Raw genomic sequence first — 55,255 nt, forward strand, 5'->3', positions numbered from 1 at the left:
GTATTATTGAACAGGGCCGCGTTATTGCCCGTGATGAGGCTGTGAAAGATGCACAAGCGCAAGCCGCTAAATCTGCTGCCACTGCTGCTGGCCTGTCTGCCACTGTTAGCCAGCTGCGTACCGAAGCAAAAAAACTTGCCACCCGCCTGGACGCCGCAAAGCACACCGCAAATCTTGCCGCTGCAGTCAGAAGCAAAACAACCAACGCCGACGCCAGAATGCTTGCCAACATGCTCGGAGATATTGCAGAAGAAGCTAAACATTATGCTGGAATCGCTGACGAGCGCTACCGGGCAGGAATGACGTGTGAACGAGTATATGATTCGGTGAGAGAGTCAAATAATTACAGGAGGCATTGAAACTCCCCCTGTAATATTGCTGTAAAAAAGTGACTACATATCATCAGATGGAACCAGATGAATAAGAACAGGTTTTTCACCAGATGAAACTGATAAGTACTCACTCAGTTTTGATATAGCTGAAATCTGTCTGAATAACCTGTCGGGGTGCTGGAATAACAACTTTCCGGAAATTCTTCTGCAATGGATTTTACTTTTAGTGACCATTCGCCTCCTTATCTGTAGAGGTGGGTAACGAATTTAAAAAGCATTCTGCTTACTTAGGGGGAACATCCTGATGACTGCCTGCAATATTGCAAATTCCATTTTCATTGTATGAACCACCTGAATCAAGGCACTCATCTTCCATCAGGAATTTCTGCGACCACATACCTGCATAAAAAACGATAATAATGGCTACGATAATAGTGATGATGTTTTTCATTTATGTTCTCTGTGTGTTGTTATTGAAAATGATAATCAATATCGCAAAATGAAATAAATAATCATTAAGTGGTAGTTGTTGATAATTGTTCGCATTTTAAAAAGGTACTCCCGGCGGGGCGGTCTGCCACGGGACGGCAGCGGCGCGGGATTTGGCGCATTTTTGATTTTTCATGCATCATCATCATCATGTTGTAACCCTCTGTTTTAACGTCATTTATTTTTAAAAGATGATGGTTTGTATGTTTTTTGTTCATTATATTTTGTTTTTCCGGGGGAGGGCGCGCTAAGAAACAGCCCCAGAGGTAAAAATGGATGACGAACTGAAGAACCTCAAATGCAATATCTGTCAGCTTGCCGCTATTACAGGGTTACATCGACAGACGGTTGTCAGTCGCCTCTCGGGCCGGGCGTTCCCCTGGCACTGGGAAGCAATGAAAAAAACAAGCTGTATCTCCTGACGGATGTGATCCGCGTACTGATGGAAACGCCCGTTTCCCAGGCTGCTGAACATCAGGACCCGAATAAAATGACTCCAAAAGAGCGTAAGAACTGGTTTGACTCCGAAAAGGGGCGTTAATACCACGGGCAATCATACTAACCAGTTCGGCGGTTATATCAATTCATACTGGGGAGATTCCAATCACACTTCATTTCAGCCTGGAGGTGGTGCGTGGACACAGGCCGCTGGCGACCATGCGCATACAGTTTATATCGGAGGACACGAGCACACCATGTATATCGGTCCACACGGACACGTCGTTATTGTGGACGCAGACGGTAATGCGGAAACCTTTGGTCTTATGGACGGCGGTGTGGATGCTGCTATTACGGCATATTTCGGGTCGCAATTACAGGAACGGGTACAGCAAAATATCATCCGTGAATACCTGGGGGAACAGCCCGTCGGCACCGCCTTTGTTATTGAAACGGGTAACAGTAAACATCCGTGGCTGGTTCACGCCCCGACGATGCGCGTTCCGCTGATTATTGACGGCACCGACGCGGTTTATAATGCAACACGGGCTGCGTTACTGGCAATTTTTCAGCACAATAAAAGCGCCGGAGAAGACCGGAAAATTACATCTGTTGCATTACCTGCAATGGGGGCCGGATGTGGTCAGGTCCCCCGGACAGCGTCGCCCGGCAAATTGTACTGATATAGCCCCTCCTGATATTCCCTCCAGTCATATTGCTGTTTTTGACGCTGAAACCCAAACGTGGAGTCTGCAGGAGGATCACCGCGGCGAGACGGTTTACGACACAACAACCGGCAATCAGGTTTATATCTCCGATCTTGGTCCGCTACCTGAAAACGTCACATCAGTTTCACCAGGTGGTGGATACAAAAAATGGGATAGTAAGGCTCAGGTCTGGATGAATGATGAAGCTGCGGAGGCCGCAGCCAGACTTCGTGAAGCTGAAGGAACGAAAAACAGACTCCTGCAAATAGCGTCTGAAAAAATCGCGCCGTTACAGGATGCAGTGGATCTGGACAAAGCAACCAATAAAGAAAAAGCTTCTCTTCTGGCATGGAGAAAGTACCGGGTACAGGACAGGTAAACCGTGTTGATACTTTAAAGCCTGTCTGGCCGGAGAAACCAGCCAGTAGTTTATAATTTGTCAGGAAAGCTCAGGCCTTATTTATAGCAAATATGAAGAAGGCCTGTCTGTCATAACTGATATGGTTACTGGCTAGTATATTAAATTTATACTCAATAACCTCTACACATTTTAAACCAATCTTCAGGGAAGGGTATGTCAGCAGGCCAAAGATTACACCACTTTTTAGGCATTGGCTTAATTGTTTCTTCTTTTTTATGATCTTGAGAGTCTGCCGCTATTGTAAGAGCAGGATATAGTGAAGATGGTAATATTAAAACCATTGCTAAAAATACGCTCTTAACGTGTTTCATAATATGTTACCTGTTAAATTGTGGCACACTATCCTTACGGTTACAGCATCCTTTACTATAGATATTAAACGTTATTCATTACCATCAGGTGAGTAAATAAAAACCATTTATAAAATATTTAACTTAAATAAAAATGATAAGCACTATTATATTTTATTTTCAATGTAAATTAATTCATGTGAAAGTGATTTCATGTGCTTTTCAAATCATGGCTGGCTCGCCCCCCGGAGGAACAGGCCAGTTAACATTATCAGGAGTGTTTGTTATATCAATCAACTTCACTTCATTCTTGTAAGCCAGCCACACTAACAGTTTTGATCCTGTCCGCGTATTGTGGACACAGCCTTAAGCGAGGTTCTGGTTTTCAAATTGTTCCGGACTGAGATCGCCGCAGACCCTGACGGCGCAGGCTGGACGCTATCGTTTTACATTGTACCTCAGGCCCCAGGTTCACTTCCTCAGCAAGCCGGGGCGCACCGTAGCGCTGTTTTGCCTGGCTGAAGGCCTCTCTTACGACATTGTCGCAGTCCTGCCGGAACTGCTGGTGGGTATTAACGACTGTGCGCCTTGTTTGCCAATGCTGATTCCGAACTCATTCTGACGCCGATCATCATTGCCGTGTTGCTCGCGCCTGGTTTCAGCAAAAGCATCACGCTGGCTATACTGCATTTCTTTTTCCGCAGGGAGAAGTGAGTAAATGAGTATGGAAATGGAGCTTTCCCTATAATGGCGGCTGAAGCTAATCATGTGTCATGTATTGCAAATGTCAAAGTGATAAATAAAGTTTCAACAGTCTGTGTTTTTTGTGAAAACGACTCGCTATGGTGCTAACCCTATATGAGGGACTGATTGAACATCAGATATATCCCGGCTTATTTAATACTGCTTACTATGAGGGTAATAATATGTTTTCTCTTATTAAATCACGTAAAGTTTTATTCATAACAACTCTTCTGCTGTTGTCGTCTGCTGCCCAGCCAGCGTTCGCCCTGGGGTGCATAGGGGACGGTGGTAGCACTGCAGACTGTGCAAAGGTTTGTTCCCTGGCGGCAGGTTTAGGCCCCCTTGGTTTTCTCATTTGCTTTTAATGTCTGAGAAGTGGTTATCCTGAGCCTTTCCTGTTTATGTAGTGAAGGCCCATTCAGAACATCATATTTAAACTATCGTAATGGAACAAAGAGTTACTTTAAAGAGCTCTTTGTTCCTTTAACCTTGATGAAGATGGTCAACGTCTGGTTTTACAATTCCGATACAGACAGGATAGCTGCTATGTTTGTTATCCATCTGGAAGGTTATCTGGCTGATAGCATCAAGCGCCAGTTGTGGCCATTGCTTCAGTACCCAGTGTGCCACTACAGTGCCACTACATTGGTGGCCGTAGGCCAAAACTGACGCCGGAGCAATGGGCGCAGGCAGGGTGCCTTATTAGGGCAGGAGTACCGCGACAGCAGGTAGCGATTATTTATGATGCGGGGCTGTCGACGCTGTACAGAAAATTCCCTGTGTTAGGGTAATGCAGTATTTCCACGGTGCGTGCCACCCAAATATGTGCTGTGGATGCTTTATAGGGTGTGCCATTTTTGTGTCAAACATGGTGAAGCATCATTCTATTTCTAACATCATGTGCCATTGAGTTGAGCAATGTGAATGCGGAAATGTGTATTTGAAACAGTTAGTTAAATGTGATTCTACTAATTCGTAATGCGAAGGTTGTAAGTTTGATTCCTGTTATTGCAACATTTCAATGTTACTGTAACTTCCGTGTTAGCCCATAACCATTCCAATTTCTACAAGACAGGTGCTTGCTATATATTTACCAATCAGTCATTTTAAAAGTGCGTCATAACCGGAGAACTGCCCTCGTCAGGAGGCCTGTTTTCAGAAAGGCAATATCCTGTTTCGACAGTAGCTTATATGTGACCGGGTTAGCAGCACATTCCCCTCCGCCACATTCCAGTACAGTTGAAATAAGGTTGGCAGTAATCAGTAACAGAAATACCCAACCGACAATACTGAACAGGACCGGATTAATATTCAATGAACGAAATGCAACATTCATGCTACTGATTGCCAGAACCACCGCAACAGCAATAATAATCAGAATTGACGTAATCAGAGTCCAGGTATAAAAGTGTAATCCAAAAAATGCAGAACCATATCCTGTGTCACCGGGCATGATATGCAAACATATTTGCCGGGATGCCATAACTCCGGTCAGGATACTGCCAATAATTACCATCCCGTAATGTATACCTCGTAGACCAAAGCAGAGGTTAAATAAAAAGCCAAAACCGGCGATGATGAGGCCAGCCCGCTGTAATAAGCAAATTGGACAAGGCAGCTCATGCCTGACGAGTTGATAATAAAAGGCTACAACCAGAGCAACGCATATCCCAAGGAGTCCCACCTGATTAATCAGATGAACAAGTGTTGTTGGATGATGATGCGTTTTCATACACACTCCTTAAAATGACAAAGTCAGCGAATTGGTCATATGATGAATGAATGATAAAATAGTGACGATGAGTAAAACGGCCCACAGAATGTAGCTGACTTTATCCTTTCTGTTTATGGCCCCCATTGCCACGCTCAGTGCAAGCAAGAATGGCAGAAACATGAACATAAAAAACTCCTTTATTACATTGCTTGTTAATATAATCGCTGTGTATTACCGGGTCTGTATTCCAGCTTATCCACCCCGCATTAGCCGGAGCTCAGTAAGGCATCAGGAATTATTTGCGTTACTATAAATCGATTATTTCTGTGATGAGTTATCCCGGCATCTGCTGGTTACAGGGATATTTCTGGCGACAAGAGTAAGAAATATCCCGATAACTAATGGTATAATAAGCAGCATTGAGTGTGTTGAAATAGCATATCCATAAATATAGTCTTCCAGACTTACCGCAATCAGCGGAAAGATAAGAAATACAAGCGAAGCCTGGAAGGCATTAGCCTTTTGCTGAAGCGCAAAGTAGCACAGGATACCAAAAACTCCGGCAAAAGCCCCGAGATACAGGGTAGCTAATATTGAGTGTACTGAGAAGGTTGATACTTGTGGTCTTTCAAAAAACCATCCTGTCGCAGAAAGTATCAACCCAGCTAAAAGGCACGGGAGCGCATTAAATGTGATAACAGAGACAGTACAACTTCTTTTCTTACATTGTGTATATATTATGGCATGGATTAACACAGCAGAAATAAGCGCAGTGATACCCTGCCAGTGACTCTCTGTACTTGTATTCGTTTCTTCAAGAAGTATCCCCGTCAATGCAGTGATTGCGATAGTTAAGCCCGCGATCTGCATTAGTTTCGCTTTTTCATTTAGAAACAAAACCGATGCTATCAAAACGGCCACAGGCATATTCGCAAAGATAATGGCAGCAAGCCCAGAGTTGACATAGGTTTCACCATAAATCATTAGTGAGAAAGGAATGCAAAAATAAAAGATGCATATCACAAACTGGAATAATCGTTGTCCGGGAGGAAACAACAGTGTTTTTTTTTCTTAACCATGCAATGATGATTAAAAAAGGTGCTGCAAACATAAACCTCATTCCGGTTGCAAACACTGGAGGGATAGTTTCAACGGCAATTCGCATGGCCAACCATGTAGTCCCCCAAGTCAGTGAAACTAGCATGAATAATATAGATATCGACACCTTGCGCATAAGATCCTCTCCGTAAAAAAAATTAATTTAGCTTTTTAGCTAGAAAAAAGTAGCGTTTTCTTCACTGTGTTTTTTATATGTTTAGATAAAAATTTCTCTATCAGAAGACGCAGTTATGCTGAATGAGAAAAATAATAAATGACTCAGGCTGTTACCACACGATTGTCCACTGCGCCTGTAAGACCTGGCAGCAGTTGTCGATTTAATGTCTATTCTTGCTGGAAGGCATAAAACGCCTTGAAGATGAAGAGCTCATCATTAGTCGGGTCCCTTGTTGAGCCAGGACAAGTTTAACTTATCGCTTTCAACCCTTACGATGATAAATGATCTTATCCACCCATAATGGACATACGGCTAAATGAGTAAATTCTCAAGTAAGAGGCAGGATCTGTATCAACCAGTAAGAAGCCCCAGAAACAGCACCGGCTGAATTCCGTCAGGAAGCTCTGAAACTCGCTGAATGTACGTTGCCCGCGAACGATTGTTAATCAGCACCATAGCAAGAATAATTGTTTGTTTCACAAGGAGATAGAAAAAACTATAGCTTTGCGCCGGGGCGGAGGCAGGAGGAGATAACTCGTTGTAATAGAATGTTTTTATATGGCGACCTTAAGAGAAATGCTTTCGCCTCGGTATACCACCCGCTATGAAGACCTGCTTCAGGTTAAGTGGCAGGTTTATCCCGATTTTCACATTCCTGATGTGATGGAACCGCAGCCACATCGTATGCAAGAACGGGCTGCGGCAAGCTGGCGATCGTTCGATAGTGCGAGTATTGAATGGTTGCCAGTTGCGGCGGATTTTACTTGTTCAAGATGACTAACCAATGTGTTTAATCTGAAACTAGCCACCTGTTCAACTTTTCGCGATCGCTTTTGTTGGCATCACTATTAAGCCTTCGTCTACATGGGTATTTGGCATCGGGAGTCCCCCAATGGAAGAGGGGAGTGATGTATTGGGCAGTTAATTTGTTTGGTCGGGGGATTTATACGCAAAATGGCCCGAAATATGTCCGAATTAAAACGTAAAAAGTGATAACTAATTGAATCTATTAGAATCAAAAATAACATATTCCAATCGTTAAAATCACTTAATTAATATGTAACATTATGAATTTAAAGAGAAATATCAATGGTTGCCGTAAGCGGGAATCGTATTTGGTCTCTTTTTTTCTTATAAATCAGTTGCTTATGATCAATAATCCGAAATTTCCGAAATTTTCCAGAATTTCTGTATTCCGGGCTTTTTCGTTATATCAGATCCAAATCCAGTTTAACATTTCTTTTACAGCAAAATCAGAGCATCACGTAAGCTTTATTATCGCGTTCATCGAGATAGAGTTTCGTGGTGTTCTCGGAAGTATGTCCCAGGAGTTTCTGAGCAAACCTTTCCCCGTAAGCATCTTTATACAGTCGTCCGGATAAGCTGCGGATCTCGTGAAATGTCGGTGGGTTATCACTAAATTTATTCCGGTAAATTTTCGTGCCGCAACAAATTTTTTAGTCAGGCTGTCAGGATGAATACTCCCGTTCGGGCGGTTTTTGCGTATGCCAGCGCTGATAAGGTATTCGCTACGGCTTACCAGGCGGCAACGATCAATCACCGTACTGAGGCGTAAACCCATGGAAGGAGGGGTGAGCGAAAGTGGCAGAGCGATTTTCATCTCGGTCTTGATTGGCTTAACGTACAGTCGCTCATCAATAATGTGACTGAACTGAGACTGTAATATAAAATTGTGTAATTGCCTGTGTTTGATATGTTCACTCCAGTAACGGGGACAGGCAATTATGGACGAAAAGAAACTCAAAGCCCTTGCGGTTGAACTGACTAAAGGCCTTAAAACCGAAGCCGACCTCAATCCGTTTTCCCGTATGCTGACGAAATTAACCGTCGAAACGGTGCTCAATGCGGAGCTGGCTGACCACCCCGGGTATGAGAAAAATGCGCCCAAAACAGGCTCAAACACCCGTAATGGCTACTCGTCCAAAACGGTGTTGTGCGATGACGGCGAGATAGAACTCAACACACCGCGTGAGCGTGAAAACACCTTCGAACCACAGCTGCTTAAGAAGCACCAGACGCGCATTACGCAGATGGACAGCCAAATTTTATCCCTCTACGCCAAAGGCATGACTACCCGCGAAATCGTCGCCACCTTCAAAGAGATGTACGACGCCAATGTGTCACCCTCGCTGATATCTAAAGTCACCGACGCCGTAAAAGAGCAGGTCACTGAGAGGCAAAACCGGCAACCGGATGCGCTGTACCCCATTGTTTATATGGACTGCATTGTCGTCAAAGTCCGTCAGAATGGCAGCGTAATCAACAAAGCCGTCTTCCTGGCACTGGGTATCAACACCGAAGGCCAGAAAGAGTTACTGGGTATGTGGCTGGCCGAAAATGAAGGCGAAAAGTTCTGGCTAAGCGTGCTGACGGAGCTGAAAACCCGGGGCGTTCAGGACATCCTGATTGCCTGTGTGGATGGTCTGAAGGGCTTCCCGGATGCGATAAACAGCGTCTTCCCGCAGCCCCATATCCAGCTGTACAGTATCCACATGGTGCGTAACAGCCTGAAATACGTAGCCTGGAAAGGCTACAAAGTCGCCACCAGCGGCCTCAGGCCCCGTCCGAAGAGGCGGCACTGATGGCGATGGATGCGTTCGCGAAAGCCCGGGACGATAAATATCCGCAAACCAGCAAAAGCTGGCGTGCGCACTGGGAAAACCTCAATACGCTCTTCAGTTATCCGCCGGATATCCGCAAGGCCATCTACACCACAAACGCAATCTAATCCCTGAACTGCGTGATCCGTGCCGCGATTAAGAAACGCAAGGTGTTCCCGACGGATGACTCAGTACGAAAAGTTATTTATCTGGCGATCAAGGATGCGTCAAAAAATGGAGTATGCCGATCCAGAACTGGCGGCTGGCGGTGAGCCGTTTTATTATCGAGTTCGGTGACCGCCTGAGCGATCACCTTTAATAACTGGGCAGTTACACAGAATTACTGACAGGCTCATTCTTTTGTGTTGCGCCTCTCTGTTTCTATTGTTTTAGATAGCCATGAGAGCTCCGTTGCTGAGAATTTTAGTCGTGGGGTTCTTTCTTCTGCACCGGGTGGGCGCATTTCATAACTGCAGGACCATCTGCTGAATACTGTATAGCTCTGTATATCGCATGTTGTTGAGGTCAGTGTGCAATTCCTCGGTACTGGCTTGTCCTGTATAGGGCTGGAGATTTCTGGGCAATGTCCTTTTGGACCTGAACATATGTTTTTGATTGAAAATGGCATCGTGTTTTATCCTTTACACTGTGAAATGTTGTTTTGTGCTCTTCTGTTGTGATTGGTGATGTGACGGGATCGTCCATGCCCCCTTCCTTTTATTGACGGCGTATCAGTCCATTGATGCCATGCTTGCTTAATTTGTCCAGCATCAGCAAGCCGTCGTTTTCTTTCTGCTGCAATTCAAGCAACTTAAACCGTATTTCGTTAAGTAAAGGTTTAATAACTCCGCGCTTGCGAACCACCTTTTTGATAACGTCTTTTTCGAAGTATAAACGGCAGAAATGATTTTCATAATTCGCCTATACTCTTCACCCAGCGCTGGCAAATCTTCAACGCTGAAAGGCTGGGGAGAAGGGCGTCCAGTTGCTGAACGGAGAGCGAACCATACGCCCTGATTCCACGTGTTATCAAACTTCATACCGTGGTTATCATCCAGACAAGGCGCTTGAGGTTGCTCATGTCTTTTGGGGAAAGAGGTTCGGTGGTGGGTACTGGATATCCTGGATCGGGAAGTGGGTTCCACTGGTGCCAAATACAGGGGGCTGGTAAACCGGGTGGATACCTCAAATCCTGACAGGCCAGAGCACCAGCCTGATAAAATCGTATTACTGATTTCTAACCAGTGGCACATTAATTGTACCAGCTCAGACTCCAACTGACAGTTTGCTTTAAGCGAGTAGCGGACGTGACCTGCCCCCAGGAGTAAAAACAAACTTTCTATTGATACATTTAATTAACTTATTTATAACGTTATATTCCAAATACAAACTTGTTCAATTGGGCATGTATGGACATTCAAATCACACATCAAGTTACTGAATTTGATAAAGAAGAACTATTAACCGGATTAAGAAGCTACAATGCTCAGTTCGTCGATTTTAGTAAAAATGGGCAGCTTGGGGTCTACTGCAGAAACGAAAGCGGCGAAATGGTAGGCGGATTAATTGCTGACAGAAAAGGTCCGTGGCTCTGCATCGACTATCTTTGGGTAAGTGAATCTGCAAGGAACTGCGGTCTGGGGAGCAAACTTATGGCGATGGCCGAAAAAGAAGGTTTGCGGAAAGGCTGTGTTCATGGACTTGTAGATACCTTTAGCTTCCAGGCTCTCCCTTTTTATGAAAAACAGGGTTATATACTTCAAATGTCGCTACCGGACTTTCCTAAAGTAGGTTCGCAAAGGCATTATTTAATTAAGCTCGGTTTATAGCTTTGCTGCATTTGAATACCCATAGCTTTATGAAAGCTGTAATCAGGTAGCTTTAAAATATATCGTACCGTTGGCCTGTACACACCATGATCAGCGTCCGCTTCTGGCACAGGGCGGACAGTCAGATTAGGTTTGGCTGTCAGCTCACATTTGAGCTAATACCCCCTGGCACGGCTAGAGGTACTCAGACAGCCGCTTGTAGGCGGCATGGTACGGATACAAAAACATATTGCGCTGTTATATAAACTGTAAACTGGGCTGTGCGTATAATACGAATCTTTCACTCAGAGAAACCTGCTGACAGCGTCAGTACTCCATTAATTAATTTTATACTAAATCTCTGTGGTATGGCACAGGCGTTTAGAAGACAGGTCAATTGCGATCTGCTGGCTGGGATTTCGTCGCGCCGCTCAAAAATGCACAGAGTTTTTCACCCGCCGTCAATGGCTCAATGGGCGTTTTTCCGAGGGCGGTCTCAGTCATGACGATGGCAGGACCAATAAGCATGGACCATACTTCACTCGCGTCTTGCTCAAGCGATGTGAAAGCAAGGAACAGTGTTTTATCTGAAGGAAAGCGGTGCTGAGTATTAAAAAGTTTCAGCCAGGCGCGGGACTGCCGGTCGGCCTGTGCTGATCGCGTGCCGAAGCGGAGTACTCTTTTTAGTATGGCGATACCCACAATGCCTGGCCCCAGAATAAAGGGACTCCCGACGTTTATGGTGACGCCGACCCCGAGAAAAACGAGGGCGAATGACAGCACGTTATCTACTCTTCTGGTAAGAGTACTGTATAGCTTTTCCAGAGAGTACCGGTAAAGAATTTGATAACTGATTTCATCCTTGCTCATACATCTCCAGATGTTTTTTCGATTACGCTCCGGTATGCTCCCGGAATCCTGACAGATTCTGCAATTATGCCACACTTCCTGGAGGGTATTAATTAGATAGAATATAAATAGAAGGCAAATATTTTGAGCTTTTAGTCGATATCGCTTTGAATATCATTTCTCCTGCACCAGGAGATGCTGTTGTCGAGCATCGTGTCAAACGTTGCTGCGTCGGTCGGACTGCACAGGATAACTCTCGCAGTCAGACTCTCATTATGGTCTCAAATGGATAACCCGCAGTCGTAACACGCCGAATGTCACGACTGACGCTATTATTACCCTGGCTTGTTAAAGCGGCATGACCACATTTTCTATATATAATAATTGGTTGTCTTTCGACCATTATTGTCGAGTTTTTTGGTTTAATTCAACAATCCATTTAAAAACGCCTGCCGTTGCCAGATCAGTACAGTATTTTTCATAGGAATGCTCCCCCGAAAAGTGTTTAGCTGAAGTCAATTTTATTAATTCCGTATTTGGTGTTGAATTGACTTTAATCAGCTTTCTATTGCTTTTAATAGAAATGAAGTGGCCTGCATGAGTGATAATTTTCACATTGCCGGTAGCAACAAAATAGATGTAATAAGCGATATTATTATATTCCAGATCGATTAGAAATGCGTTGAAATTTGCATCCTTTCTGACGCGCTCGAAAAAGTGGTTAAGCATAAGCTGTAATTCCATTTGTTAACCTATTGTAAGTTATAATGTTATATGTTGTGTTAGAGTATTGTTGCTTAAAAGCAGCCATACAGATATGTTACCTAAAAGCAATAATAATCACCTGGTATCATATAGTTTACGTTATGATTGGAATAGTGTTGCAATTGTTACTGATTATTTCTCGTAGCGCGTTTTTTTGACCACTAATAGATGCGTCAATCCATTTCATTTGTAGTTTTTCTGAACGTCATGAAAAGTCATAATATATAAAAATCAGTTAATTAATTGATGTTTAGATAAGGATTACAGTGACGGAGAGATTTGGCGTGGCGACTTTATAGGTTTTGAAAAAGCGGCTAACTCGCTGGCAGGATAATTGGTAGCCAGCCTGCGAATGGGGGCAAAATCGTAACAACATCAGCATAAATAATAATATTCATGAATGTTTTATGTGACGCAGTAGTTGAATTGAAGTGATGTTTTACCTGTTCAGGATTGTCCCGATAAAAATGTTCCTCGATAAAAGTCGATCACCTTGCGCCGAAAAAAAACAGGCTAAGTGACAGAAGAACAAAATCCATCAGGAAAATAAAATTTATAAATATCAATGAGTAAAAATGGTTGTGGAGAAGGTGGCTATTTTTTGAAAGCAAGAAATATAAACAAAGTGTAGCTATGCATAGTTATCTAAAAGGAGAACTACCGTGACTAACATAACACTATCCACCCAGCACTACAGAATCCATAGAAGTGACGTTGAACCAGTAAAAGAAAAAACAACGGAGAAGGACATTTTTGCAAAAAGTATTACTGCCGTTAGAAATAGCTTTATCAGCCTGTCGACGAGTCTGTCAGATCGTTTTAGCCTGCATCAACAAACAGACATACCGACTACCCATTTTCATCGTGGGAACGCTTCTGAGGGTAGGGCGGTATTAACCAGTAAAACTGTTAAAGATTTTATGCTGCAAAAGCTCAATAGTCTGGATATCAAAGGTAATGCGAGTAAAGATCCGGCCTATGCTCGTCAGACATGCGAAGCCATATTATCAGCCGTGTACAGTAATAATAAAGATCAATGTTGTAAATTACTCATCAGTAAAGGGGTCAGTATTACCCCCTTTTTGAAAGAGATAGGAGAGGCTGCGCAGAATGCGGGGCTACCTGGGGAGATAAAAAATGGCGTATTTACTCCAGGTGGGGCAGGGGCGAATCCTTTTGTCGTCCCCCTCATTGCTTCCGCGAGTATTAAATATCCGCATATGTTTATAAATCATAATCAGCAGGTATCTTTTAAAGCGTATGCTGAGAAAATCGTTATGAAAGAGGTTACGCCGCTGTTTAATAAGGGGACGATGCCAACGCCACAACAATTTCAGTTAACTATAGAAAATATTGCGAATAAGTATCTTCAGAATGCCTCCTGATGGTAGTAAATACAATACTGCTATTAACCATATGAATTAATAGCAGATTTTCTGAAACTATATATTCGTTTTTATGGCGACGCTTTTAACAAAACGTCGTCATCTTTATTTTAATATAAAAATCAAATGGATAACCTTAAAACTTAAAATAATTGTTATTACTCTAAATACCTGCACAACCAGACAGCTTTTTTTGTAACGCTGCGTGTTGTTAAGTCTATGATACCCGCGCACGGATGATGTCTCGATAAGGATTAATGGTCTGTTAACTGTCAGGAGAGGTTATGCCGCCTTTAAAAAAAATTGTGCTGCGCCTGTTTGTGGGGGCGATGGTCGCCACGGTAACGACACCTGCATTGGCGCTGGTTTGCCTTGAGGATCACTCCGCTAAAGAGTGTGCTATATCGTGTGCTGAGGCGATGTGGTTTATGTTTCCGATATGTTTTTAAGGAGGAAGAGTATTGAAGGTGAACAGGCGATAGTGAGTAGCTCGCTGCGCCAGGGGATAACCCTCCCCTGGCGCAGCCAGTTATATTTTATTGCGATGATAACAAAGCATTTACTCGCTAATGGTGAAATTCGCTATTTACAACAGCGCACGCTTACTAAGCAAAAAAATCTGCACACGCTATCTTTTTATATCTGTCCTGGATAATGAACGACAGGAAAAACATGATGCGGCCTGAAGAGATTTATCAGCGAATAGAGGCAAAGAATTGGCGGCATGTCTGGGTGGTTGGCGATATTCACGGCTGTTTTTCAATGTTAATGAAAAGGTTACGTGAGTGTCGATTTGATCCGCAACAAGACTTGTTAGTTTCTGTGGGCGATCTCATTGATAGAGGCCCGGACAGCTTGGGTTGCCTGGCTTTACTGCGTGAGTCCTGGATGATGGCGGTTCGCGGCAATCATGAACAAATGGCGCTGGATGCGCGGGCCTCATTGCAGTCGACGCTGTGGTTGATGAATGGTGGCGACTGGTTTACCCGCCTGACCGCTGAACACGCTGCGCAAGCTGAAGCGCTTTTTATCCTTTGTCAGCGGCTGCCCTGGATACTGGAAGTTCGCTGCCGCCATAGCACGCATGTGATCGCTCATGCTGATTACCCCGCGTCAACCTATCAATGGCAAAGAAAAGTCGATTTACATCAGGTTCTCTGGAGTCGCGAACGGCTCATAAATAAGCGCGGCGGGATTAGCGGAGCCGATCATTTTTGGTTTGGCCATACGCCGTTGCGCCGGCGCATGGATTTTGCCAACGTACACTATATTGATACGGGCGCGGTATTTGGCGGGCAATTGACGTTAGCGCGGATACAATAGCGGTATCAGCGCCCAGGGTTAAAAATCGCTATATTGCTGCGCAGGCCGCCAGAAGCCATCGATAAAATCCTCTACCGGAAAACAGCCGCCATGGCGAATCCGTTGATCGTCCATCGAATAAAGACATTGCTGCTCGGTATCGTAGATGTCCACGACAATATCCTCGCATCCTCCATCCAGGTAACATACAAAAAGTACCAGCGCGAACATTACATCCTCAATGTTAACTACTTTACACGATAGTGTAGGAGAGGTTAGCGCAGGGGGGAAATGAGAAAAGGAAGAATAAATAACCCGCCTGGCGACGGGTTCTTTTTGAGTCAGGCAAGACGCATGACCCAGGCATCAGATTTAGGATCGTAATGAGTACGGAACAAAACGGAATGTTCCCCGTTGAGAATGGCGGGAACGCTGGTTTCGGCATCCCAGGCGTCCAGTTGCATACATAAATCCGGATCGGATTTACAGGGGATTGTTAACGTTCGCTCCCCCGGCGATTCGCCATGTAATTCGGCATCGTCGATTTCAAAAGCGCCAATGCGCACACTGGTTTTCATCATCGTGCTCTCCGTTAATACGCTAATTGTGGTACGACCAGTTTAGCCGTCCATTTTTCAGCGTAGTCAACGTACGCAAAAGCGCCAGTCAAAAAGTGCGGTTTTTTTGTGCGCCTTTTAACTATTACCAGTAAAGAGTTTGCCATCACGTACCAGTTCACGCGGGTAACTGTTCTTTATTCTGGCGCCGATACGTTTTGCCAGACCAAGTGGCTGATGCTGGAACGTCACCAGGACATCATCAGCGGCAGGGGGTGTTTGCGGATAAATATCCCGACCGCGATACCACTCCTCCGCCTCTTGCACAGAAAGTTCGAACGCGTGAGCATGAGTCGGGCAGGCAAGGGCTATCGTCGCCTCATGTTGCCAGCGATAGCCTTTATTATGACTTTCGGCCAGCTTAATGCCGAGCCGGGAAAAACGGACTTTTCCGATCAGTGATTCAATTTCTGCCGGGAACAGCCAGACCTCTTTTTCACGCTGCCAAAGATGGAGATTTTCATCCCATAACAGTCCGACGGCGTTGGCCGCCTGGGTAACGTGTAATGCTTCGCGGCCTTTGAGGGGGGTAAAAGGAAACGCCCCCACTTTATACCCCGGCGCGGGCATGGCTGGAAGGGATGACATTTTACGCAGACGTGCGACGAAGAATCCTTCGCAGTCGTAAATTTGCGGGAAGACGTGCAGGAAGCCTTCCGGGGTGAGGGCACGGTCAGCGTCAGGAAACAGATCACCCAGCGGCAAAAATTCAACGGCGTCGGCGTAGGTCTCTTTCAGCCAGAGGCAGACCTCTTCGTTTTCCTGGCGATTTAACGTGCAGGTGGAGTAGACCAGCGTGCCGCCGGGTCGTAAAGCATGAAAAGCGCTGTTGAGCAGTTCCCGCTGTGTCGCCGCGATATCCAGATTGCTTTCTGGCGACCAGTTTTTTAGCGCATCAGGATCTTTACGTACTACGCCTTCGCCAGAGCAGGGCGCATCCAGCAGGATAGCGTCAAACATCTCCGGTAACGCAGCGCCAAATACGCGGCCATCGAAATGCGTCAGTGCGGTATTGGCGATTCCACATCGGCTGATATTAGCGTGCAGAACTTTGACGCGGCTGGCCGAAAATTCGTTGGCCAGAATGGCGCCGCGGTTCCCCATGCGGGCAGCGATCTGCGTGGTTTTGGAGCCAGGCGCCGCTGCCATATCCATGACCCGCTGCGGATGATTATCATCGGCGAACAGGGCCGCGACCGGCAGCATCGAACTGGCCTCCTGAATGTAAAACAGGCCGCTTAAATGCTCAGCGGTACTGCCAAGCGGCAATGCCTCTTCATCATCGCGCTCGATCCAGAATCCTTCATGACACCACGGAATTGGCGTGAGCGACCAGCCGTAGGGCGCGATTAGGGCAAGGAAATCAGCCACGGATATTTTAAGCGTATTGATGCGTATACTGCGGCGCAACGGGCGTTGGCAGGCCGAAATAAATTCATCAAAAGAGAGCGTGGAAGGCATTGCTTCACGCATTTGCGTCAGAAAAGCGTCAGGAAAATAGACAGCGTGTTGAGCCACAGGTGTATCGCCGGCAAAAAAACAGGCGCGCAGTGTAGCATAAAACGCTCCGGCGCGAGTACGCCGGAGCCGGGTGTTTAACGTGGCAGAGCGGTACCCCATTCACGCCACTCTTTCGGTTCGCTCTCTTGTAACAGGAAATGCTTACCGGCTTGCGCTTTTGGCGCCAGCGGCGTACCTGGTGGAGTAGCGAAGGCGATACCGCCACGGATGAACTGATTAAATGTCCCCGTTTTCACCACGCCGCCTGTCAGACCAAAGTCGAGACTATAGCCGGAGGCAAGCCAGAATACGGAGTTATTACGCACCAGATATTGGTAACGCTTACTGATGCGCAAGGTGATCATCACGCGATCGGAGAGCGACCCCAGGGACATTCCGGTGACGGTTCCCACTTCGATACCGCGAAACAGGACGGGGGTACCAATATTAAGCGAGCCTGCTTCTGGCGCCTCCACGACGATGCTTAACCCATCCAGATAGCGTGAGTCGGTAATCGTGGCTTCCTGCAGTTCAAAGTCGCGCCGTGCCGCGCCGCGTCCTGGCTCAACGTTAATATAGGGCTGGAGAATCGTATCCAGATGCTCGACGCCCGCCGCGGAAATTTGTGGCGTGATAACGGAAAAACGTGTCCCGGCGCGGGCAAATGTCTGTACATACTCCGGATAAAGTACGGCTTTTGCCTGCACTTCATTACGTGCGGTGATCAATTCCAGCGTCTGGATCTGGCCGATATCAATACCGAGGTAACGAATGGGCATCCCTTCCGCCAATTTTCCAGCGTCGAACGCGTGCAGCGTAATTTGTCCGTCTACCGCGCGGGCGGAAGTTTCTGAAGCATAAAGAATGCGTTTATCGCCTTTGCGCCGACTGGCGCTGGCGCCGCTCAGGTTATCAAAACTAATGGCCCCTTTCAGCGCGCGGGAGAGTGGCGAGGCCTGTACCGTTAGGCCGCTGCCGTTAAGTTGCACCTTCGCGCCGCCTTCCGCCCAGAACACGCTATTGCTGGTTAACAGGTGGCGATATTCCGGCTTAATATGCAGGTCGATGTCAAAGGTATTGGCGCGTGGGCGAACGGTGATGACTTCGCCTACTTCAAATTTTCGATACAGCACGACGGAACCTGCCTGGACATCCGGCAACGTTTCGGCTGTCAGCGTCAGGGTGGTAGTCGGTAAGTCACTGAGACTATTTTCCAGCGCTTTTTCCAGGTTAGCATAGAGCGGGTAGGTGGATTTCATCTTCCCGCTCGTACCGGGTAAAATACGAATTCCGCCGTCAATCCACTCGCTGGCGCTGGCGCCGAGGAACTCTACGCCGTCAAGGCCGACTTTGACATCCACCCGGCTGTTGACCACGAATTTACTGTCGCCCTGTACCAAATCCCGGTGCTGCGGTTCAATCGCGACGGTGAATGACACGCCTTTACTGGATAAGTTGCGCTCAATGACCTGGCCAATTTTTACGCCATGTAAAATTAACGGCTGGCCCGGTTCGATGCCGTAACTTTCCGGGGCCGTCAGCGTCAGGGTTAAGGCATTCGCCTCATGCAGCAGGGCCTTTTCACCCGGCACCACCACAAATTCACTGCGCGGTTCGCCGTCGCCCGGCACCAGCTCGAAGGTTTTTCCGGTTAACAACGAACTGATATTCGCGTCGCTCAGCGACAGTTTGGGATTGCGTAACTCAATACGCGTATTTTCCCGCATCAGCGGAACAACGCTGGGATCGACGGTCATCTCTCCGGTGACTTTACCGCCAGGGTTGAGCGTCAGTTTAGAAAGCTCACCCACCTCCAGTCCCTGGTACATGAGCGGCGTAGATTCCGCTTTCAGACCGTCTCCGCTGGGCAGCTCAAGTTTAACGATTACCCCTCGTTGGCTGTGGGCTAAATCTTTATATAAGCCGAACGTGTCATCCTGGGCGGCGGGTTTGGAATTGTCCGGTGAGTCAAACGCAATCGCGCCATTGACCAGGGCCGCGAGGGTCTCCAGTTTCACCTTCGCGCCGCTCAGGCTTAGATCGGCGTCAATGCCGGAGACATTCCAAAAACGGCTGCCTTTTTTCACCAGATCGGTAAACCGTCGCTCAATCAGAACGTCAATCGTCACGCCCTGTTTGTTAGGGTTAATCGAATAGTCATACACCCGTCCGACAGGGATTTTACGGAAATAGACCAGTGAACCGCTATTAAGCGAACCGAGATCCGGCGCATTGAGATGAATCATCAGATCGCCGTTGCTAAGCCGGTATTTAGGCTGTGTATCCAGGGCGACGAAATGATCTCTGGGCTTGCCTTTACCTGGCATCATACCGATGTAATTCCCGCCGACCAACGCATCCAGGCCGGAAACGCCCGCCAGCGAGGCTTTGGGCGTCACCAGCCAGAATTGCGTCTCTTCGCGCAACGCATCTTCCATATCTGATTTGATACTGACGCGAACTTCAATTTTGCGCAGATCTTTGCTCAGACTGACATCTTCCACGGTGCCGACTTCTACTCCCTGATAACGCACGGGAGTACGGCCCGGTACGATACCGTCCGCCGACATAAAATCGATAGTCACGCTATTGCCGCGATCCTGGTAGCTATCCCATACCAGCCACCCCGCGATCATTAGCGCGATAAGCGGTAGCAGCCAGAAAGGTGAAATACGGCGTTTGGTTTTAATTTGCGCTTCAGTCTTCGAAGCGGGCGTTTCCTGACTCATGTGCATCCCAAAGTAAGCGGCTATCCAGCCATTCCACTGCAAGAATAGTCAAAATTACCGCTGCGCCGAAATAAAACGCAGCCGGTCCCATAGTAAAAGCCAGAATCTGATCGCGATTAATCAGAGACATGGTTAACGAGATAACGAAAAGATCCAGCATCGACCAACGGCCTATCCATGTCACCAGACGCAGCAACAGAATTCGCGTCCGCAGTCCCTGTTGGCATTTAAAATGGATACTCAACAGTAGCGTAAACATCACGATGACTTTGGTAAACGGCACCAAAATACTGGCGATAAAAACGACGGCGGCGACGGCGATATTGCTGCTGGCAAGCGACATAATGCCCGACAGGATAGTATCTTCCTGACGCCCGCCATTAATGTAGATTACCGAGATAGGCAGCAGGTTTGCCGGCAGCAAAAAGACAATAGACGCCAGCAAGGCCGCCCAACACTTCTGTATGCTCTGTTTTCTGCGTAACCGTAGCGGAATATGACAACGCGGGCAGCGTCCTTTCGCATCCGGATAGCCGCTAAAGTGGCAGCCAAGACAGACGCGCAATCTTTCGTCCGCACGTTGAGCAGGGCGCTGCGGATAAAATCGTTCCCATAGTTGCTCCACATTCAGATGAATCATAGTCAGAATGCTAAGAACCACCAACGAGACGAACGCTAAAAGCCCGATGCCCGGCTGCAGAAAGGCATAGTCCTGCACTTTGATAGAGGCAACGCCAATACCGACCAGATAGATGTCCAGCATCACCCACTCTTTCAGTTTTTCCAGCATCAGCAGGACTGGACGCAGATTCATGCCGAGGAGGCTGCCAAACCACAGGTAAGCAATTGAAAAAACCAGAATAAGCGGCGCGCCCACCACGCAAAAGAGCACCATTGCGGCGGTTAACGGATCGCCCTGCTGCGTCATTTGCCAGATGCCGTGCATCACATTGGCATCAATGCGTACGCCCAACAGGTAGATATGGAGTAACGGTTCGCTCCAGGCAAACGGCATCAATAGCAGCATGGTTACCGCCATCGCGGTCAGCCGCGTCAGCGACCAGTCGCGCCCATCGCGAATTTTGGCCTGGCAACGAGGACAATAAGCGCTTTGATGAGCGCTCATCTCCGGCAAGCTGAACAGCATGTCGCATTCAGGGCAGCGCTGGTAGTGGCTGCGCGGCAGCGCTTCGCTAATTGACCTGATCGTTAGCTTTTTTGTTGGCGTGACGTGTGAGGTGTTCAGAGCCATGTATCGTGAATCAAAGTGTTAGAATAATGTAATCTTAACTCATGACAGGAATAATCTTGAGCAAGAACGCATTTAATGCTTATTTTAATAGCCTGTGTTTAGGAGTAAGACCACGAAGTGATTATATAATGAGCAAAACAGAACTATACGCGGCGTTAAACCGCGATTTTCAGTCGTTAATGGCAGGTGAAACCAGCTTTCTGGCCACGCTGGCGAATACCAGCGCGCTACTGTTCGAACGCCTTACCGAGGTGAACTGGGCGGGATTTTATCTCCTCGAAGGCGATACGCTGGTGTTGGGGCCGTTTCAGGGGCGAATCGCCTGTGTGCGGATTCCGGTTGGTCGCGGCGTGTGTGGCGCAGCGGTAGCGCAGAATAAGGTTCAACGTATTGATGATGTTCATGCGTTTGACGGCCATATTGCCTGTGATGCCGCCAGCAACGCCGAAATTGTGCTGCCTGTCACGGTTGGCGAACGGATTATCGGCGTGCTGGATATAGATAGCACAGCGTTTGGCCGTTTTACCGAAGAAGATGAACACGGCCTGCGTACGCTGGTCGCACAGCTTGAAACCGTGCTTGCAACGACGGATTACAAAAAATTCTTTGCGAGCGTTGCAGGATAATCAACGGATAACGTAGCAATTACTGATGGCGTCATTATAATGACGCCTGTTCATGCCTGCTGCTTGTTGGCTACGTCCGTTGTAATCAGGAAATTTCATGGAAAATCAACCTAAGTTGAATAGCAGTAAAGAAGTTATCGCGTTTCTGGCCGAGCGTTTTCCTCACTGTTTTAGTGCGGAAGGCGAAGCTCGCCCGCTGAAAATTGGTATTTTTCAGGATCTGGTAGAGCGAGTTGGGGGCGAAATGAACCTCAGCAAAACGCAACTTCGTTCCGCTTTACGTCTTTATACTTCAAGCTGGCGTTACCTGTACGGCGTTAAGCCGGGCGCAACGCGCGTCGACCTTGATGGCAATCCGTGCGGCGAGCTGGAAGAACAGCATGTCGAACATGCGCGTAAGCAGCTTGAAGAAGCCAAAGCCCGTGTTCAGGCGCAGCGCGCAGAGCAGCAAGCGAAAAAACGCGAAGCTGCCGCGGCGGCTGGCGAAAAAGAAGACGCGCCGCGACGCGAGCGTAAACCTCGCCCGGTAGCGCGTCGTAAAGAAGGCGCTGAACGTAAACCTCGCGCTGATAAACCGACGACGAAAGCGCCGCGTGCGCCTCGCGAAGAGAAGCACACGCCGGTTTCTGATATTTCAGTATTGACCGTAGGGCAGTCCCTCAAGGTGAAAGCGGGTAATAATGCGATGGATGCCACCGTATTAGAAATCACCAAAGATGGTGTCCGTGTACAGCTGAATTCGGGTATGTCTTTGATTGTACGCGCAGAACACCTGGTGTTCTGAAACGGAGGCCAGGCCTGGCATGAACACTTTTTTTAGGCTTACCGCGTTAGCTGGCCTGCTTGCATTAGCAGGCCAGTCCTTCGCCGTGGAAGATATTACGCGTGCCGATCAAATTCCCGTACTAAAGGAAGAGACGCAACATGCGACGGTGAGCGAGCGCGTAACGTCGCGTTTTACCCGCTCCCACTATCGCCAGTTCGATCTGGATGAGGCATTTTCGGCAAAGATCTTTGATCGCTATCTGAATCTTCTCGACTATAGCCACAACGTTTTGTTGGCGAGCGATGTCGAGCAGTTTGCGAAAAAGAAAACCGTGTTGGGCGATGAGCTGCGCACGGGTAAGCTGGATGTTTTTTACGATCTTTATAACCTGGCGCAAAAGCGCCGGTTTGAACGTTACCAGTACGCGCTAAAAGTGCTGGAACGGCCAATGGATTTCACCGGAAACGATACGTTTAACCTGGACCGCAGTAAAGCGCCCTGGCCGAAAGATGAGGCTGAGCTAAATGCGCTGTGGGATGGTAAAGTGAAATTCGATGAGCTCAGTCTGAAACTCACCGGCAAGAGCGACAAAGAAATTCGCGAAACGCTGACGCGTCGCTACAAATTCGCTATTCGCCGCCTGGCGCAGACCAACAGTGAAGATGTGTTCTCGCTGGCGATGACCGCTTTTGCGCGTGAAATCGACCCGCATACGAATTATCTTTCTCCCCGCAATACCGAGCAGTTTAATACCGAAATGAGCCTGTCTCTGGAAGGTATCGGCGCGGTGCTGCAAATGGATGACGATTACACTGTCATTAACTCATTGGTCGCCGGCGGCCCAGCAGCGAAGAGCAAGTCGATTAGCGTCGGCGATCGTATCGTCGGCGTAGGGCAGGCCGGAAAACCGATGGTCGACGTCATTGGCTGGCGTCTTGACGATGTGGTGGCGCTGATCAAAGGGCCAAAAGGCAGCAAGGTCCGACTGGAAATACTGCCGGCTGGTAAAGGGACGAAAACGCGTATCATCACGCTGACGCGTGAACGGATTCGTCTTGAAGATCGCGCGGTTAAAATGTCGGTGAAAACCGTCGGCAAGGAAAAAGTTGGCGTACTGGATATTCCAGGCTTCTATGTTGGCTTGACCGATGATGTCAAAGTTCAGCTTCAGAAGCTGGAAAAACAGAATGTTAACAGCATCGTTATCGATCTGCGTTCAAACGGCGGTGGGGCGCTGACGGAAGCCGTTTCGCTTTCCGGTCTGTTTATCCCTTCTGGTCCGATAGTTCAGGTGCGCGACAATAACGGCAAAGTGCGTGAGGATAGCGACACCGACGGCGTGGTCTACTACAAAGGCCCGCTGGTGGTGCTGGTCGATCGTTTCAGTGCCTCGGCATCGGAAATCTTCGCTGCCGCGATGCAGGATTATGGTCGCGCGCTGATTGTCGGTGAGCCGACCTTCGGTAAAGGGACGGTACAGCAATATCGTTCGCTAAACCGAATTTACGATCAGATGCTTCGCCCGGAATGGCCTGCGCTGGGTTCGGTGCAGTACACCATTCAGAAGTTTTACCGTGTCAACGGCGGTAGTACGCAGCGTAAAGGGGTCACGCCGGATATCATCATGCCGACTGGCAATGAAGAGACGGAAACCGGAGAAAAATTTGAAGATAACGCCTTGCCGTGGGATAGCATTGATGCGGCGAAATACGTGAAATCGGACGATTTGGCCCCGTTTGGCCCGGAATTATTGAAAGAACACAACGCGCGTATCGCCAAAGATCCTGAGTTTCAGTACATCATGAAGGATATTGCACGTTTCAATGCCATGAAGGATAAGCGCAACATCGTCTCTCTGAATTATGCGCAGCGTGAGAAAGAGAACAATGAAGAAGACGCTCTGCGTCTGGCGCGTATTAACGATCGGTTTAAACGTGAGGGTAAACCGTTGCTGAAGAAACTGGACGATCTGCCAAAGGATTACCAGGAGCCGGACCCGTACCTTGATGAAACGGTGAAGATTGCTCTGGACCTGGCGCATCTTGAAAAAGAAAAACCAGCGGAGCAGGCGGCAGCCAATAAGTAACGCTAAACAGGCACAAAAAATTGTGCCTGTTTTTTTTAACAAGCGCAGAAGTCGTCAGGATAATGCTACAAAATGTAAAGTTGTGTTTTTCTCGTGACTTACCGCCTGGTGATGCTTGAAAATAGCCATAAGACCCATACGATGTGGGTAATCGCATAGTGCGCTTTGTTAAATTGAGGTTAAAAGAAAATTATGATGCGAATCGCGCTCTTCCTGCTGACGAACCTGGCCGTGATGGTCGTTTTCGGGCTGGTTCTGAGCCTGACAGGGATACAGTCGAGCAGCGTGCAAGGCTTGCTGATCATGGCGCTGCTGTTTGGTTTTGGCGGTTCTTTTATTTCATTGCTGATGTCCAAATGGATGGCGTTAAAATCCGTAGGAGGGGAAGTTATTGAACAGCCTCGCAATGAAAGAGAACGCTGGTTGATGAACACCGTAGCAACGCAAGCGCGCCAGGCCGGTATCGCCATGCCGCAGGTTGCTATCTACCATGCGCCGGACATTAACGCGTTTGCGACGGGCGCACGCCGTGACGCCTCATTGGTCGCTGTGAGCACCGGTTTGTTGCAAAACATGAGCCCTGACGAAGCGGAAGCCGTCATTGCGCATGAAATCAGCCATATTGCCAATGGCGATATGGTGACGATGACGTTGATTCAGGGGGTGGTTAACACCTTCGTTATCTTTATTTCGCGCATTATCGCGCAAATTGCTGCTGGTTTTCTGGGCGGCAACCGCGATGAAGGCGAAGGAAGTAACGGTAATCCGCTAATCTATTTCGCCGTTGCGACGGTGCTGGAACTGGTCTTCGGTATTCTGGCGAGCATCATCACCATGTGGTTCTCCCGTTACCGTGAGTTTCATGCCGATGCGGGATCGGCGAAACTGGTTGGCCGTGAAAAAATGATTGCCGCGTTGCAGCGCCTGAAAACCAGCTACGAGCCGCAAGAAGCGACCAGCATGATGGCGTTTTGTATTAACGGTAAATCGAAATCGTTAAGCGAGCTGTTTATGACGCACCCACCGCTGGATAAACGCATTGAAGCGCTGCGTAGCGGTGAGTACCTGAAATAATAAGCCCACTGGCAAGTATGAAAAGCGCGTCGAATGACGCGCTTTTTTTACGCCTGAACGCGTGGTTGCGTAATACGTAAACCGCTCACCACCGCCGCGAGAGTCGCCAGGATCGCCGCTGCGAGCAGAGAAAGATGCGTACCGCTATCGCCAAACTGGTTCAACATCAGCGCTACCAGCGCGGCGCCAGTACTTTGGCCTAACAGTCGCGCCGTGCCCAGCATCCCGCTGGCGCCACCGCTGCGCTCACGCGGCGCGGAAGTGATAATGGTGTGATTATTCGGCGACTGGAACAGGCCAAACCCTGCGCCACAAAGGATCATCGGCCAGATAATATTCAGATCGGAGGGGGAGGCTGGCAACATGACCAGCGCAAACAACCCGGCTGCCATTATCACCATTCCCAGCGCCCCCAGCAAACCGGCATGAAGACGTTCTATCAGGTATCCCGCCAGCGGCGCCATTACCATCGTTGCCAGCGGCCAGGGCGTCAATAACAGGCCGGTTTCTACTTCGCTACGGCCCAGCACGGTTTGCAGATAAAAAGGTAGCGAGACCATGGCTAACATTTGCGCGCAGAACGAGCAAATTGACGTGCCGATCGAGAGTGAAAAAAGCGGAATGCGTAACAAGTCGATGGGTAACAAAGGGACGGGCAAAGAAAGCTGGCGGCGCACGAAGAAAAACCCGACCACGACCAGAACGAGCAGCTCTGCGCCAATCAACGTTAGCGACTGTCCCTGGGCAAATCCGCTCAATGCGGTAATCAGCAGGCCAAATGTGAGCGCATTCATTACCGCGCTCGGTAAGTCAAAGCGCGGCTTAGTGTCATGGGCGATGTTTGCTGGTAAAAAGCGTATGGCCAGAATTAACGCGATGATACCTAACGGGACATTAATCAGAAACAGCCATTTCCATGATGAGATGGACAAAATCGCTGCGGCGATCGTCGGACCCGCGGCGGAAGAGACTGCGACGATAAAAGAGTTAATTCCCATGCCTCGTCCCAGATGACGCTGGGGGTAGATAAGACGAATCAGCGCCGTGTTTACGCTCATTAGCGCCGCGCCGCCAAATCCCTGCGCGATGCGCGCCAGCGTCAGCATCTGCAGCGAGTCTGAAAGCGCGCAAAACAATGATGAAAGCAGAAATACCACTAAACCACATTTGTAGATCCGGCGATAACCAAACATGTCGCCTAAAAAAGACAGGGAAAGCAGTGAGACGACAATGGCGATTTGGTATGCATTGACAATCCAGATAGAGCTGGCAGGGGAGGCATGTAAATCAGTCGCAATGGTTGGCAGCGCGACATTAGCGATTGCGCCATCCAGAACCGCCATCGAAATACCGATAATAATCGTCAGGATAGCGCCGTATCTCTGCGGGAGGGGCAGGCCATCGGCCCGTGTTTTTTCCATAAGTATTTTGTAATAAGGGGAATTATGAGCTGAATAATAATGTTAGCATTAATACTGAGTTGTTATGTCGCAGATTTGTAACGAAGTAAGCAAAGATGGATTGCGGGCGACCTGGCGTGAAATTATAATAAAAACTCGTTCTGAATTTTATAAAACGCTCGTAATGAGGTGATAAATGGCAAACGCAGATCTGGATAAGCAGCCTGATTCTGTATCTTCTGTGCTGAAAGTTTTCGGCATTCTGCAGGCGCTGGGTGAAGAGCGTGAAATAGGGATTACCGAGCTATCGCAGCGCGTCATGATGTCGAAAAGCACCGTTTATCGCTTTTTGCAAACCATGAAAACGCTGGGCTACGTGGCTCAGGAGGGGGAGTCTGAAAAATACTCTCTGACGCTAAAGCTGTTTGAGCTGGGCGCGCGAGCTTTGCAAAATGTTGATCTCATCCGCAGTGCGGACATTCAGATGCGCGAACTGTCTCGTCTGACAAAAGAAACTATCCATCTTGGCGCGCTGGATGAAGACAGCATTGTCTATATCCATAAAATTGACTCTATGTACAATCTGCGGATGTACTCACGTATTGGGCGTCGTAATCCGCTGTACAGTACGGCCATCGGTAAAGTGCTTCTGGCCTGGCGCGACCGTGATGAGGTTAAGCAGATTCTCGACGGCGTAGAGTATAAGCAAAGCACGGGACGCACGATTACCAGCACTGAAGCGTTGCTGCCGCTGTTGGATGAAGTGCGTGCGCAAGGATACGGTGAAGATAACGAAGAACAGGAAGAAGGATTACGTTGTATCGGCGTACCGGTATTTGACCGTTTTGGCGTAGTCATCGCAGGGTTAAGCATTTCGTTCCCGACGCTGCGTTTTTCAGAAGAACGCCTACAGGAATATGTGGCTATGTTACACGCCGCCGCGCGTAAAATTTCTGAACAAATGGGTTACAACGATTATCCCTTCTAAGCAACGTTATTAGCATGACGTTAAAAAAAAGCAGCTACGAAAAATGTAGCTGCTTTTTTTATAACATCGGGTGGGATGAAATCGTAAAAGTAGATAATATCTGTCGGCTTATTTAACGGTTATTAAAATATTATTTAACAGTACTTATGAACAACAGCCAATATAGGGGAATTATTGGTGATAGTTTCACTGTGAAATTATTTATTGCCGCTTAGCCATTATCCACCACGGTGGCGATTTTTCTGAAAATGGGACAGTCGGAAAAGCCAATAATGCCGCTGTTGGTATGGAGATATTGCGCCGTGCTGGTGCCGCGTGCGGTCAGGTAATGGCACTGTAAACCCAGCCCCGCAGCGTTCACTTTACTTCCCACCAGGATGCCATAGCCGCTCATCAGCAGGCCTATCCACACCAGGGCAAACAATACAATTGCGCGAATGATCAAACGCATTACTACCTCTTTTCTTTTTTAGTTAGAATAAGAGTAGCGTGTACATTGATTGAAACAAGTGAATCATTCCTAAAAACATATAATGCCGCTACAGTTACTCCTAGTTTAAGTAACTCATGATAATTTAGCGACATAAGATGTAAGATCGGAGAGTGGAGTGAAAACATTTCGATGGGTCGTTCTCGGCATCGTGGTGGTAGTATGCCTGTTGCTGTGGGCGCAGGTGTTTAATATCATGTGCGATCAGGATGTACAATTTTTCAGCGGTATTTGCGCCATCAATAAATTTATTCCCTGGTAAACGTTTTACACCAGAGATTTCCTTCCCGTGTAGCAGTGGTAGAATGACGTCTCTACATTGAGGTGGTGAAATGAACGACGTTTTAAACTCTGGTGCGTTTTCTCTTGCATCTTTAATAGTATCAATGGTGGTTCTGGTGGTGGGGCTGGCGCTCTGGTTCTTTGTCAACCGGGCAAGTTCCCGTGCCAACGAGCAGATAGAACTGCTCGAAGCGTTGTTGGATCAACAGAAGCGGCAAAACGCGTTGTTACGCCGCCTTTGCGAAGCAAACGAACCAGAAAAAGAAGCGGAACCCGCAACAGCGGCAAGAGAACCGAAAGAGGATGAGGACATCATTCGTCTGGTTGCTGAACGATAATGCTTACCGGGGCGCAAATGGCGCCAGTGCCATACGCCCCATTTCCCCGTCGTATCTCTCCGCGTTGCCGTTTGCAACTGATACTACAGCATCAACACCTTACCTAATATATGGCTTTATATGCAACATAGTTTTATATGTATAACAAATGGACATATGGCATTTTTGTGATACCGCTCATTCTCTATTAAAAGCGAAACGTTTCTCTCTCTTTATGGATTGTCATTGTTTGTTCATTATTTTAAGGCATTCTGTAAAGACGCAGAACATCACAAAAAGCGGTGTCGAAAATCGCTTTTCTTTTCTATTATTTTGATTAAAAGGTGTTTTTTATCATTGTGACAATTTATGCATAACTCAGCATAAAAAGTGATATGAAAAATACAGCTTTTAAATGTGATTTGATGCACTGGAAGAAGCGAAGTTATTGAGCTATGGTAGAAAAATGGCTTTTCAGCAGTGACGTTGTCAGGAGTCCGTCAGCGCGTGAGGATATATCTTTCGCAATTTTGTTGCATAAACGTGCTGTCAATTTGTGAAGGTTCTCGTAATTTGTGAGACGGATCGAGACACGTTTAAAAATGGCTTGCCATAATTAACGTTGTATGTGATAACAGGCTTTGGGTTAAACGAGGTACAGTTCTGTTTATGTGTGGCATTTTCAGTAAAGAAGTCCTGAGTAAACACGTTGACGTTGAATACCGCTTCTCTGCCGAACTTTATATTAGTGCCTCAAGCAGTAATGTCTCAGTTTTATCTATGTTATGCCTACGGGCAAAGAAAACACTCTAAGGAATTTTGCAAATGGCAAAGATTAAAGGTCAAGTTAAGTGGTTCAACGAATCCAAAGGTTTTGGCTTCATTACTCCGGCTGACGGCAGCAAAGATGTGTTCGTACACTTCTCCGCTATCCAGGGCAATGGTTTCAAAACTCTGGCTGAAGGCCAGAACGTTGAGTTCGAAATTCAGGACGGCCAGAAAGGTCCGGCTGCTGTTAACGTAACAGCTATCTGATCGACACCACTGATTTGATGCGTTTGTCGCGTCAGCCTCAGATATAAAGCCTCGCTAAAAGCGGGGCTTTTTAATTCAATATCCTTCAAAATGTGTCTGGATGCGCTCTCGTTAGCGATTTGTTGCAAAGGCGCGATGTTATTAGCATTGTTTTTTCTGGTTTTTCCGGCCGTTTCCCGTTAAATCAATCACCTGAAAAATGATTCGGCTGGAGATCAGGTGAAAAAGAAAAGCGACGGCGATACCCGTAATTTTACGCCCATACGTTTTGCACTACTTTGCACTGCCATTCTGCTCAGTATGGCATTGTTGTTAGGGCGGGTGGCATGGCTGCAAATTGTTACGCCGTCGAAACTGGTGAAACAAGAAGATATGCGCTCGCTTCGTGAAGTGACCACGGCCTCTCCACGCGGCATGATCACCGACAGAGAAGGGCGGCCCTTAGCGGTGAGCGTTCCGGTTAATGCTGTCTGGGCCGATCCGAAGACTATCATAAGCAAAGGCGGCGTTGGCTACAATGAGCGCTGGCAGGCGCTGGCCAGCGCCCTGCATCTGTCGCTCAGTACGCTTGCGGAACGGGTAAACAGTAACCCGGCAGGTCGTTTTATCTACCTCGCGCGCCAGGTTTCACCCCAGCAAGCCGAATGGATAGATAAACTGAATCTACCGGGTATTAACCTGCGGGAAGAGTCGCGCCGTTTTTACCCTGCCGGACACGTAGCGGCCAATTTGATCGGCTTTACCAATATCGACGGGCAGGGAATAGAAGGTATTGAAAAGAGCTTTAACGCGCAACTGACGGGAAAACCGGGCTCCCGACTGGTGCGTAAAGATAAATTTGGTCACGTTATTGAGAACATTACGGAAGTGAATCCGGTTCCTGCTCATGAACTTCAGCTTAGCATTGATGAACGTCTGCAAACGGTTACCGAAGATGCGCTGGATAACGCCGTCATCTGGAACAAAGCGGAATCCGGCGCTGCCGTATTGATTAACATCCCAACGGGTGAAATTCTCTCGATGGCGAGCTACCCGGATTTCAACCCGAACAACCGTGAAGGCGCGCAGTTGGACGATTTTCGTAACCGCGCGATTAGCGATACTTTCGAACCCGGTTCTACTGTGAAGCCATTGGTCATTATGACTGCGTTACAGCAGGGCATCGTGCAGCCGGACAGCGTTATCGATACCCATCCTTTTACTCTCGATAGACACCGTATCCGCGACGTCGGTTACTATCCGGAACTGACATTAACCGGCATTTTGCAAAAATCCAGCGATACCGGCGTTTCTCACCTTTCTCTGGCGATGCCGGTGCAGAAATTAATGGATACTTATAAAAGCTTTGGTTTCGGCGTGCCTACCGGACTGGGTCTCACCGGAGAGAGCAGCGGGTTATTACCGAAACGCCGTTACTGGAGTGATTTAGATCGCGCTACCTTCGCTTTTGGCTATGGATTAATGGTGACGCCGCTGCAACTGGCGCATGTTTATGCCACGATTGGCAGCTTTGGTATCTACCGTCCGTTATCGATCACCAAAGTTGATCCGCCCGTGATCGGCACGCGGGTAATGCCGGAAGAACTGGTGCACGAGGTGGAACATATGATGGAGAGCGTCGCGTTGCCTGGCGGCGGCGGAACAAAAGCCGCAGTAAGAGACTACCGTATTGCGGTCAAAACCGGGACGGCGAAAAAAATTGGCGATGATGGTAAATACGTCGATAAATATGTGGCATATACCGCAGGCGTCGCGCCGGCAAGTAACCCCAGATTTGCGCTGGTGGTGGTGATTAATAATCCGCAAAACGGGGCTTATTATGGCGGCGCGGTATCTGCGCCCGTATTCAGCCAGATCATGGGCGATGTGCTGCGGCTGGAAAATGTTGAGCCAGACGGTATGCCAGCCGATTCAGATCACCTTCTGGTGATGCATGGCAGCCACGTTGCGGTTCCGGGCTCGTAAAGGATTTTCCCGGGGCGCAATTCGCGTTACACTTGCGCCCTTTAGCGCCCCAGTCCGGAGTTGTCATGTCGTTTACCTGTCCGCTTTGCCATCAGCCGCTTACGCAGATTAATAACAGCGTTATATGTCCACAGCGCCATCAGTTTGATGTGGCGAAAGAGGGCTACATCAATCTGCTGCCGGTACAGCATAAACGTTCGCGCGATCCGGGCGACAGCGCCGAAATGATGCAGGCGAGGAGAGCGTTTCTTGATGCGGGCCATTATCAGCCGCTGCGCGATGCGGTGATTAACCTGTTGCGCGAGCGGCTGGATCAGTCGGCCACGGCGATTCTGGATATCGGCTGCGGCGAGGGGTATTACACTCATGCTTTTGCCGAGGCGTTGCCGGGAGTCACCACGTTTGGACTGGACGTTGCTAAAACGGCGATCAAAGCGGCGGCGAAGCGCTATTCGCAGGTGAAGTTTTGTGTGGCGTCAAGCCATCGACTGCCCTTTGCCGATGCGTCAATGGATGCGGTGATCAGAATCTACGCCCCGTGTAAGGCGCAGGAATTGGCGCGTGTGGTGAAACCTGGTGGTTGGGTCGTTACCGCCACGCCAGGGCCGCATCATCTGATGGAACTAAAAGGGCTCATTTATGATGAGGTGCGTTTACATGCGCCGTATACCGAGCAGCTCGACGGATTCACATTGCAGCAGAGTACCCGCCTTGCTTATCACATGCAGCTCACCGCCGAAGCGGCTGTAGCACTGTTGCAAATGACGCCATTTGCCTGGCGCGCCAGGCCAGACGTGTGGGAACAACTGGCCGCCAGCGCCGGACTTAGCTGCCAGACGGATTTCAACCTTCATCTCTGGCAGCGTAACCGTTAACCGTGAAAATGCGTCCAGAGGATCTGGACGCCAATTCCTATCAGTACGACCCCGCCGAGAATTTCAGCACGCTTACCCAGCATTGGGCCGATAAAGCGACCGATCATCATTCCGAGGGTGGACATGATAAGCGTGGCGCAACCGATAGCTAATGCGGTAGCGATGATGTTTACCTGCAAAAACGCCAGACCGACGCCAACCGCCATCGCATCGAGGCTGGTCGCGATAGCCGTCGTGACTAATAGCCAAAAGCTGTGGCGGCGTAACGGTGTTTCATCTTCATCACTACCGCCGCGGATACCTTCGATGATCATGCGTCCGCCCAGAAAGATCAGCAGAACAAAGGCTATCCAGTGGTTCCATTCCAGAACGAATTTACTCGCCAATATCCCCAGCCCCCAGCCGATTAACGGGGTCAGCGTTTCAACCGCGCCAAAGATAAGGCCGGTACGCAACGCTTCTGAGAATTTGGGTTTATGTAGGGTGGCGCCTTTGCCAATTGATGCCGCGAAAGCATCCATCGACATACCGAAAGCGAGAAGAACAGTAGCAGTAAAGTGCATGACAACGTCCTGACCGGGGTATCCATTAAACACATCACTGCCCCCAGCAAACATGCATGTCGCCATTCTGTGACGAAATACACAGCAGTTGATGCGCCTATGGTCTCGCCTGACCAGCGGCGGCTGGTCCGTACGCGCCACGTTTTGCAACGAGTATGTTGACGCGTACATTTCCGGAGTCTGGAAATCGGCTACTCCCCAATTGACGGCGCAACATTAACATATTTTTAGAATATAAAACAACAGCGATAAAATATTATTTGCCTTCTAATTGAAAACGATTTTCATTTAGATTTATTCATCAATAAAACGTTAAATTAAATAACAATTGGTCAATAGAAAATATAGCCTTAGCTATATTATGATTCGAAATAAAATTCGAAAAACATAGTTGAGGCTATATCTTAAGCTATTGATTTTCAATAATAAGTTTATATATTTTTTCCAGATTGTCGATATTGCGTACACGGATAAGCAAGCGTCGTTGTTCTAATTGCATCACCAGTACGCCGTCTTCCGATAAATTCATCTCTTTAATACGGTTATATTCTATCCAGACATTGGCGAAGAAAAAGCCACGTTGTTTAAAGATGATCCGTGGTGTGCGGATCCAGAATATATAAAACCCCATTAACGCCAGCGCGCTTAATAACCATGTGGTCATCTGCGCTCCGTGGCTGGTTACGTTGTTATAAATAAGGATGGCGACCAGCCCAACGAAGATAACGCTGTCTACGCGACCGCGGCGGAGCAGGGCTATAGAAAGCAGAGTGGGGCCATTGCGACGGGGCATGATGAACTGATCGTAGAGAGCGTAAGCCAATAATGCGGCAATAAAGAGAATCAGCACCAGGTCCGTGATAGTCATTTATCCTCCAGAGAAATAAAAAAACGGGGCCGTTTGGCCCCGGTAGTGTACAACAGCCTTACTGACCCAGCAGTCCTACGGAGTAGCCGGCGATACCGATGACGAAGAAGCCCACGATAATCCACAGCGGGTTAACTTTCTTACGCAGCAGCCACATACAGGCAAAGGTCAACAGTAGCGGAACCAGACCCGGCATCAGCTGGTCGAGAATGGTTTGCACGGTGGTAACGCGTGTCTGACCATCCTGACCGGTGATGGTGGAGACCACCAGCGGGATATTCACATGCGTCCACTTGTTAACCAATGCCCCCATGACAAACAGGCCGAGGATTGACGCCCCCTCAGTCAGTTTTTGCAGGAAGCCGCCGCCCATATCTTTAACGATATCGACGCCTTTGCGGTAGCCATAAGCCACGCCATAATAACGGGTCGCCAGACGCACCAGGTTAAACAGGATGAAAAACAGCAGCGGACCAAGCAGGCTGCCGCTCATTGCAATACCTGCGCCCAGCGCCGCGAATACTGGACGGACGGTACCCCAGAAGATAGGGTCGCCGACGCCTGCCAGCGGTCCCATCAGACCGACTTTGATACCGTTGATAGCGCCATCGTCAATCTCTGCGCCATTCGCACGCTTTTCTTCCATTGCCAGCGTTACGCCCAGTACCGGCGCCGCAACGTAAGGATGGGTGTTAAAGAACTCCAGGTGACGTTTAATCGCCTGTTTACGCGCGTCATTATTCTCCGGATACAGGCGACGAATCGCTGGCACCATAGAGAAGCAGAAGCCCAGCGCTTGCATACGTTCGAAGTTCCATGACCCCTGGAACAGGTTAGAACGAAGAAATACGCCGCGAATATCGCTCGGAGTGAGTTTTTTCTCGGTGGTAGTTTTAGTCATATCAACCATTTCGCTCACCTGTTAGTCCAGTTCGTTGTCGAGATCGTTATTGCCAGCAGCCGTTGCAGGCGCGCCCGCTACACGGTTGTATTTCGGGCTCAGCTGGATGTAAAGAATAGCCATCACTGCGCCGATGACACCCAGTGCGACCAGGTTGAAGTTTGTGAAAGCCGCGGTGACGAAACCGAGGTAGAAGAACGGCATCAGGTAGCCTGCGCGCATCATGTTGATAACCATCGCATAACCAACCACGACGATCATGCCGCCGGCGATGTTCAGACCGCCCGTGACGACTTCAGGAATCGCATTCAGCATTCCCTGTACTTCGCTGGTGCCTACGGAGATGGCAACGATAACCGCCGGGATAGCGATACGCATTGCCTGCAGGAACAGAGAAGAAACGTGCAGCCAGGAGAGCGCCGTCAGGTTGCCGTTTTCAGCCGCCTTGTCCGCCGCGTGCTGGAATGCCACGGTGATGGTACGAACGATAATGGTCAGTACCTGGCCTGCCGCCGCCAGCGGAATCGCCAGCGCGATACCGGCGCCAATGCTTTGATGCCCGGCGATGACCAGAACGGTAGAGATGATGGACGCCAGTGCGGCATCAGGCGCAACGGCAGCACCGATGTTCATCCAGCCCAGAGCGATCATTTCCAGAGTACCGCCGATGATAATACCGGTTTTCATGTCCCCCAGAACGGCGCCGATTAAGGTACAGGCGATCAGCGGACGGTGGAACTGAAATTCATCAAGTACCGACTCCATACCCGCGATACATGCGACGATGAACACCAGCACAATCTGAAGAGTGGTAATCTCCATTGTACTTCTCCTATTGCTATCTTAAGTGTGAAAGCTAATTAAATGCCGGCGGTTATTTCGCCACTTTGGCAATTAAATCCATCATTTTCAGTTTCGGATCGGTGGAAACTTTACGCACCTCAAGCTCGATGCCGCGCTCGTTGAGCTTTTTAAAGGCTTCGATATCCTTTTCATCGACGGAAACGGCGTTGTTCACCTGCGTTTTACCTTGACGATAGGCCATACCGCCAATGTTCACGGAGGTGACTTTCACGCCGCCCTCAACGATGCGCTCGACGTCGGTAGGATTGGTAAACAGAAGCATCACGCGTTCGCCGGCGTATTTCGGGTTATTGTAGACGCGAATCATCTTCGCGACGTCAACCACATGCGCCGTAACGCCCGGCGGCGCAACTTGCGTCAGCAGCGTTTTACGTACGGTATCCGCCGCGACTTCATCGCTCACAACAATAATACGGCTGACATTGGTCTCTTTGGTCCAGCGGGTAGCGACCTGACCGTGAATGAGACGGTCATCAATACGGGCAAGCCCGATAACCATATAATCATTCGGGCCCATCGGTTTTGCCGGCGTGGCCGCTTTTGGCGCGGCGGCGACTGGCGCTGGCGCGGCTTTTTCTACCGGTTTCGCTTTCAGCGCTTTTACGCCTTCACGACCGGTTTCTACCGCCAGTGCGACCAGCTCGTCAAAGCTTGGATCGTCGTCACGAGCCATAAACGTTTCGACCAGCATCGGGATGTTGACGCCGGCAATAACTTCATAGCGCTCTTTATCGACGACAATGCGGCTGGCAGCATTAAACGGACTGCCTCCCCATGTATCAACGAGAAATAGCACGCCTTTACTGGTATCGAGTTTAGCCAACTGAGCGTTGTACTTTTCGATCAGCGTTTCGGCATTTTCGCCTGGAACGAAATCGATCCAGCCGACGTTTTCCTGCTCGCCTAACAGCATTTCGGCTGTTTTAAGTAACTGCTCTGCAGCCCAACCATGTGTGCCTATAACAATAGCAATGGTCACTTGCTACCTCCTTTATTATTGTCAACACATCAACTTGACAGATGTATTTTTTGAATCGCCGTCCGCAAGCGAATCGATTCAGATGAGGGTTACAACGAAAAACGCATGATTTTCGTGAATTATTTTAGATATCGAAAAAAATATTTTGTGTGATGGAGATCCGTAATTTTGTTTTCGATAATGAGAAATTTCGAAGTGTAAAATATCCCGGTTACATCTCTTTGCAAAGGAAGGTAAATCTTTGCCAAAAACCAGTTGTCTCTGTTATGTTTAGCTTCCGTTTAATTAGAATGGGGTATAGGGCAGCAGCCCGTTGTATGGATCGTCACCGACGTCATTTCACTCTTTGGCCGTTTTGCGCCTGTCAATCTGGCATATCTTGCCATAGCCTTACTTTGTTTATTGCGTTACCGCCTGCATCCTTTGAGATGTTGTGGGCGCCGTTTAGTCATTCCTTAAGCAGGAGCTTGTCATGGAATTATTAATGGATCCCTCAATTTGGGTGGGTTTACTCACGCTCGTCGTCCTGGAAATTGTTCTGGGTATCGATAACCTGGTCTTTATCGCGATCCTCGCCGATAAATTGCCGCCAAAGCAGCGTGACAAAGCGCGTCTTATCGGGCTCTCGCTGGCGCTGATTATGCGTCTGGCGCTGCTGTCCATTATTTCGTGGCTGGTGACCTTAACAAAGCCGCTCTTTACCGTCTGGGATTTTACCTTCTCCGGCCGCGATTTAATTATGCTGCTGGGCGGTATATTCCTGCTGTTTAAAGCGACCACCGAGCTGCATGAACGTCTGGAAAACCGCGAGCATGACACCGGACACGGTAAAGGCTATGCGAGCTTCTGGGTGGTAGTCACGCAGATTGTCATCCTGGATGCGGTCTTCTCGCTGGACGCCGTGATTACGGCGGTAGGTATGGTAAACCATCTGCCGGTTATGATGGCGGCGGTGGTGATTGCGATGGCGGTGATGCTACTGGCGTCAAAACCGCTGACCCGTTTTGTCAACCAGCATCCGACGGTGGTGGTGCTCTGTCTGAGTTTCCTGCTGATGATCGGCTTGAGCCTGGTGGCGGAAGGGTTCGGTTTCCATATTCCGAAAGGCTACCTGTACGCGGCAATTGGTTTCTCGATCGTTATCGAGGTGTTTAACCAGATTGCGCGCCGCAACTTTATTCGTCATCAGTCCACGTTGCCGCTGCGCGCGCGTACTGCGGACGCTATCCTGCGTCTGATGGGCGGTAAACGCCAGGCGAGTACGCAACATGAAACGGATAGCCCGGCCGCGATATCGGTGTCGGAAGGCGCCTTCGCCGAAGAAGAACGCTACATGATTAACGGCGTACTGACTCTGGCGTCGCGCTCCCTGCGCGGCATTATGACGCCGCGAGGCGAAATTAGTTGGGTGGATGCGAATCTCAGCGTAGCTGAAATCCGTCAGCAGTTACTCTCTTCTCCGCATAGCCTGTTCCCGGTATGTCGGGGCGAGCTGGATGAAATTATCGGTATCGTTCGGGCGAAAGAGTTGCTGGTGGCGCTGGAAGAGGGCGCGGACGTTGCGGCTATCGCCGCGTCTTCCCCGGCGATAGTGGTGCCGGAAACGCTTGATCCTATCAATCTGTTAGGCGTTTTGCGCCGCGCGCGCGGCAGTTTCGTTATCGTCACTAACGAGTTCGGCGTGGTGCAGGGGCTGGTTACGCCGCTGGATGTGCTGGAAGCGATTGCCGGTGAGTTCCCGGATGCCGATGAAACGCCGGAAATCGTTGCCGATGCCGAGGGCTGGATAGTGAAGGGCGGCACCGATCTCCATGCGCTACAGCAGGCGCTGGAAGTTGATCATCTGGTGAACGAAGAGGGCGATATTGCGACGGTCGCGGGGTTAGTGATCGCCGCTAATGGCCATATTCCTCGTGTAGGCGATGTCATTGATGTTCCGCCCCTGCGGATCACCATTGTCGAGGCCAACGACTATCGTGTCGATCTGGTTCGAATTGTTAAAGAACTGCCTGCCCACGACGAAGAGGAATGACGTCACACGCAGGAATCAAGTCTATAGATGCGGCATCGCGGACATAATCTGTCCGTTATGCCGGGCGGGCGGCGGCGCGCTGCCCGCCAGCCACTGTGGAAATTCGCTAATGGGCATCGGCTTCGCATAGAGATAGCCCTGTAACATTTGCACGCCATGCTGGCGCAAATGCTGTGCCTGCGTCTGGTTTTCGACCCCTTCCGCCACCAGTTCAATATTCAGTCTTTGCCCCAGAGCGATAATAATATCGGTCACCGTTGAATTGACCGCATCGGTACCGATGGCGGCGGTGAAGGATTTATCGATTTTCAAAATATCCGGCCGCAGTTTTTCCAGCCAGGAGAGCGAGCTGTTTCCTGTGCCAAAATCATCGATGGCTAACTTCACGCCTTTACGATGCAGCTCGCGCATCAGGCGGTAATCAACGTCAAGCAACGCGTCGCGTTCCGTGAGCTCCAGCACCAGTTGCTGAACAGGTTCCGCACTAAACCAGTACTGATTAAGATCCTTGAGAAGCACGCCGTGTCGGAAATGGCTTGCCGCCACATTGATGCCGATATGAAACTGATGGTTGATGGGGAAGTAGTGCCGCTGCCGAATGGTTTCCGCAATCACATAGCGGGTCAGCGGCGCTATCAGGTTATGTTCCTCGGCGATAGGAATAAAAACATCCGGTGAGATCCAGCCCTGGCGCGGGTTGTTCCAGCGTAACAGGATCTCAACGCCGGTACACTGCTGCGTGCGGGCATTAAGCAACGGCTGACAAAATAGCTCAAACTCCCGTTCGGCAAGGGCCAGATTAATTTCCCAGGAAAAGCTCATTCTGCTGGCCGTTGCCAGCCAGGCGATATAACCGATCAACAGGCTAAGCAATACGGCCAGCGGTAACTGCGTCGGGAGATGTTTGAACGCCAGTACGCCTGCCGACGGCCCGCTGACGCTGATAGTAAAAGGGAAATGTCGCGATGAAAGCTGGTAACGCTCTTCATCTTTTTTTAATTCCGGAAGAGTATCGACCACGCCCCGACCATATAACAGGTGCCGTTTGCCGACCGTCAGGCTGGCGCTGGTAATTTGCGGCTGCTGCGGCTCAAGTAGCATAGTCGTCAGCAAGTCAATATTCACAATTTCCATCACGCCATCCTGGCCATCGGCAGAGGCGGGATACCACTGAATGAGGATCGGGCTTCCCTTGAGTAACGATTGGTCTGTGGAAAGTAGCAGCAGATCGCCGACTGCGGGAAGATCGGGCTGAAGCTGGCGTATGGGAGTATTACGGGCGCCAAAAATGCTTGAGCAATAGAGAATTCCCTCTTTCACCAGCCCGATAGAACGAACGGTTTGCAGACGGGCGGCTTGCTTACGCAACGGCAGATGCGCGGTCGCGCACGGAAGCTCAAGCAAGGGGAGCAGTACGTTTCGTCCGACCTGGAGAGGATGCAAAACATTATCCAGCGCATCAACGGCATGATTCGCGAATGCAACCGTGCGATGGTGATTTAAGTTCCGCTCCGAAATAAATCGGATGCTCAGCGTAAGAATGAGCGTGACCAGTGCACAAATCGTGCAAACAATGAAACGATTACGGCGATAATGATTGATGATCCGTTGTGCTGTTTGCATGCGGGCCGCCCAATAAGCGTTGGCGACAAAAGCCAACCGCGACACAGCAAGTGTAGTGGGGAAACGTGGAGTCGACGAGGAAGAGATAAAAATTTCGCCCATCCGTAGCAGATGGGCGAAGGGAGGGGAAACGGCGTTTAATCACACTGGACTTTAATAGCCAGCCCGCCGCGCGACGTTTCGCGGTATTTTGCGTTCATGTCTTTTCCGGTCTCGTACATCGTTTCGATGACTTTATCCAACGAGACGCGCGGCGCGCTGGTTCGACGCATGGCCATACGCGCAGCGTTGATCGCTTTAACCGAAGCAATGGCGTTACGCTCGATACACGGCACCTGCACCTGACCGGCAACCGGGTCGCAGGTCAGCCCCAGGTTATGCTCCATGCCGATTTCAGCGGCAACGCAAACCTGCTCCGGGCTGGCGCCCAACAGTTCAGCAAGGCCTGCCGCCGCCATCGAACAGGCGACCCCGACTTCGCCCTGACAGCCGACTTCCGCGCCGGAAATAGACGCGTTCATCTTATACAGCGCGCCAATAGCGCCTGCCGCCAGGAAGTAGCGGGTGTAAATATCCGGGCTGACTGATTCAATAAAATGGTCGTAGTAAGCCAGTACCGCAGGAACGATACCGCACGCGCCGTTGGTTGGCGCCGTCACGACGCGGCCGCCTGCGGCGTTCTCTTCGTTCACCGCCAGAGCAAACATGTTCACCCAGTCAATGACGTTCATCGGATCGTTGGAAAGCTTATCGCTGGAAACCAGCATACGACGCAGCGCAGAGGCGCGACGCGGTACGCGCAGCGGCCCCGGCAGCACGCCTTCGGTATTCATACCACGATCAATACAGGCCTGCATGGTCTGCCAGACGTGACCGAAATACTCTTCAATCTCTTTCTTGCTATGCAGCGCCAGTTCGTTTTGCATCACCATGCCGGAGAGTGAAAGGCCGGTACTGTTGCAATACTCCAGCATTTCTTTCGCCGATTTAAACGGATAAGGTACAGTAACCTCATTCGTCGCTTCCTGGCCGAAATGCGCTTCATCAACGATAAAGCCGCCGCCGATGGAATAGTACGTCTTGCTATAAATGACCGTGTCGTCATGCCAGGCGTGGATCTGCATCCCGTTTTCATGCAGCGGCAAATTGCCGTTGTGAAAACGCATTCCGTCATCTTTCGGGAAGTCGACTTCGTGACGTCCCTGGGCCAGTAACAGACGCTCGCGCGTTTCGACGTCGCGAATAAAACCGGGGATACTATCAATATCCACGGTAGCGGGTTCATTACCCGCCAGACCCATAATAATGGCGATATCGGTATGGTGACCTTTCCCCGTCAGCGACAGCGAGCCGTAGACATCGACAGCGACGCGGGTAACGTTATCCAGTAATCCTTTTTCGACCAGGTCATCGACGAACTGTTTACCGGCCTTCATCGGGCCAACAGTGTGGGAAGAGGAGGGACCAATCCCTACCTTAAACATGTCGAATAGGCTAATCACGATAATACTCCTGACAGGGCAACCGGGGCTTCCGGTTACGATGTTATAACTGCGCATAGTGTAAGAGGGAACGCTGGCATCAGCTTAACTATTCACATGAATTAAACTAATGAATAACCGCGTTTTTACTAATATTGCGACAGTAATCTCAAGTCGTGTCTTGCGCGCGTAAAGTTAAGTATATACACGTTGCCCTTCAGGCTGCCTCTTTGGGGGAGGCGATTGTTACCACCTTGAGGCAACGTGAATGGCGTTGTGTACAGTCAGGGCTTTACGCCGATTTGCAGCGCCAGCTCACGAAGAATGTTTGCGGTCATGCCCCAGACGAAATAATGCTCATACCAGGAGAGCCATACGCGGTGCGAATTGCCGCGACGGTAAACATCAAGCGGGTGATATCGACCCAGTTGCAACGCTTGCGCCAGCGGCATTTCAAACACCGCAGACACTTCATCTTCACTGGCGCGCCAGGGGAGATTTGGCGGAATAATGCCGACCACCGGGGTGACCTGAAAACCGGTCACGCTGTCTACCGGCGGTAAAACGCCAATCACTTCCACGGCTTGCGGCGGGATGGCGACTTCCTCCTGCGCTTCGCGAAGCGCTGCGGCGATAAGCGAAGCATCGGTACTGTCCACGGCCCCGCCGGGAAAGGCGACCTGTCCGGCGTGTTTGCGCAAATGAATAGCCCGCTGGGTCAACAGCAGCCCCGGCTGGGGGCGGCGAACCACAGGGATCAGTACGGCGGCCTGACGTTGATTTAACGTTTTATGAGTCATCTGCGGGCGCAAAAGCTGAAAGCGCGATAAGAAATGATCGAGCGTCAGACGGCTGGTATCCACGTATTAGTTCTCCAGTGGGTGCAGGATACGATTAACTTTATCAAAAGTTTCCTGATATTCCGCTTCTTCCTTGCTATCGGCCACGATACCGCCGCCGGCTGAGCAATAGAGTTGGCCCTGCGTTGCCGTGACGGTGCGGATAGTAATACTGGTATCCATCTTGCCGCAGAAACTCAGATAACCGATGCTACCGCACCAGGCGTTGCGTCGCTGCGGCTCCAGTTCGTCGATAATTTCCATCGCCCGCACTTTAGGCGCGCCGGTAATGGAGCCGCCGGGGAAAGCCGCGCGCAGCAGGTCGGTAGCATGAAGCGAGTCCGGTAAACGGGCGGTAATGGTGCTAACCAGATGGTGAACGGCAGGAAATGGTTCGACGACGAACAGTTCCGGCACTTTCACCGAACCCGGCACGGCGACCCGGCCAATGTCGTTACGCATCAAATCGACGATCATCAAATTTTCAGCGCGATCTTTCATTGAGTTGGCCAGTTTCTGCGCCTGCTGACGATCCGCCTGCGGATCGTTAAGCCGTGGGAGCGTACCTTTGATCGGGCGCGTCTGAATATGACCATTCTCCAGTTGGATAAAACGCTCGGGAGAAAGGCTCAATATGGCGCCGTCATGTAAACGAAGAAAGGCGCTGAACGGGGCGCGATTGGCGCGGTTAAGGTGTTCGAAAGCCTGCCACTCATCACCCTCGTAGCTCGCCTGAAAACGCTGGGAAAGATTGACCTGATAGCAGTCCCCGCTGTGCAGCCAGGCCTGCACCTGACGAAACTTTTCGCCATACTCGCAACGCGTCATATTGGATTGCCAGGCCGAGGTAAGCCTGAAGGGCGTGCGGGTCGGCGCGTGCTGGCTGGTGAGCCAGCGATATCGGGCGTCTGCATCGTGATAGCTTATCAGCGACACCACCTGTTTTTGGTGATCGACAATCAGCGCCCAGTCGTAAAGGCCAATCGCCATATCGGGTAAAGCGATATCGCGCGCAGCAGTATCGGGCAGAATTTCGAAACGCCGCCCTAAATCATAACCAAACAGACCCAGCGCGCCGCCCTGAAAGGGTAAGTCAGGGTCAGGCTGAGGATGAAAAGGCAGCGCCTCCAGTTGAGTCTGCAAAACGTGTAACGGATCGTCGAAAGTGACGGTAGTCGTGCGCGCAGTACATACCGTGGTTTCCTGCGCGCGCGTGGTCAGTGTGGTGACAGGATCGGCGACCAGAATATCAAAACGGTTATAGGGATGAATAGCATCACCTGAATGCAGCAGCATCGCCCAGGGCAAATGATTTACGGGCGCAAAATAGTGTTCAGCGGCGTCCGGACGCCAGGGTAAGGTGATAACAGTGGGAGATAACGTCTTCATCATTCCTGACTCGTTACAACACTACTGGCTTACCGCCGGGTAGCGTGAAATAATTAGCGCTAACAATTTAGCAGGAGTTAATCATGTTTGCAGGTTTACCTTCACTCAGTCATGAACAACAGCAAAAAGCCGTAGAACGTATCCAGGAATTGATGTCGCAAGGTATGAGCAGCGGAGAAGCGATTGCCCAGGTGGCGGGCGAACTTCGCGCCAACCATACCGGCGAACGGATAGTGGCGCGTTTTGAGGATGAAGACGAATAACCGGCTTATACCGCCGCGACAATCTTAATCTCAACTTTATATTTCGGGTTCATCAACCCGGCCTGTACGGTACAGCGTACCGGCGCATGGCCTGCGACGACCCACGCATCCCACGCCTTATTCATGGCGGCAAAATCCGCTTTATCGCTCAGGAAAATAGTGGCATCCAGAATACGTGACTTACTGGAGCCCTGTTTTTCCAGCACCGCATCAATTTGCGCCAGAGTATTCGCCGTTTGCTCAAAAGCATCGGCGTCCAGGTTTTCCGGCACGCCGGTATACCACAGCGTATTATTGTAGATCACCACGTCTGACCAACGATCTTCGGCATCAATACGCACGATAGACATTACTTATTCCTCATTTGCTTTTCATTTGAATGGTTCAAGACTGCCACAATGTGGCGTCGCCGTCACCTCTGTAACTGGCGTAAGCCTTTCTACCCTGACATAATCCCTGTGCAAATTAACAGGGGGCAGTGTGACGGACGATTTTGCAGCAGATGGCCAACTGGCCAAAGCGATAACCGGCTTTAAACCGCGCGAACCACAGCGACAAATGGCGGTTGCCGTAACACAAGCGATTGAAAATGCGCAGCCTTTGGTTGTTGAAGCCGGCACCGGAACCGGGAAGACCTATGCTTACCTCGCTCCGGCGTTGCGCGCCGGGAAAAAAGTCATTATTTCGACCGGGTCGAAAGCGTTGCAGGATCAACTCTACAGCCGCGATCTGCCGACGGTAGCAAAAGCGTTGGCGTTTACCGGTAAGACGGCCCTGTTGAAAGGACGTTCAAACTACCTCTGCCTGGAGCGTCTGGAACAACAAGCGCTGGCGGGCGGCGATTTACCGGTACAAACGTTAAGCGACGTGATATTGCTGCGCTCCTGGTCAAATCAGACGCGGGATGGCGATATCAGCACCTGCGTCAGCGTGGCGGAGGATTCCCAGGCCTGGCCGCTGGTCACCAGTACCAACGACAACTGCCTTGGCAGCGATTGCCCGCTCTACAAAGAGTGCTTTGTGGTGAAAGCGCGTAAAAAGGCGATGGACGCGGATGTGGTGATTGTAAACCACCACCTTTTTCTTGCGGATATGGTGGTTAAAGAGAGCGGGTTTGGCGAACTTATCCCTCAGGCTGAAGTAATGATCTTCGATGAAGCCCACCAACTGCCTGACATCGCCAGCCAGTATTTCGGACAATCGCTCTCCAGCCGTCAGTTACTGGATTTAGCAAAAGACATCACCATCGCCTACCGGACGGAACTGAAAGACACTCAACAGTTGCAAAAATGCGCCGATCGCCTTGCCCAGAGCGCCCAGGATTTTCGTCTGCAACTGGGGGAGCCCGGCTACCGGGGAAATTTGCGTGAACTGTTAGCCGACTCGCGTATCCAACGGGCATTTTTACTGCTGGATGATACGCTGGAGCTTTGTTACGACGTGGCGAAGCTGTCGCTGGGCCGTTCGGCGCTGCTGGATGCGGCTTTTGAACGCGCCACGCTATACCGTTCACGGCTGAAACGCTTAAAAGAGATCAATCAGCCGGGATACAGCTACTGGTATGAGTGCACCTCGCGCCATTTCACCCTGGCGCTGACGCCGCTCACCGTGGCGGACAAATTCAAAGAGGTGATGGAACAGAAACCCGGTAGCTGGATTTTTACCTCAGCCACGTTATCGGTAAATGATGATCTTCACCACTTTACCGCCCGTCTGGGAATTGAACAGGCAGAATCCATGCTGCTGCCCAGCCCATTCGACTATACGCGCCAGGCGTTACTCTGCGTACCGCGTAACCTACCGCAAACCAACCAGCCCGGCGCGGCGCGACAGTTGGCGGCTATGCTCAGGCCGATTATTGAAGCCAATAACGGGCGATGTTTTATGCTGTGCACCTCACACGCCATGATGCGCGATCTGGCGGAGCAGTTTCGCGCCACCATGACGCTGCCGGTATTGTTGCAAGGGGAAACCAGTAAAGGCCAACTGTTACAGCAATTTGTTAGCGCCGGCAACGCGCTGCTCGTCGCCACCAGCAGCTTCTGGGAAGGGGTGGACGTGCGCGGCGATACGTTATCTTTGGTGATTATCGACAAATTGCCGTTTACTTCCCCGGACGACCCGTTGTTAAAAGCGCGAATGGAAGACTGTCGTTTGCGCGGTGGCGATCCGTTTGATGAGGTTCAACTGCCCGATGCGGTGATTACGCTGAAGCAGGGGGTGGGGCGGCTAATTCGCGATGCGGACGATCGCGGGGTGTTAGTGATTTGTGATAACCGGCTGGTGATGCGGCCCTATGGCGCCACGTTTCTCGCCAGCCTGCCTCCTGCGCCGCGCACGCGTGATATCGCCCGTGCCGTTCGCTTTCTTGCGATTCCATCCGCCGAGTAATTTGTTACGGAGTATGGTAAGATGCGCGCTATTTTATTGATCTAAGCACGAAACCTCATGCGAATTCTGGCTATCGATACCGCCACAGAGGCCTGTTCTGTCGCCCTGTGGAACAACGGTACTATCAATGCTCACTTTGAGCTTTGTCCACGAGAACACACTCAACGTATCCTGCCCATGGTGCAGGAGATTCTGGCCGCCAGCGGCGTCTCGCTCAATGAGATAGATGCGCTGGCGTTTGGGCGCGGTCCGGGCAGCTTTACCGGCGTGCGTATCGGCATTGGGATTGCGCAAGGGCTGGCGTTAGGGGCAAATCTGCCGATGATCGGTGTTTCGACGCTTGCCACGATGGCGCAGGGCGCGTGGCGTAAAACCGGCGCGACCCGCGTACTCGCCGCGATTGACGCGCGGATGGGCGAAGTGTACTGGGCGGAATACCAGCGTGATGCGCAGGGCGTCTGGCAGGGCGAAGAGACGGAAGCGGTGCTGAAACCGGAACGGGTCGGTGAGCGGTTGAAACAGCTTTCCGGCGAGTGGGCGACGGTAGGAACGGGTTGGTCCGCATGGCCCGATCTGGCGAAGGAGTGCGGCCTGACGCTTCATGATGGGGAGGTGTCGCTCCCGGCAGCGGAAGATATGTTGCCCATCGCCAGTCAAAAGCTGGCGGCAGGAGAGACCGTTGCCGTGGAACATGCCGAGCCGGTTTATTTGCGTAACGAAGTGGCGTGGAAGAAACTTCCCGGCAAAGAATGACTCTCACTACTATTACCCCCCATACTTTATGCTGTGGGGTGGAATAGAGGTCGAGAAAAAGGAGTCGCATCATGGCGGTTCAAAAACGGTTAATAAAAGGGGCGCTGGCGTGCGCTTTTGCGCTTATGCTGAGCGGTTGCGTGACTATCCCGGATGCCATTAAAGGTTCGAGTCCGACGCCGCAGCAGGATTTGGTGCGGGTGATGAATGCGCCGCAGCTCTATATCGGGCAAGAGGCGCGTTTTGGCGGCAAAGTTGTGGCGGTACAAAATCAGCAGGGAAAAACCCGGCTTGAAATCGCGACCGTACCGCTCGACAGCGGCGCGCGTCCTGTTCTGGGCGAAGCCTCGCGCGGCAGAATTTTTGCCGATGTGAACGGTTTTCTGGACCCGGTGGACTTCCGTGGCCAGTTAGTTACCGTTGTCGGCCCGATAACCGGCACGGTTGACGGTAAAATCGGCAATACGCCGTATAAATTTATGCTGATGCAGGCTACCGGCTATAAACGCTGGCATCTTGTTCAGCAGGTCGTCATGCCTCCACAGCCGATCGATCCGTGGTTTTACGGCGGACGCGCCTGGCCTTATGGCTATGGCGGTTGGGGATGGTATAACCCTGGACCCGCAGAGGTTCAGACGATAGTAACAGAGTAACCCTTTGTTTTATCAATAAAAGAAACAGCGGCTGGTCCGCTGTTTCTGCATTCATAGAGACATAATAAAAATAAATAGTGACGCGCTTCGCAACCTTTCAGTTGCGTAATTAATAAACTGGTACGCTGAGTTAGTATAATGTTAACGACTTGTTTATTAACTGGGGTTGTGATGACGACGAACACTCATTTTAGAGGTGATGCATTGAAGAAGGTTTGGCTTAACCGTTATCCTGCTGATGTTCCGGCGGAGATCAACCCTGACCGTTATCAATCCCTGGTTGAACTGTTTGAACATGCGGCGACGCGCTATGCCGATCAGCCTGCGTTCGTCAATATGGGGGAGGTAATGACCTTCCGTAAATTAGAAGAACGTAGTCGGGCATTTGCGGCTTATTTACAACAAGGGCTGGGACTCAAAAAAGGCGACCGTGTGGCGCTGATGATGCCAAACCTGTTGCAGTATCCTGTCGCGCTATTTGGTATTTTACGCGCTGGCATGATTGTGGTGAACGTTAACCCGCTGTACACGCCGCGCGAACTTGAGCATCAGCTTAACGATAGCGGCGCGGCGGCAATCATTATTGTTTCTAACTTTGCCCATACGCTGGAAAAAGTAGTCGAGAAAACGTCGGTACAGCACGTTATTCTGACGCGGATGGGCGACCAGCTTTCTACCGCCAAAGGTACGGTTGTTAACTTTGTCGTGAAATACATCAAGCGTCTGGTGCCAAAATACCACTTGCCAGATGCGATCTCGTTTCGCAGCGCGCTACAGCATGGCTACCGTATGCAGTATGTCAAACCCGAGGTTGTCGCTGAAGATCTGGCTTTCCTGCAATATACCGGCGGTACGACGGGCGTGGCGAAAGGCGCGATGTTGACCCACCGCAATATGCTGGCGAATCTGGAGCAGGTGAAAGCGACCTATGGGCCGCTGCTGCACCCGGGGAAAGAGCTGGTAGTGACCGCGCTGCCGCTGTATCACATTTTTGCCTTAACCATGAACTGTCTGCTTTTTATCGAGCTGGGTGGGCAAAACCTGCTGATTACCAATCCGCGTGATATCCCCGGCCTGGTCAAGGAGCTGGCGAAATATCCATTTACGGCGATGACTGGCGTTAATACGCTATTCAACGCCCTGCTCAATAATAAAGAGTTTCAACAGCTGGATTTTTCTTCGCTGCATCTGTCAGCCGGCGGCGGGATGCCGGTGCAAAACGTCGTTGCGGAACGTTGGGTAAAGCTGACCGGGCAATACCTGCTGGAAGGCTACGGGCTGACCGAGTGCGCCCCGCTGGTGAGCGTCAACCCGCATGATATTGATTATCACAGCGGCAGTATCGGCCTGCCTGTACCGTCAACAGAAGCCAAACTGGTGGATGACGATGATAACGAAGTCGCGCCGGGTGAGGCCGGAGAGCTTTGCGTGAAAGGCCCTCAGGTTATGCTGGGATACTGGCAGCGTCCTGACGCGACGGATGAAATCATTAAAGATGGTTGGCTGCATACGGGCGATATTGCGGTTATGGATGAAGATGGCTTTCTGCGGATTGTCGATCGTAAGAAAGATATGATTCTGGTTTCTGGTTTCAACGTTTATCCAAACGAAATTGAAGATGTGGTGATGCAGCATTCTGGCGTGCAGGAAGTCGCGGCGGTTGGCGTGCCTTCCGGTAGTAGCGGCGAAGCGGTGAAGCTTTTTGTGGTTAAGAAAGATCCGGCATTGACTGACGATGCGTTGATCACCTTCTGCCGTCGCCATCTGACCGGATATAAGGTGCCCAAACAGGTAGAGTTTCGCGAGGAATTACCAAAATCTAACGTTGGGAAAATTTTACGACGAGAACTGCGTGACGAAGCTCGTGGCAAAGTAGACAATAAAGCCTGAGCGTTAAGTCAGCTAACGAGAGACGCCGGTTAAGCCGGCGTTTTTTTTGGCGCGAACCAAAGAGAACACGATTTGAATTACCAAATGATTGAAACGGACGATGCGCTGGCGAGCCTGTGTGAGGCTGTCCGCGCATGTCCGGCTATTGCTTTAGATACGGAATTTGTCCGTACCCGCACCTATTACCCGCAGTTAGGATTGATCCAGTTATTTGACGGGGCAAATGTCGCCCTGATCGATCCGCTCGGCATCAGCGACTGGTCGCCGTTAAAAGCGGTGTTGCGCGATACGGGAATCACCAAATTTCTGCACGCGGGTAGCGAAGATCTGGAAGTATTTCTGAATGCGTTTGGCGAACTGCCGGAGCCCCTGATTGATACGCAAATTCTGGCGGCGTTTTGCGGGCGTCCGCTGTCGTGGGGGTTTGCGGCGATGGTAGAAGAGTATACGGGCGTGGCGCTGGATAAAAGCGAGTCTCGTACCGACTGGTTAGCCCGGCCTTTAAGCGAACGTCAGTGTGAATACGCGGCGGCGGATGTCTGGTATCTGTTACCGATCGCCAAAAAGCTGATGATTGAAACTGAAGCCGCAGGATGGCTGCCTGCCGCGCTTGATGAATGCCGATTGATGCAGCAGCGTCGTCAGGAGATTCAGGCGCCGGAAGAAGCATGGCGGGATATCACCAATGCCTGGCAACTGCGTACTCGCCAGTTAGCCTGTCTGCAACTTTTAGCTGACTGGCGGATACGTAAGGCGCGTGAGCGCGATATGGCGGTGAACTTTGTTGTGCGTGAAGAAAACCTGTGGGCGGTCGCGCGTTATATGCCGGGCAGTCTCGGTGAGCTGGATAGCCTGGGGCTTTCCGGCAGCGAGATTCGTTTTCACGGCAAGACGTTGATATCGCTGGTGGCGAAAGCACAGGCGTTACCGGAAGAGGCATTGCCGGAACCCCTGTTGAATCTGATGGACATGCCGGGCTATCGCAAAGCGTTTAAGGCCATCAAAGCGCAGGTGGCGGAGGTGAGCGCGTCGCATCACGTCAGCGGCGAGCTACTGGCATCGCGTCGGCAGATTAATCAGTTGCTTAACTGGCACTGGAAATTAAAACCGCAAAATGGGCAACCGGAATTGATTTCCGGCTGGCGCGCCGAACTGATGGCGGAGAAGTTAACTCTTCTGTTGCAGGAGTATCCGCGTTAACGGCGGTAATTGCCGGGAAAACGGCCAGTGAAATAAATGTCCGTATTCGGAATAATGTAAAAAAATAAAAAAGGCAGATTCTTCTGCCTTTTTTAATCCAGGAATTTTCCCATAAAAGAGCTTATTTTGACTCTTCGGCTTCCGGCAGCGTTACGTTAAGTTCAAGGATGGAGATATCACCATCTTTTTGCTCAAGCTGGACGGTAACCATTTCCGGATCGATTTGTACGTATTTACAAATGACCTCAAGAATATCTTTACGTAACTGCGGTAAATAATGCGGTTCGGCATCGCTACGGCGACGTTCCGCGACAATGATTTGCAACCGCTCTTTTGCAATATTAGCGGTACTCTTTTTCCGCGAGAGAAAAAAATCCAGTAATGCCATAATTTATCCTCCGAACAGGCGTTTGAGGAAACCTTTCTTCTCTTCTTCAATGAAGCGGAAAGGACGTTCTTCTCCCAACAGACGATCTACGGTATCTGCATAGGCTTTACCCGCATCCGCAGTGGCGTCAAGAATCACCGGTTCACCCTGGTTAGATGCGCGCAGTACGGATTGATCTTCCGGGATCACCCCGACGAGTTTAATACGCAGAATCTCCAGTACATCTTCCATGCTGAGCATGTCGCCTTTATTGACGCGGCCTGGATTGTAGCGCGTCAACAGGAGATGTTCTTTAATCGGTTCTTCGCCATTTTCTGCGCGACGAGATTTCGATGCCAGAATACCCAGAATACGGTCCGAGTCACGGACAGAAGAGACTTCCGGGTTAGTCGTGATGATCGCTTCATCGGCAAAATAGAGCGCCATCAGCGCCCCGGTTTCGATACCCGCCGGCGAGTCGCAAACGATGAACTCAAAGTCCATCGCTTTCAGTGAGTCCAGTACCTTAGCGACGCCTTCGCGCGTTAGCGCGTCTTTATCCCGGGTCTGCGACGCCGGAAGAATGAAGAGATTTTCAGTACGCTTATCTTTGATCAGCGCCTGATTCAGTGTCGCATCGCCCTGAATGACGTTTACAAAATCGTAAACGACACGACGTTCGCACCCCATAATCAGATCGAGGTTACGCAGTCCGATATCAAAATCAATGACGACAGTTTTCTTTCCCTTCTGGGCCAAACCTGTAGCGATGGCCGCGCTGGAGGTGGTCTTGCCAACGCCCCCTTTACCCGAAGTAACAACAATAATGCGTGCCATAAAAATTCCTTGTTAAAAAGGGATCAATTCAACGGTTGAACTGTCAAAGCGTTGTCTGCTAAACGCAGGCGCGCCGCTTTGCCATAAAATTCTGCCGGGATTTTATCACTCAGCCAGTAAACACCTGCGATAGAGACCAGTTCTGCCGTCAGATGGGTACAAAAAATTTGCGCTTCCCGATCGCCGCTCGCTCCTGCCAGCGCGCGACCTCTCATCATGCCATAGACATGGATATTGCCGTCAGCGATAAGCTCTGCGCCAGCGCTGACGTGACTTGTAACAATCAGATCACATTGTGGAGCATAAATGCGCTGACCGGAGCGAACCGGAACATCAATTAATCGCGTTTTTGTGATGGGATTGGCGTTTTGCGGCGGTTCGCTGGGCGTTGCCGGCTCAACGGGCGCAGGCCGAACTGCTTTCTCTTTACCTTCAGTCAGTAAAGGAAGACCCATCCGATCGATTTCTACTTTCAGGCTGGCGTCTTTACAGCCGCTCACGCCGATAATGCGTAAGCCGGTTGAGGTCACGATCTTATGCAGTTCCGGCCAGTTTACCGGGCTTTCAAGACCGCTAACGTTAATAACGACAGGGGCGTGTTTTAAAAACGCAGGAGCCTGCGCTATTTTGTCTTCTAACGCCTGACGAATAACCTCTGGTTCCGCTTCATGCAAATGAACCACTGATAAGGTGAAGCTACTGCCTTTAAGCTCGATTGGCGTGTTTGACATCCTGGCCTTACTCAATTTGCTATTTATCATCTCCGATACGGAGTGATATTCCGAAGTCCAGAAGGCATGTTATAGTCAGTATTATATTGAGGCAAGTCACCATCCCGTTAATTCAGAGTAAAAGTATGTTTTGTGTGATCTATAGAAGTAGCAAGCGCGATCAAACCTATTTGTATGTCGAAAAAAAAGACGATTTTTCGCGGGTGCCTGAAGCATTGATGAAAGGATTCGGTCAGCCGCAGTTAGCGATGATGCTGCCGCTTGATGGACGTAAAAAATTAGTCAATGCCGAGCTCGAAAAAGTAAAACAGGCGTTAAGCGAGCAGGGCTATTATTTACAATTGCCGCCGCCGCCGGAAGATTTGCTGAAACAACATCTTTCTTCGGTAGGACAAAATACGTCGCCCGCTGACCGTTAAACGGTATTCGGCGCCGCGCCTGAATTCCATCATGATCTTAGGGGAAAATATGTATCAACATCGTAACTGGCAAGGCGCCTTGCTTGATTACCCGGTAAGTAAAGTGGTCTGCGTGGGCAGTAATTACGCAAATCACATCAAGGAGATGGGCAGCGCGACGCCGGAAGAACCCGTGCTTTTTATCAAGCCGGAAACCGCATTGTGTGATATTCGCCAGCCGCTGGCGATTCCGGCGGATATGGGGGCTGTTCATCATGAAGTTGAGCTTGCTGTGCTGATTGGCGCAACGCTCCGCCAGGCGACCGAAGATCATGTACGTAAAGCGATAGCCGGTTATGGCGTGGCGCTTGATTTAACCCTGCGCGATATTCAAGGGAAAATGAAAAAGGCCGGACAGCCCTGGGAAAAAGCCAAAGGTTTTGATAACGCATGTCCGATTTCAGGCTTCATCCCTGTCGCGGCCTTCTGCGGCGATCCGCAAAATACGGTTATCGGACTTAACGTTAATGGCGAGGTTCGCCAGCAAGGGTCGACCGCGGATATGATTCATCCTATTGTGCCCCTTATCGCCTATATGAGCCGCTATTTTACGCTCAAAGCCGGGGACGTGGTGCTAACCGGCACGCCGGCAGGCGTGGGGCCATTATTAAGCGGCGATGAGCTGGACATTCGTTTTAATGGCGAAACGTTGTCTACCCGCGTTCTGTAAAATCTGCTTGCCGCCTTCAGCGGCGGTAAAACTTGCATCTGCAGGCCAGACTGGTTATAAGGTGCAGCTTTAGTGCAATGGCGGATACTTTAATGAGCGATACACCTTTCTGGCAACGTAAAACCCTGGATGAAATGACCGATGCCGAGTGGGAGTCGCTGTGCGATGGCTGCGGTCAATGCTGCCTGCATAAGCTGATGGATGAAGATACAGATGAAATCTACTTCACCAACGTGGCGTGCAGGCAATTAAATATCAAAACGTGCCAGTGCCGTCATTATGAGCGCCGTTTTGAATTTGAACCCGACTGTATCAAACTCACTCGCGAAAACTTGCCAGACTTTGAATGGTTGCCGATGA

Annotated in this window: 58 protein-coding genes, 9 pseudogenes and 1 riboswitch (2 of these 68 only partly in view); of the genes and pseudogenes, 35 read left to right on the plus strand and 32 right to left on the minus strand. The window is 50.0% G+C overall.

Going from position 1 to position 55,255, the window contains the following annotated elements:
• On the plus strand, nucleotides 1–359 hold the 3' portion of the coding sequence (locus tag N7E69_RS18810; RefSeq protein WP_000055326.1) for a DUF2514 domain-containing protein. Its footprint begins 175 nt before the window's first position; 359 of the gene's 534 nt are visible here — the last part of the coding sequence; its start codon lies beyond the left edge, outside the window; it ends in the stop codon at nucleotides 357–359.
• A 256-nt stretch (nucleotides 360–615) separates the two neighbouring features.
• Here the strand turns inward: N7E69_RS18810 and N7E69_RS18815 are convergent, their stop codons facing one another.
• Both N7E69_RS18815 and N7E69_RS18820 read right to left on the minus strand, forming a co-directional pair.
• On the minus strand, nucleotides 616–783 hold the full coding sequence (locus N7E69_RS18815; RefSeq protein WP_000789530.1) for a lytic enzyme: 168 nt from the start codon (nucleotides 781–783) through the stop codon (nucleotides 616–618).
• A 64-nt stretch (nucleotides 784–847) separates the two neighbouring features.
• Entirely contained in the window at nucleotides 848–1,039 is a 192-nt protein-coding gene (locus N7E69_RS18820; RefSeq protein WP_001034751.1) for a hypothetical protein, read from the minus strand.
• A gap of 54 nt (nucleotides 1,040–1,093) precedes the next feature.
• On the opposite strand from N7E69_RS18820, the pseudogene N7E69_RS18825 reads away from it, so the two are divergent.
• From N7E69_RS18825 to N7E69_RS18835, 4 pseudogenes are all read left to right on the plus strand, one after another.
• Nucleotides 1,094–1,359, plus strand: a pseudogene (locus tag N7E69_RS18825) (DUF1441 family protein); the annotation flags it as partial.
• Nucleotides 1,352–1,576: pseudogene (locus N7E69_RS24605) on the plus strand (tail fiber protein); the annotation flags it as partial. The pseudogenes N7E69_RS18825 and N7E69_RS24605, both read left to right, overlap by 8 nt.
• A pseudogene (locus N7E69_RS18830) lies at nucleotides 1,568–1,941 on the plus strand (macro domain-containing protein); the annotation flags it as partial. The pseudogenes N7E69_RS24605 and N7E69_RS18830, both read left to right, overlap by 9 nt.
• A pseudogene (locus tag N7E69_RS18835) lies at nucleotides 1,920–2,401 on the plus strand (tail fiber assembly protein); the annotation flags it as partial. The pseudogenes N7E69_RS18830 and N7E69_RS18835, both read left to right, overlap by 22 nt.
• 96 nt (nucleotides 2,402–2,497) lie before the next feature.
• Here N7E69_RS18835 and pagK read toward each other — a convergent pair.
• Nucleotides 2,498–2,698, minus strand: a complete 201-nt coding sequence (gene pagK, locus N7E69_RS18840) for a vesicle-borne virulence factor PagK (protein ID WP_001751604.1) — start codon at nucleotides 2,696–2,698, stop codon at nucleotides 2,498–2,500.
• A gap of 376 nt (nucleotides 2,699–3,074) precedes the next feature.
• Nucleotides 3,075–3,275: pseudogene (locus tag N7E69_RS18845) on the minus strand (IS3 family transposase); the annotation flags it as partial.
• Here N7E69_RS18845 and N7E69_RS18850 point away from each other — a divergent pair.
• Together N7E69_RS18850 and N7E69_RS24610 are read left to right on the plus strand one after the other, a co-directional pair.
• Nucleotides 3,266–3,391: a hypothetical protein gene (locus N7E69_RS18850; protein WP_001574229.1), complete on the plus strand. Its 126-nt coding sequence runs from the start codon at nucleotides 3,266–3,268 to the stop codon at nucleotides 3,389–3,391. The pseudogene N7E69_RS18845 and the gene N7E69_RS18850 overlap by 10 nt on opposite strands.
• Before the next feature lie 674 nt (nucleotides 3,392–4,065).
• Nucleotides 4,066–4,212: pseudogene (locus N7E69_RS24610) on the plus strand (helix-turn-helix domain-containing protein); the annotation flags it as partial.
• Nucleotides 4,213–4,538: 326 nt separating this feature from the next.
• On the opposite strand, the gene N7E69_RS18860 reads toward N7E69_RS24610, so the two are convergent.
• From N7E69_RS18860 to N7E69_RS18875, 4 genes and pseudogenes are all read right to left on the minus strand, one after another.
• A complete protein-coding gene (locus N7E69_RS18860; RefSeq protein ID WP_000848073.1) occupies nucleotides 4,539–5,153 on the minus strand; it encodes a disulfide bond formation protein B in 615 nt (204 codons plus the stop codon).
• Between the two features lie 9 nt (nucleotides 5,154–5,162).
• Nucleotides 5,163–5,321: a DUF5993 family protein gene (locus N7E69_RS18865; protein WP_000480735.1), complete on the minus strand. Its 159-nt coding sequence runs from the start codon at nucleotides 5,319–5,321 to the stop codon at nucleotides 5,163–5,165.
• A gap of 132 nt (nucleotides 5,322–5,453) precedes the next feature.
• A pseudogene (locus tag N7E69_RS18870) lies at nucleotides 5,454–6,369 on the minus strand (DMT family transporter).
• A gap of 1,295 nt (nucleotides 6,370–7,664) precedes the next feature.
• Nucleotides 7,665–8,098: pseudogene (locus N7E69_RS18875) on the minus strand (tyrosine-type recombinase/integrase); the annotation flags it as partial.
• A 58-nt stretch (nucleotides 8,099–8,156) separates the two neighbouring features.
• Here N7E69_RS18875 and N7E69_RS18880 point away from each other — a divergent pair.
• Nucleotides 8,157–9,351: pseudogene (locus tag N7E69_RS18880) on the plus strand (IS256 family transposase).
• A 145-nt stretch (nucleotides 9,352–9,496) separates the two neighbouring features.
• On the opposite strand, the gene N7E69_RS18885 reads toward N7E69_RS18880, so the two are convergent.
• Complete coding sequence (locus N7E69_RS18885; RefSeq protein ID WP_001617922.1) at nucleotides 9,497–9,637, minus strand: hypothetical protein; 141 nt, start codon at nucleotides 9,635–9,637, stop codon at nucleotides 9,497–9,499.
• 165 nt (nucleotides 9,638–9,802) lie between these two features.
• Nucleotides 9,803–10,072, minus strand: coding sequence for a hypothetical protein (locus N7E69_RS18890; RefSeq protein WP_001752421.1), 270 nt, complete (start codon nucleotides 10,070–10,072; stop codon nucleotides 9,803–9,805).
• A 369-nt stretch (nucleotides 10,073–10,441) separates the two neighbouring features.
• On the opposite strand from N7E69_RS18890, the gene N7E69_RS18895 reads away from it, so the two are divergent.
• On the plus strand, nucleotides 10,442–10,861 hold the full coding sequence (locus tag N7E69_RS18895) for a GNAT family N-acetyltransferase (RefSeq protein ID WP_000354407.1): 420 nt from the start codon (nucleotides 10,442–10,444) through the stop codon (nucleotides 10,859–10,861).
• 372 nt (nucleotides 10,862–11,233) lie between these two features.
• Here the strand turns inward: N7E69_RS18895 and N7E69_RS18900 are convergent, their stop codons facing one another.
• Complete coding sequence (locus N7E69_RS18900; RefSeq protein ID WP_000030946.1) at nucleotides 11,234–11,710, minus strand: hypothetical protein; 477 nt, start codon at nucleotides 11,708–11,710, stop codon at nucleotides 11,234–11,236.
• Nucleotides 11,711–12,091: 381 nt separating this feature from the next.
• Nucleotides 12,092–12,433: a DUF1398 family protein gene (locus tag N7E69_RS18905; RefSeq protein ID WP_001752424.1), complete on the minus strand. Its 342-nt coding sequence runs from the start codon at nucleotides 12,431–12,433 to the stop codon at nucleotides 12,092–12,094.
• Between the two features lie 683 nt (nucleotides 12,434–13,116).
• Between N7E69_RS18905 and sopE2 the strand changes: the two genes are divergently transcribed.
• The 4 genes from sopE2 to pphA all read left to right on the plus strand — a co-directional run bounded on the left by sopE2 (nucleotide 13,117) and on the right by pphA (nucleotide 15,162).
• A complete protein-coding gene (sopE2, locus tag N7E69_RS18910; RefSeq protein WP_000182072.1) occupies nucleotides 13,117–13,839 on the plus strand; it encodes an SPI-1 type III secretion system guanine nucleotide exchange factor SopE2 in 723 nt (240 codons plus the stop codon).
• Between the two features lie 284 nt (nucleotides 13,840–14,123).
• On the plus strand, nucleotides 14,124–14,288 hold the full coding sequence (locus N7E69_RS18915; protein WP_001134856.1) for a membrane protein: 165 nt from the start codon (nucleotides 14,124–14,126) through the stop codon (nucleotides 14,286–14,288).
• On the plus strand, nucleotides 14,279–14,494 hold the full coding sequence (locus tag N7E69_RS24485; protein WP_001574231.1) for a hypothetical protein: 216 nt from the start codon (nucleotides 14,279–14,281) through the stop codon (nucleotides 14,492–14,494). The genes N7E69_RS18915 and N7E69_RS24485 overlap by 10 nt, the downstream gene beginning before the upstream one ends.
• 17 nt (nucleotides 14,495–14,511) lie before the next feature.
• Complete coding sequence (gene pphA, locus N7E69_RS18920; protein WP_000986173.1) at nucleotides 14,512–15,162, plus strand: protein-serine/threonine phosphatase; 651 nt, start codon at nucleotides 14,512–14,514, stop codon at nucleotides 15,160–15,162.
• An 18-nt stretch (nucleotides 15,163–15,180) separates the two neighbouring features.
• On the opposite strand, the gene N7E69_RS18925 is transcribed toward pphA, so the two are convergent.
• The 5 genes from N7E69_RS18925 to yebS all read right to left on the minus strand — a co-directional run bounded on the left by N7E69_RS18925 (nucleotide 15,181) and on the right by yebS (nucleotide 21,239).
• Entirely contained in the window at nucleotides 15,181–15,372 is a 192-nt protein-coding gene (locus N7E69_RS18925; RefSeq protein ID WP_000457838.1) for a YebW family protein, read from the minus strand.
• A gap of 110 nt (nucleotides 15,373–15,482) precedes the next feature.
• Nucleotides 15,483–15,719, minus strand: coding sequence for a YebV family protein (locus N7E69_RS18930; RefSeq protein ID WP_024131108.1), 237 nt, complete (start codon nucleotides 15,717–15,719; stop codon nucleotides 15,483–15,485).
• Between the two features lie 117 nt (nucleotides 15,720–15,836).
• The gene (gene rsmF, locus N7E69_RS18935) at nucleotides 15,837–17,276 is read right to left on the minus strand and encodes a 16S rRNA (cytosine(1407)-C(5))-methyltransferase RsmF (RefSeq protein WP_001531515.1); all 1,440 of its coding nucleotides are present in this window, start codon (nucleotides 17,274–17,276) and stop codon (nucleotides 15,837–15,839) included.
• A gap of 77 nt (nucleotides 17,277–17,353) precedes the next feature.
• Complete coding sequence (locus N7E69_RS18940; RefSeq protein WP_001752430.1) at nucleotides 17,354–19,987, minus strand: PqiB family protein; 2,634 nt, start codon at nucleotides 19,985–19,987, stop codon at nucleotides 17,354–17,356.
• Nucleotides 19,956–21,239 carry a membrane integrity lipid transport subunit YebS gene (gene yebS / locus N7E69_RS18945; RefSeq protein WP_001207294.1) on the minus strand — a complete coding sequence of 428 codons (1,284 nt, stop codon included), beginning with the start codon at nucleotides 21,237–21,239 and terminating at the stop codon, nucleotides 19,956–19,958. The genes N7E69_RS18940 and yebS overlap by 32 nt, the downstream gene beginning before the upstream one ends.
• A gap of 128 nt (nucleotides 21,240–21,367) precedes the next feature.
• On the opposite strand from yebS, the gene N7E69_RS18950 reads away from it, so the two are divergent.
• The 4 genes from N7E69_RS18950 (at nucleotide 21,368) to htpX (ending at nucleotide 25,791) form a co-directional block, all read left to right on the plus strand.
• Complete coding sequence (locus N7E69_RS18950) at nucleotides 21,368–21,865, plus strand: GAF domain-containing protein (RefSeq protein ID WP_001518229.1); 498 nt, start codon at nucleotides 21,368–21,370, stop codon at nucleotides 21,863–21,865.
• A 97-nt stretch (nucleotides 21,866–21,962) separates the two neighbouring features.
• Nucleotides 21,963–22,649 (plus strand): RNA chaperone ProQ, encoded by a 687-nt coding sequence (gene proQ, locus N7E69_RS18955; protein ID WP_000431401.1) that lies wholly within the window; start codon nucleotides 21,963–21,965, stop codon nucleotides 22,647–22,649.
• Nucleotides 22,650–22,668: 19 nt separating this feature from the next.
• Entirely contained in the window at nucleotides 22,669–24,717 is a 2,049-nt protein-coding gene (gene prc / locus N7E69_RS18960) for a carboxy terminal-processing peptidase (protein ID WP_001091237.1), read from the plus strand.
• A 192-nt stretch (nucleotides 24,718–24,909) separates the two neighbouring features.
• Nucleotides 24,910–25,791, plus strand: a complete 882-nt coding sequence (gene htpX / locus N7E69_RS18965; RefSeq protein ID WP_000984498.1) for a protease HtpX — start codon at nucleotides 24,910–24,912, stop codon at nucleotides 25,789–25,791.
• Between the two features lie 47 nt (nucleotides 25,792–25,838).
• Here the strand turns inward: htpX and N7E69_RS18970 are convergent, their stop codons facing one another.
• Complete coding sequence (locus N7E69_RS18970) at nucleotides 25,839–27,212, minus strand: MFS transporter (RefSeq protein WP_000416139.1); 1,374 nt, start codon at nucleotides 27,210–27,212, stop codon at nucleotides 25,839–25,841.
• Between the two features lie 175 nt (nucleotides 27,213–27,387).
• Between N7E69_RS18970 and kdgR the strand changes: the two genes are divergently transcribed.
• On the plus strand, nucleotides 27,388–28,179 hold the full coding sequence (gene kdgR / locus N7E69_RS18975; protein WP_001262195.1) for a DNA-binding transcriptional regulator KdgR: 792 nt from the start codon (nucleotides 27,388–27,390) through the stop codon (nucleotides 28,177–28,179).
• Nucleotides 28,180–28,390: 211 nt separating this feature from the next.
• On the opposite strand, the gene yobH is transcribed toward kdgR, so the two are convergent.
• Nucleotides 28,391–28,630 carry an invasion protein YobH gene (gene yobH / locus N7E69_RS18980; RefSeq protein WP_001236777.1) on the minus strand — a complete coding sequence of 80 codons (240 nt, stop codon included), beginning with the start codon at nucleotides 28,628–28,630 and terminating at the stop codon, nucleotides 28,391–28,393.
• A gap of 157 nt (nucleotides 28,631–28,787) precedes the next feature.
• Between yobH and mgrB the strand changes: the two genes are divergently transcribed.
• From mgrB to rlmA, 6 genes are all read left to right on the plus strand, one after another.
• Entirely contained in the window at nucleotides 28,788–28,931 is a 144-nt protein-coding gene (mgrB, locus tag N7E69_RS18985) for a PhoP/PhoQ regulator MgrB (protein ID WP_000847421.1), read from the plus strand.
• A 70-nt stretch (nucleotides 28,932–29,001) separates the two neighbouring features.
• Entirely contained in the window at nucleotides 29,002–29,289 is a 288-nt protein-coding gene (locus N7E69_RS18990) for a YebO family protein (protein WP_001000659.1), read from the plus strand.
• 648 nt (nucleotides 29,290–29,937) lie between these two features.
• Entirely contained in the window at nucleotides 29,938–30,081 is a 144-nt protein-coding gene (locus N7E69_RS18995) for a DUF2627 domain-containing protein (RefSeq protein ID WP_001675517.1), read from the plus strand.
• Nucleotides 30,082–30,093: 12 nt separating this feature from the next.
• Nucleotides 30,094–30,303 carry a transcription antiterminator/RNA stability regulator CspE gene (cspE, locus tag N7E69_RS19000; protein ID WP_001062678.1) on the plus strand — a complete coding sequence of 70 codons (210 nt, stop codon included), beginning with the start codon at nucleotides 30,094–30,096 and terminating at the stop codon, nucleotides 30,301–30,303.
• Nucleotides 30,304–30,522: 219 nt separating this feature from the next.
• A complete protein-coding gene (gene ftsI, locus N7E69_RS19005; RefSeq protein ID WP_000730323.1) occupies nucleotides 30,523–32,268 on the plus strand; it encodes a peptidoglycan glycosyltransferase FtsI in 1,746 nt (581 codons plus the stop codon).
• A 65-nt stretch (nucleotides 32,269–32,333) separates the two neighbouring features.
• Nucleotides 32,334–33,143 carry a 23S rRNA (guanine(745)-N(1))-methyltransferase gene (gene rlmA, locus N7E69_RS19010; protein WP_000010923.1) on the plus strand — a complete coding sequence of 270 codons (810 nt, stop codon included), beginning with the start codon at nucleotides 32,334–32,336 and terminating at the stop codon, nucleotides 33,141–33,143.
• On the opposite strand, the gene mntP is transcribed toward rlmA, so the two are convergent.
• From mntP to manX, 5 genes are all read right to left on the minus strand, one after another.
• On the minus strand, nucleotides 33,140–33,706 hold the full coding sequence (mntP, locus tag N7E69_RS19015; protein ID WP_001518359.1) for a manganese efflux pump MntP: 567 nt from the start codon (nucleotides 33,704–33,706) through the stop codon (nucleotides 33,140–33,142). The genes rlmA and mntP overlap by 4 nt on opposite strands.
• A gap of 111 nt (nucleotides 33,707–33,817) precedes the next feature.
• A riboswitch (yybP-ykoY riboswitch) is annotated at nucleotides 33,818–33,919 on the minus strand.
• A 196-nt stretch (nucleotides 33,920–34,115) separates the two neighbouring features.
• Nucleotides 34,116–34,574, minus strand: coding sequence for a DUF986 family protein (locus N7E69_RS19020; RefSeq protein WP_000156283.1), 459 nt, complete (start codon nucleotides 34,572–34,574; stop codon nucleotides 34,116–34,118).
• Between the two features lie 58 nt (nucleotides 34,575–34,632).
• On the minus strand, nucleotides 34,633–35,484 hold the full coding sequence (locus N7E69_RS19025; RefSeq protein ID WP_001518647.1) for a PTS mannose transporter subunit IID: 852 nt from the start codon (nucleotides 35,482–35,484) through the stop codon (nucleotides 34,633–34,635).
• A gap of 12 nt (nucleotides 35,485–35,496) precedes the next feature.
• Complete coding sequence (gene manY / locus N7E69_RS19030) at nucleotides 35,497–36,297, minus strand: PTS mannose transporter subunit IIC (protein ID WP_000406920.1); 801 nt, start codon at nucleotides 36,295–36,297, stop codon at nucleotides 35,497–35,499.
• Between the two features lie 52 nt (nucleotides 36,298–36,349).
• Nucleotides 36,350–37,318 carry a PTS mannose transporter subunit IIAB gene (manX, locus tag N7E69_RS19035; protein ID WP_000150523.1) on the minus strand — a complete coding sequence of 323 codons (969 nt, stop codon included), beginning with the start codon at nucleotides 37,316–37,318 and terminating at the stop codon, nucleotides 36,350–36,352.
• A gap of 317 nt (nucleotides 37,319–37,635) precedes the next feature.
• Here manX and N7E69_RS24615 point away from each other — a divergent pair, with 317 nt between their 5' ends.
• A complete protein-coding gene (locus tag N7E69_RS24615) occupies nucleotides 37,636–37,803 on the plus strand; it encodes a protein YoaL (protein ID WP_370739650.1) in 168 nt (55 codons plus the stop codon).
• Nucleotides 37,791–39,350 carry a CNNM family cation transport protein YoaE gene (gene yoaE, locus N7E69_RS19040; protein WP_108628305.1) on the plus strand — a complete coding sequence of 520 codons (1,560 nt, stop codon included), beginning with the start codon at nucleotides 37,791–37,793 and terminating at the stop codon, nucleotides 39,348–39,350. Before N7E69_RS24615 ends, yoaE begins: the two co-directional genes overlap by 13 nt.
• Before the next feature lie 21 nt (nucleotides 39,351–39,371).
• Here yoaE and N7E69_RS19045 read toward each other — a convergent pair whose 3' ends face one another.
• The 4 genes from N7E69_RS19045 to pabB all read right to left on the minus strand — a co-directional run bounded on the left by N7E69_RS19045 (nucleotide 39,372) and on the right by pabB (nucleotide 44,685).
• Entirely contained in the window at nucleotides 39,372–40,973 is a 1,602-nt protein-coding gene (locus N7E69_RS19045) for an EAL domain-containing protein (protein WP_001192535.1), read from the minus strand.
• Nucleotides 40,974–41,110: 137 nt separating this feature from the next.
• The gene (gene sdaA, locus N7E69_RS19050; protein WP_000624273.1) at nucleotides 41,111–42,475 is read right to left on the minus strand and encodes an L-serine ammonia-lyase; all 1,365 of its coding nucleotides are present in this window, start codon (nucleotides 42,473–42,475) and stop codon (nucleotides 41,111–41,113) included.
• Nucleotides 42,476–42,738: 263 nt separating this feature from the next.
• The gene (locus N7E69_RS19055; protein ID WP_000381548.1) at nucleotides 42,739–43,317 is read right to left on the minus strand and encodes a CoA pyrophosphatase; all 579 of its coding nucleotides are present in this window, start codon (nucleotides 43,315–43,317) and stop codon (nucleotides 42,739–42,741) included.
• A 3-nt stretch (nucleotides 43,318–43,320) separates the two neighbouring features.
• Complete coding sequence (gene pabB, locus N7E69_RS19060) at nucleotides 43,321–44,685, minus strand: aminodeoxychorismate synthase component 1 (RefSeq protein ID WP_000978451.1); 1,365 nt, start codon at nucleotides 44,683–44,685, stop codon at nucleotides 43,321–43,323.
• Between the two features lie 80 nt (nucleotides 44,686–44,765).
• On the opposite strand from pabB, the gene N7E69_RS19065 reads away from it, so the two are divergent.
• Nucleotides 44,766–44,945, plus strand: a complete 180-nt coding sequence (locus N7E69_RS19065; protein WP_000457328.1) for a YoaH family protein — start codon at nucleotides 44,766–44,768, stop codon at nucleotides 44,943–44,945.
• A 5-nt stretch (nucleotides 44,946–44,950) separates the two neighbouring features.
• On the opposite strand, the gene N7E69_RS19070 is transcribed toward N7E69_RS19065, so the two are convergent.
• Nucleotides 44,951–45,295, minus strand: coding sequence for a RidA family protein (locus N7E69_RS19070; protein WP_000029550.1), 345 nt, complete (start codon nucleotides 45,293–45,295; stop codon nucleotides 44,951–44,953).
• A gap of 130 nt (nucleotides 45,296–45,425) precedes the next feature.
• Here N7E69_RS19070 and N7E69_RS19075 point away from each other — a divergent pair, with 130 nt between their 5' ends.
• From N7E69_RS19075 to rnd, 5 genes are all read left to right on the plus strand, one after another.
• Nucleotides 45,426–47,336, plus strand: coding sequence for an ATP-dependent DNA helicase (locus N7E69_RS19075; protein ID WP_000128807.1), 1,911 nt, complete (start codon nucleotides 45,426–45,428; stop codon nucleotides 47,334–47,336).
• Nucleotides 47,337–47,393: 57 nt separating this feature from the next.
• The gene (gene tsaB / locus N7E69_RS19080; RefSeq protein WP_001221017.1) at nucleotides 47,394–48,089 is read left to right on the plus strand and encodes a tRNA (adenosine(37)-N6)-threonylcarbamoyltransferase complex dimerization subunit type 1 TsaB; all 696 of its coding nucleotides are present in this window, start codon (nucleotides 47,394–47,396) and stop codon (nucleotides 48,087–48,089) included.
• A gap of 71 nt (nucleotides 48,090–48,160) precedes the next feature.
• The gene (locus N7E69_RS19085; RefSeq protein ID WP_000290594.1) at nucleotides 48,161–48,742 is read left to right on the plus strand and encodes a Slp family lipoprotein; all 582 of its coding nucleotides are present in this window, start codon (nucleotides 48,161–48,163) and stop codon (nucleotides 48,740–48,742) included.
• A 204-nt stretch (nucleotides 48,743–48,946) separates the two neighbouring features.
• Complete coding sequence (fadD, locus tag N7E69_RS19090) at nucleotides 48,947–50,632, plus strand: long-chain-fatty-acid--CoA ligase FadD (protein WP_000758418.1); 1,686 nt, start codon at nucleotides 48,947–48,949, stop codon at nucleotides 50,630–50,632.
• 72 nt (nucleotides 50,633–50,704) lie between these two features.
• Nucleotides 50,705–51,832, plus strand: a complete 1,128-nt coding sequence (gene rnd / locus N7E69_RS19095) for a ribonuclease D (RefSeq protein ID WP_001109122.1) — start codon at nucleotides 50,705–50,707, stop codon at nucleotides 51,830–51,832.
• Nucleotides 51,833–51,953: 121 nt separating this feature from the next.
• On the opposite strand, the gene minE is transcribed toward rnd, so the two are convergent.
• From minE to minC, 3 genes are read right to left on the minus strand one after another with little or no spacing between them, the layout of a single operon-like run.
• On the minus strand, nucleotides 51,954–52,220 hold the full coding sequence (gene minE / locus N7E69_RS19100; RefSeq protein ID WP_001185666.1) for a cell division topological specificity factor MinE: 267 nt from the start codon (nucleotides 52,218–52,220) through the stop codon (nucleotides 51,954–51,956).
• A 3-nt stretch (nucleotides 52,221–52,223) separates the two neighbouring features.
• On the minus strand, nucleotides 52,224–53,036 hold the full coding sequence (gene minD, locus N7E69_RS19105) for a septum site-determining protein MinD (RefSeq protein WP_000101047.1): 813 nt from the start codon (nucleotides 53,034–53,036) through the stop codon (nucleotides 52,224–52,226).
• A gap of 23 nt (nucleotides 53,037–53,059) precedes the next feature.
• Complete coding sequence (minC, locus tag N7E69_RS19110; protein WP_000072527.1) at nucleotides 53,060–53,767, minus strand: septum site-determining protein MinC; 708 nt, start codon at nucleotides 53,765–53,767, stop codon at nucleotides 53,060–53,062.
• Nucleotides 53,768–53,892: 125 nt separating this feature from the next.
• On the opposite strand from minC, the gene N7E69_RS19115 reads away from it, so the two are divergent.
• The 3 genes from N7E69_RS19115 to N7E69_RS19125 form a co-directional block, all read left to right on the plus strand.
• A complete protein-coding gene (locus N7E69_RS19115) occupies nucleotides 53,893–54,186 on the plus strand; it encodes a YcgL domain-containing protein (RefSeq protein WP_001525604.1) in 294 nt (97 codons plus the stop codon).
• 49 nt (nucleotides 54,187–54,235) lie between these two features.
• Nucleotides 54,236–54,895 (plus strand): fumarylacetoacetate hydrolase family protein, encoded by a 660-nt coding sequence (locus tag N7E69_RS19120; RefSeq protein WP_001519895.1) that lies wholly within the window; start codon nucleotides 54,236–54,238, stop codon nucleotides 54,893–54,895.
• A gap of 92 nt (nucleotides 54,896–54,987) precedes the next feature.
• Nucleotides 54,988–55,255: the 5' portion of a YcgN family cysteine cluster protein gene (locus N7E69_RS19125; protein ID WP_001285703.1), read on the plus strand. 179 nt of this gene lie beyond the right edge of the window; only the first 268 of its 447 coding nucleotides appear in the window; the start codon lies at nucleotides 54,988–54,990; its stop codon lies off the right edge, out of view.

The sequence above is a fragment of the Salmonella sp. 3C genome (assembly GCF_025426275.1).
Lineage (GTDB): Bacteria > Pseudomonadota > Gammaproteobacteria > Enterobacterales > Enterobacteriaceae > Salmonella > Salmonella enterica.

What these genes read in the sequence shown, in the direction of transcription:
- N7E69_RS18815 (WP_000789530.1), bottom strand. Translation starts at nt 783, where the DNA reads ATGAAAAACATCATCACTATTATCGTAGCCATTATTATCGTTTTTTAT.
- N7E69_RS18820 (WP_001034751.1), bottom strand. Translation starts at nt 1,039, where the DNA reads ATGAACAAAAAACATACAAACCATCATCTTTTAAAAATAAATGACGTT.
- pagK (WP_001751604.1), bottom strand. Translation starts at nt 2,698, where the DNA reads ATGAAACACGTTAAGAGCGTATTTTTAGCAATGGTTTTAATATTACCA.
- N7E69_RS18860 (WP_000848073.1), bottom strand. Translation starts at nt 5,153, where the DNA reads ATGAAAACGCATCATCATCCAACAACACTTGTTCATCTGATTAATCAG.
- N7E69_RS18865 (WP_000480735.1), bottom strand. Translation starts at nt 5,321, where the DNA reads ATGTTCATGTTTCTGCCATTCTTGCTTGCACTGAGCGTGGCAATGGGG.
- N7E69_RS18885 (WP_001617922.1), bottom strand. Translation starts at nt 9,637, where the DNA reads ATGTTCAGGTCCAAAAGGACATTGCCCAGAAATCTCCAGCCCTATACA.
- N7E69_RS18890 (WP_001752421.1), bottom strand. Translation starts at nt 10,072, where the DNA reads ATGAAGTTTGATAACACGTGGAATCAGGGCGTATGGTTCGCTCTCCGT.
- N7E69_RS18895 (WP_000354407.1), top strand. Translation starts at nt 10,442, where the DNA reads ATGGACATTCAAATCACACATCAAGTTACTGAATTTGATAAAGAAGAA.
- N7E69_RS18900 (WP_000030946.1), bottom strand. Translation starts at nt 11,710, where the DNA reads ATGAGCAAGGATGAAATCAGTTATCAAATTCTTTACCGGTACTCTCTG.
- N7E69_RS18905 (WP_001752424.1), bottom strand. Translation starts at nt 12,433, where the DNA reads ATGGAATTACAGCTTATGCTTAACCACTTTTTCGAGCGCGTCAGAAAG.
- N7E69_RS18915 (WP_001134856.1), top strand. Translation starts at nt 14,124, where the DNA reads ATGCCGCCTTTAAAAAAAATTGTGCTGCGCCTGTTTGTGGGGGCGATG.
- N7E69_RS24485 (WP_001574231.1), top strand. Translation starts at nt 14,279, where the DNA reads ATGTTTTTAAGGAGGAAGAGTATTGAAGGTGAACAGGCGATAGTGAGT.
- pphA (WP_000986173.1), top strand. Translation starts at nt 14,512, where the DNA reads ATGATGCGGCCTGAAGAGATTTATCAGCGAATAGAGGCAAAGAATTGG.
- N7E69_RS18925 (WP_000457838.1), bottom strand. Translation starts at nt 15,372, where the DNA reads ATGTTCGCGCTGGTACTTTTTGTATGTTACCTGGATGGAGGATGCGAG.
- N7E69_RS18930 (WP_024131108.1), bottom strand. Translation starts at nt 15,719, where the DNA reads ATGAAAACCAGTGTGCGCATTGGCGCTTTTGAAATCGACGATGCCGAA.
- N7E69_RS18940 (WP_001752430.1), bottom strand. Translation starts at nt 19,987, where the DNA reads ATGAGTCAGGAAACGCCCGCTTCGAAGACTGAAGCGCAAATTAAAACC.
- yebS (WP_001207294.1), bottom strand. Translation starts at nt 21,239, where the DNA reads ATGGCTCTGAACACCTCACACGTCACGCCAACAAAAAAGCTAACGATC.
- N7E69_RS18950 (WP_001518229.1), top strand. Translation starts at nt 21,368, where the DNA reads ATGAGCAAAACAGAACTATACGCGGCGTTAAACCGCGATTTTCAGTCG.
- proQ (WP_000431401.1), top strand. Translation starts at nt 21,963, where the DNA reads ATGGAAAATCAACCTAAGTTGAATAGCAGTAAAGAAGTTATCGCGTTT.
- prc (WP_001091237.1), top strand. Translation starts at nt 22,669, where the DNA reads ATGAACACTTTTTTTAGGCTTACCGCGTTAGCTGGCCTGCTTGCATTA.
- htpX (WP_000984498.1), top strand. Translation starts at nt 24,910, where the DNA reads ATGATGCGAATCGCGCTCTTCCTGCTGACGAACCTGGCCGTGATGGTC.
- N7E69_RS18970 (WP_000416139.1), bottom strand. Translation starts at nt 27,212, where the DNA reads ATGGAAAAAACACGGGCCGATGGCCTGCCCCTCCCGCAGAGATACGGC.
- kdgR (WP_001262195.1), top strand. Translation starts at nt 27,388, where the DNA reads ATGGCAAACGCAGATCTGGATAAGCAGCCTGATTCTGTATCTTCTGTG.
- yobH (WP_001236777.1), bottom strand. Translation starts at nt 28,630, where the DNA reads ATGCGTTTGATCATTCGCGCAATTGTATTGTTTGCCCTGGTGTGGATA.
- N7E69_RS18990 (WP_001000659.1), top strand. Translation starts at nt 29,002, where the DNA reads ATGAACGACGTTTTAAACTCTGGTGCGTTTTCTCTTGCATCTTTAATA.
- N7E69_RS18995 (WP_001675517.1), top strand. Translation starts at nt 29,938, where the DNA reads ATGTGTGGCATTTTCAGTAAAGAAGTCCTGAGTAAACACGTTGACGTT.
- cspE (WP_001062678.1), top strand. Translation starts at nt 30,094, where the DNA reads ATGGCAAAGATTAAAGGTCAAGTTAAGTGGTTCAACGAATCCAAAGGT.
- rlmA (WP_000010923.1), top strand. Translation starts at nt 32,334, where the DNA reads ATGTCGTTTACCTGTCCGCTTTGCCATCAGCCGCTTACGCAGATTAAT.
- mntP (WP_001518359.1), bottom strand. Translation starts at nt 33,706, where the DNA reads ATGCACTTTACTGCTACTGTTCTTCTCGCTTTCGGTATGTCGATGGAT.
- N7E69_RS19020 (WP_000156283.1), bottom strand. Translation starts at nt 34,574, where the DNA reads ATGACTATCACGGACCTGGTGCTGATTCTCTTTATTGCCGCATTATTG.
- N7E69_RS19025 (WP_001518647.1), bottom strand. Translation starts at nt 35,484, where the DNA reads ATGGTTGATATGACTAAAACTACCACCGAGAAAAAACTCACTCCGAGC.
- manY (WP_000406920.1), bottom strand. Translation starts at nt 36,297, where the DNA reads ATGGAGATTACCACTCTTCAGATTGTGCTGGTGTTCATCGTCGCATGT.
- N7E69_RS24615 (WP_370739650.1), top strand. Translation starts at nt 37,636, where the DNA reads ATGGATCGTCACCGACGTCATTTCACTCTTTGGCCGTTTTGCGCCTGT.
- yoaE (WP_108628305.1), top strand. Translation starts at nt 37,791, where the DNA reads ATGGAATTATTAATGGATCCCTCAATTTGGGTGGGTTTACTCACGCTC.
- N7E69_RS19045 (WP_001192535.1), bottom strand. Translation starts at nt 40,973, where the DNA reads ATGCAAACAGCACAACGGATCATCAATCATTATCGCCGTAATCGTTTC.
- pabB (WP_000978451.1), bottom strand. Translation starts at nt 44,685, where the DNA reads ATGATGAAGACGTTATCTCCCACTGTTATCACCTTACCCTGGCGTCCG.
- N7E69_RS19065 (WP_000457328.1), top strand. Translation starts at nt 44,766, where the DNA reads ATGTTTGCAGGTTTACCTTCACTCAGTCATGAACAACAGCAAAAAGCC.
- N7E69_RS19070 (WP_000029550.1), bottom strand. Translation starts at nt 45,295, where the DNA reads ATGTCTATCGTGCGTATTGATGCCGAAGATCGTTGGTCAGACGTGGTG.
- tsaB (WP_001221017.1), top strand. Translation starts at nt 47,394, where the DNA reads ATGCGAATTCTGGCTATCGATACCGCCACAGAGGCCTGTTCTGTCGCC.
- N7E69_RS19085 (WP_000290594.1), top strand. Translation starts at nt 48,161, where the DNA reads ATGGCGGTTCAAAAACGGTTAATAAAAGGGGCGCTGGCGTGCGCTTTT.
- minE (WP_001185666.1), bottom strand. Translation starts at nt 52,220, where the DNA reads ATGGCATTACTGGATTTTTTTCTCTCGCGGAAAAAGAGTACCGCTAAT.
- minD (WP_000101047.1), bottom strand. Translation starts at nt 53,036, where the DNA reads ATGGCACGCATTATTGTTGTTACTTCGGGTAAAGGGGGCGTTGGCAAG.
- minC (WP_000072527.1), bottom strand. Translation starts at nt 53,767, where the DNA reads ATGTCAAACACGCCAATCGAGCTTAAAGGCAGTAGCTTCACCTTATCA.
- N7E69_RS19115 (WP_001525604.1), top strand. Translation starts at nt 53,893, where the DNA reads ATGTTTTGTGTGATCTATAGAAGTAGCAAGCGCGATCAAACCTATTTG.
- N7E69_RS19120 (WP_001519895.1), top strand. Translation starts at nt 54,236, where the DNA reads ATGTATCAACATCGTAACTGGCAAGGCGCCTTGCTTGATTACCCGGTA.